This window comes from Lysinibacillus sp. 54212, assembly GCF_036662795.1.
Lineage (GTDB): Bacteria > Bacillota > Bacilli > Bacillales_A > Planococcaceae > Lysinibacillus_B.
On sequence record NZ_JBAFWZ010000013.1, the window covers coordinates 1 to 57,671 of the forward strand.

At 38.7% G+C, this 57,671-nt stretch carries 61 protein-coding genes and 1 riboswitch; of the genes, 6 read left to right on the forward strand and 55 right to left on the reverse strand.

The window, feature by feature from the left end; all coding sequences use genetic code 11:
• Positions 1-116: 116 nt before the first annotated feature.
• From V4T18_RS10695 to der, 20 genes are all read right to left on the reverse strand, one after another.
• Positions 117-1,214, reverse strand: coding sequence for a prephenate dehydrogenase (locus V4T18_RS10695; RefSeq protein ID WP_332649218.1), 1,098 nt, complete (start codon positions 1,212-1,214; stop codon positions 117-119).
• Positions 1,211-2,311 carry a histidinol-phosphate transaminase gene (gene hisC / locus V4T18_RS10700; protein WP_332649220.1) on the reverse strand — a complete coding sequence of 367 codons (1,101 nt, stop codon included), beginning with the start codon at positions 2,309-2,311 and terminating at the stop codon, positions 1,211-1,213. Before hisC ends, V4T18_RS10695 begins: the two co-directional genes overlap by 4 nt.
• Before the next feature lie 20 nt (positions 2,312-2,331).
• Positions 2,332-2,697: a chorismate mutase gene (gene aroH / locus V4T18_RS10705; protein WP_332649223.1), complete on the reverse strand. Its 366-nt coding sequence runs from the start codon at positions 2,695-2,697 to the stop codon at positions 2,332-2,334.
• Positions 2,694-3,782: a 3-dehydroquinate synthase gene (gene aroB / locus V4T18_RS10710; RefSeq protein WP_332649226.1), complete on the reverse strand. Its 1,089-nt coding sequence runs from the start codon at positions 3,780-3,782 to the stop codon at positions 2,694-2,696. Before aroB ends, aroH begins: the two co-directional genes overlap by 4 nt.
• Before the next feature lies 1 nt (position 3,783).
• Complete coding sequence (gene aroC / locus V4T18_RS10715) at positions 3,784-4,965, reverse strand: chorismate synthase (protein ID WP_332649228.1); 1,182 nt, start codon at positions 4,963-4,965, stop codon at positions 3,784-3,786.
• 339 nt (positions 4,966-5,304) lie between these two features.
• Positions 5,305-6,075 carry a CheR family methyltransferase gene (locus V4T18_RS10720; protein WP_332649230.1) on the reverse strand — a complete coding sequence of 257 codons (771 nt, stop codon included), beginning with the start codon at positions 6,073-6,075 and terminating at the stop codon, positions 5,305-5,307.
• A gap of 122 nt (positions 6,076-6,197) precedes the next feature.
• Entirely contained in the window at positions 6,198-6,464 is a 267-nt protein-coding gene (locus V4T18_RS10725; protein WP_332649231.1) for a hypothetical protein, read from the reverse strand.
• Positions 6,465-6,470: 6 nt separating this feature from the next.
• Positions 6,471-6,722 carry a hypothetical protein gene (locus V4T18_RS10730; protein WP_332649233.1) on the reverse strand — a complete coding sequence of 84 codons (252 nt, stop codon included), beginning with the start codon at positions 6,720-6,722 and terminating at the stop codon, positions 6,471-6,473.
• A 597-nt stretch (positions 6,723-7,319) separates the two neighbouring features.
• Positions 7,320-7,736 carry a nucleoside-diphosphate kinase gene (ndk, locus tag V4T18_RS10735; RefSeq protein ID WP_332649234.1) on the reverse strand — a complete coding sequence of 139 codons (417 nt, stop codon included), beginning with the start codon at positions 7,734-7,736 and terminating at the stop codon, positions 7,320-7,322.
• 88 nt (positions 7,737-7,824) lie between these two features.
• Positions 7,825-8,799: a heptaprenyl diphosphate synthase component II gene (gene hepT / locus V4T18_RS10740; protein WP_332649236.1), complete on the reverse strand. Its 975-nt coding sequence runs from the start codon at positions 8,797-8,799 to the stop codon at positions 7,825-7,827.
• Positions 8,800-8,818: 19 nt separating this feature from the next.
• Positions 8,819-9,523, reverse strand: coding sequence for a demethylmenaquinone methyltransferase (locus V4T18_RS10745; protein WP_332649237.1), 705 nt, complete (start codon positions 9,521-9,523; stop codon positions 8,819-8,821).
• A gap of 29 nt (positions 9,524-9,552) precedes the next feature.
• Positions 9,553-10,287, reverse strand: coding sequence for a heptaprenyl diphosphate synthase component 1 (locus V4T18_RS10750; RefSeq protein ID WP_332649239.1), 735 nt, complete (start codon positions 10,285-10,287; stop codon positions 9,553-9,555).
• A gap of 90 nt (positions 10,288-10,377) precedes the next feature.
• Positions 10,378-10,599, reverse strand: a complete 222-nt coding sequence (gene mtrB, locus V4T18_RS10755) for a trp RNA-binding attenuation protein MtrB (protein ID WP_332649241.1) — start codon at positions 10,597-10,599, stop codon at positions 10,378-10,380.
• A 58-nt stretch (positions 10,600-10,657) separates the two neighbouring features.
• Complete coding sequence (gene folE / locus V4T18_RS10760; RefSeq protein WP_332649242.1) at positions 10,658-11,227, reverse strand: GTP cyclohydrolase I FolE; 570 nt, start codon at positions 11,225-11,227, stop codon at positions 10,658-10,660.
• A 255-nt stretch (positions 11,228-11,482) separates the two neighbouring features.
• Positions 11,483-11,755 carry an HU family DNA-binding protein gene (locus tag V4T18_RS10765; protein ID WP_036154459.1) on the reverse strand — a complete coding sequence of 91 codons (273 nt, stop codon included), beginning with the start codon at positions 11,753-11,755 and terminating at the stop codon, positions 11,483-11,485.
• 200 nt (positions 11,756-11,955) lie between these two features.
• Positions 11,956-13,533, reverse strand: coding sequence for a stage IV sporulation protein A (gene spoIVA, locus V4T18_RS10770; RefSeq protein ID WP_332649247.1), 1,578 nt, complete (start codon positions 13,531-13,533; stop codon positions 11,956-11,958).
• 1 nt (position 13,534) lies between these two features.
• A complete protein-coding gene (locus tag V4T18_RS10775; protein ID WP_332649249.1) occupies positions 13,535-14,293 on the reverse strand; it encodes an LptM family lipoprotein in 759 nt (252 codons plus the stop codon).
• Positions 14,294-14,312: 19 nt separating this feature from the next.
• Positions 14,313-14,576, reverse strand: a complete 264-nt coding sequence (locus V4T18_RS10780) for a DUF2768 domain-containing protein (RefSeq protein WP_332649251.1) — start codon at positions 14,574-14,576, stop codon at positions 14,313-14,315.
• 135 nt (positions 14,577-14,711) lie between these two features.
• Positions 14,712-15,725: an NAD(P)H-dependent glycerol-3-phosphate dehydrogenase gene (locus V4T18_RS10785; RefSeq protein WP_332649252.1), complete on the reverse strand. Its 1,014-nt coding sequence runs from the start codon at positions 15,723-15,725 to the stop codon at positions 14,712-14,714.
• A 21-nt stretch (positions 15,726-15,746) separates the two neighbouring features.
• On the reverse strand, positions 15,747-17,057 hold the full coding sequence (gene der, locus V4T18_RS10790) for a ribosome biogenesis GTPase Der (RefSeq protein WP_332649253.1): 1,311 nt from the start codon (positions 17,055-17,057) through the stop codon (positions 15,747-15,749).
• Between the two features lie 529 nt (positions 17,058-17,586).
• On the opposite strand from der, the gene V4T18_RS10795 reads away from it, so the two are divergent.
• Positions 17,587-18,855: an MFS transporter gene (locus V4T18_RS10795; protein WP_332649255.1), complete on the forward strand. Its 1,269-nt coding sequence runs from the start codon at positions 17,587-17,589 to the stop codon at positions 18,853-18,855.
• 140 nt (positions 18,856-18,995) lie between these two features.
• Here the strand turns inward: V4T18_RS10795 and rpsA are convergent, their stop codons facing one another.
• The 6 genes from rpsA to prsW form a co-directional block, all read right to left on the reverse strand.
• Entirely contained in the window at positions 18,996-20,141 is a 1,146-nt protein-coding gene (gene rpsA, locus V4T18_RS10800; RefSeq protein WP_332649257.1) for a 30S ribosomal protein S1, read from the reverse strand.
• Between the two features lie 109 nt (positions 20,142-20,250).
• Positions 20,251-20,925 carry a (d)CMP kinase gene (gene cmk, locus V4T18_RS10805; RefSeq protein WP_332649259.1) on the reverse strand — a complete coding sequence of 225 codons (675 nt, stop codon included), beginning with the start codon at positions 20,923-20,925 and terminating at the stop codon, positions 20,251-20,253.
• 111 nt (positions 20,926-21,036) lie between these two features.
• On the reverse strand, positions 21,037-21,693 hold the full coding sequence (locus V4T18_RS10810) for a flagellar brake protein (protein ID WP_332649261.1): 657 nt from the start codon (positions 21,691-21,693) through the stop codon (positions 21,037-21,039).
• Positions 21,694-21,775: 82 nt separating this feature from the next.
• Positions 21,776-23,053 carry a PepSY1/2 domain-containing protein gene (locus V4T18_RS10815; RefSeq protein WP_332649263.1) on the reverse strand — a complete coding sequence of 426 codons (1,278 nt, stop codon included), beginning with the start codon at positions 23,051-23,053 and terminating at the stop codon, positions 21,776-21,778.
• Between the two features lie 12 nt (positions 23,054-23,065).
• Positions 23,066-23,836 (reverse strand): spore cortex-lytic enzyme, encoded by a 771-nt coding sequence (gene sleB, locus V4T18_RS10820; protein WP_332649265.1) that lies wholly within the window; start codon positions 23,834-23,836, stop codon positions 23,066-23,068.
• Between the two features lie 96 nt (positions 23,837-23,932).
• Positions 23,933-24,607, reverse strand: a complete 675-nt coding sequence (gene prsW / locus V4T18_RS10825) for a glutamic-type intramembrane protease PrsW (protein WP_332649267.1) — start codon at positions 24,605-24,607, stop codon at positions 23,933-23,935.
• 92 nt (positions 24,608-24,699) lie between these two features.
• Between prsW and V4T18_RS10830 the strand changes: the two genes are divergently transcribed.
• Positions 24,700-25,668, forward strand: coding sequence for an asparaginase (locus tag V4T18_RS10830; RefSeq protein ID WP_332649269.1), 969 nt, complete (start codon positions 24,700-24,702; stop codon positions 25,666-25,668).
• A gap of 801 nt (positions 25,669-26,469) precedes the next feature.
• On the opposite strand, the gene V4T18_RS10835 is transcribed toward V4T18_RS10830, so the two are convergent.
• The 6 genes from V4T18_RS10835 to V4T18_RS10860 form a co-directional block, all read right to left on the reverse strand.
• Positions 26,470-27,429 carry a YpdA family putative bacillithiol disulfide reductase gene (locus tag V4T18_RS10835; protein ID WP_332649270.1) on the reverse strand — a complete coding sequence of 320 codons (960 nt, stop codon included), beginning with the start codon at positions 27,427-27,429 and terminating at the stop codon, positions 26,470-26,472.
• A gap of 51 nt (positions 27,430-27,480) precedes the next feature.
• Positions 27,481-28,254 (reverse strand): metallophosphoesterase, encoded by a 774-nt coding sequence (locus V4T18_RS10840; RefSeq protein ID WP_332649272.1) that lies wholly within the window; start codon positions 28,252-28,254, stop codon positions 27,481-27,483.
• 113 nt (positions 28,255-28,367) lie between these two features.
• On the reverse strand, positions 28,368-28,988 hold the full coding sequence (locus tag V4T18_RS10845) for a LysM peptidoglycan-binding domain-containing protein (protein ID WP_332649274.1): 621 nt from the start codon (positions 28,986-28,988) through the stop codon (positions 28,368-28,370).
• A 78-nt stretch (positions 28,989-29,066) separates the two neighbouring features.
• On the reverse strand, positions 29,067-30,506 hold the full coding sequence (locus V4T18_RS10850; RefSeq protein ID WP_332649276.1) for a RecQ family ATP-dependent DNA helicase: 1,440 nt from the start codon (positions 30,504-30,506) through the stop codon (positions 29,067-29,069).
• Positions 30,507-31,541 carry a helix-turn-helix domain-containing protein gene (locus V4T18_RS10855; protein ID WP_332649278.1) on the reverse strand — a complete coding sequence of 345 codons (1,035 nt, stop codon included), beginning with the start codon at positions 31,539-31,541 and terminating at the stop codon, positions 30,507-30,509.
• A 132-nt stretch (positions 31,542-31,673) separates the two neighbouring features.
• Entirely contained in the window at positions 31,674-32,807 is a 1,134-nt protein-coding gene (locus V4T18_RS10860) for an NAD(P)-dependent alcohol dehydrogenase (RefSeq protein WP_332649280.1), read from the reverse strand.
• Between the two features lie 596 nt (positions 32,808-33,403).
• Between V4T18_RS10860 and V4T18_RS10865 the strand changes: the two genes are divergently transcribed.
• On the forward strand, positions 33,404-33,652 hold the full coding sequence (locus V4T18_RS10865) for a ferredoxin (RefSeq protein ID WP_099423028.1): 249 nt from the start codon (positions 33,404-33,406) through the stop codon (positions 33,650-33,652).
• A gap of 68 nt (positions 33,653-33,720) precedes the next feature.
• Here V4T18_RS10865 and V4T18_RS10870 read toward each other — a convergent pair whose 3' ends face one another.
• Complete coding sequence (locus V4T18_RS10870) at positions 33,721-34,386, reverse strand: DUF1129 family protein (protein ID WP_332649290.1); 666 nt, start codon at positions 34,384-34,386, stop codon at positions 33,721-33,723.
• A 3-nt stretch (positions 34,387-34,389) separates the two neighbouring features.
• Entirely contained in the window at positions 34,390-34,713 is a 324-nt protein-coding gene (locus V4T18_RS10875) for a PadR family transcriptional regulator (protein WP_332649292.1), read from the reverse strand.
• A 193-nt stretch (positions 34,714-34,906) separates the two neighbouring features.
• Here V4T18_RS10875 and V4T18_RS10880 point away from each other — a divergent pair, with 193 nt between their 5' ends.
• Positions 34,907-35,683, forward strand: a complete 777-nt coding sequence (locus tag V4T18_RS10880; protein WP_332649294.1) for an enoyl-ACP reductase FabI — start codon at positions 34,907-34,909, stop codon at positions 35,681-35,683.
• Between the two features lie 260 nt (positions 35,684-35,943).
• The gene (locus V4T18_RS10885; protein ID WP_332649296.1) at positions 35,944-36,786 is read left to right on the forward strand and encodes a methyl-accepting chemotaxis protein; all 843 of its coding nucleotides are present in this window, start codon (positions 35,944-35,946) and stop codon (positions 36,784-36,786) included.
• A gap of 40 nt (positions 36,787-36,826) precedes the next feature.
• Here the strand turns inward: V4T18_RS10885 and glnA are convergent, their stop codons facing one another.
• From glnA to V4T18_RS10960, 15 genes are all read right to left on the reverse strand, one after another.
• Positions 36,827-38,185, reverse strand: a complete 1,359-nt coding sequence (glnA, locus tag V4T18_RS10890; protein WP_332649298.1) for a type I glutamate--ammonia ligase — start codon at positions 38,183-38,185, stop codon at positions 36,827-36,829.
• A gap of 20 nt (positions 38,186-38,205) precedes the next feature.
• A complete protein-coding gene (locus V4T18_RS10895) occupies positions 38,206-38,601 on the reverse strand; it encodes a MerR family transcriptional regulator (protein ID WP_332649300.1) in 396 nt (131 codons plus the stop codon).
• A 292-nt stretch (positions 38,602-38,893) separates the two neighbouring features.
• Positions 38,894-39,511 (reverse strand): cyclase family protein, encoded by a 618-nt coding sequence (locus V4T18_RS10900; RefSeq protein WP_332649302.1) that lies wholly within the window; start codon positions 39,509-39,511, stop codon positions 38,894-38,896.
• A 52-nt stretch (positions 39,512-39,563) separates the two neighbouring features.
• Positions 39,564-40,142, reverse strand: coding sequence for an ECF transporter S component (locus V4T18_RS10905; protein WP_332649304.1), 579 nt, complete (start codon positions 40,140-40,142; stop codon positions 39,564-39,566).
• 212 nt (positions 40,143-40,354) lie between these two features.
• Positions 40,355-40,530, reverse strand: a riboswitch (FMN riboswitch).
• Between the two features lie 72 nt (positions 40,531-40,602).
• Positions 40,603-41,817, reverse strand: a complete 1,215-nt coding sequence (locus tag V4T18_RS10910; protein WP_332649306.1) for a hypothetical protein — start codon at positions 41,815-41,817, stop codon at positions 40,603-40,605.
• A complete protein-coding gene (locus V4T18_RS10915) occupies positions 41,814-42,374 on the reverse strand; it encodes a sigma-70 family RNA polymerase sigma factor (RefSeq protein ID WP_332649394.1) in 561 nt (186 codons plus the stop codon). Before V4T18_RS10915 ends, V4T18_RS10910 begins: the two co-directional genes overlap by 4 nt.
• A gap of 176 nt (positions 42,375-42,550) precedes the next feature.
• Complete coding sequence (locus tag V4T18_RS10920; protein ID WP_332649308.1) at positions 42,551-44,323, reverse strand: ATP-binding protein; 1,773 nt, start codon at positions 44,321-44,323, stop codon at positions 42,551-42,553.
• Positions 44,316-45,032 carry a response regulator transcription factor gene (locus tag V4T18_RS10925; RefSeq protein WP_332649309.1) on the reverse strand — a complete coding sequence of 239 codons (717 nt, stop codon included), beginning with the start codon at positions 45,030-45,032 and terminating at the stop codon, positions 44,316-44,318. The genes V4T18_RS10920 and V4T18_RS10925 overlap by 8 nt, the downstream gene beginning before the upstream one ends.
• Positions 45,033-45,164: 132 nt before the next feature.
• Entirely contained in the window at positions 45,165-46,403 is a 1,239-nt protein-coding gene (ccsB, locus tag V4T18_RS10930; protein WP_332649311.1) for a c-type cytochrome biogenesis protein CcsB, read from the reverse strand.
• The gene (resB, locus tag V4T18_RS10935; protein ID WP_332649313.1) at positions 46,400-48,052 is read right to left on the reverse strand and encodes a cytochrome c biogenesis protein ResB; all 1,653 of its coding nucleotides are present in this window, start codon (positions 48,050-48,052) and stop codon (positions 46,400-46,402) included. The genes ccsB and resB overlap by 4 nt, the downstream gene beginning before the upstream one ends.
• 12 nt (positions 48,053-48,064) lie before the next feature.
• Positions 48,065-48,598, reverse strand: coding sequence for a thiol-disulfide oxidoreductase ResA (gene resA, locus V4T18_RS10940; protein ID WP_332649315.1), 534 nt, complete (start codon positions 48,596-48,598; stop codon positions 48,065-48,067).
• Between the two features lie 119 nt (positions 48,599-48,717).
• Entirely contained in the window at positions 48,718-49,452 is a 735-nt protein-coding gene (locus V4T18_RS10945; protein WP_332649316.1) for a pseudouridine synthase, read from the reverse strand.
• 291 nt (positions 49,453-49,743) lie between these two features.
• Positions 49,744-50,709 carry a D-alanyl-D-alanine carboxypeptidase family protein gene (locus V4T18_RS10950; RefSeq protein WP_332649318.1) on the reverse strand — a complete coding sequence of 322 codons (966 nt, stop codon included), beginning with the start codon at positions 50,707-50,709 and terminating at the stop codon, positions 49,744-49,746.
• A 6-nt stretch (positions 50,710-50,715) separates the two neighbouring features.
• Complete coding sequence (gene scpB, locus V4T18_RS10955) at positions 50,716-51,303, reverse strand: SMC-Scp complex subunit ScpB (RefSeq protein WP_332649320.1); 588 nt, start codon at positions 51,301-51,303, stop codon at positions 50,716-50,718.
• Positions 51,278-52,054: a segregation/condensation protein A gene (locus tag V4T18_RS10960; RefSeq protein WP_332649321.1), complete on the reverse strand. Its 777-nt coding sequence runs from the start codon at positions 52,052-52,054 to the stop codon at positions 51,278-51,280. Before V4T18_RS10960 ends, scpB begins: the two co-directional genes overlap by 26 nt.
• Before the next feature lie 94 nt (positions 52,055-52,148).
• Between V4T18_RS10960 and V4T18_RS10965 the strand changes: the two genes are divergently transcribed.
• A complete protein-coding gene (locus V4T18_RS10965) occupies positions 52,149-52,667 on the forward strand; it encodes a DUF309 domain-containing protein (RefSeq protein ID WP_332649322.1) in 519 nt (172 codons plus the stop codon).
• Here the strand turns inward: V4T18_RS10965 and V4T18_RS10970 are convergent.
• The 6 genes from V4T18_RS10970 to V4T18_RS10995 form a co-directional block, all read right to left on the reverse strand.
• Positions 52,664-53,029 carry a GNAT family N-acetyltransferase gene (locus V4T18_RS10970; RefSeq protein WP_332649324.1) on the reverse strand — a complete coding sequence of 122 codons (366 nt, stop codon included), beginning with the start codon at positions 53,027-53,029 and terminating at the stop codon, positions 52,664-52,666. The genes V4T18_RS10965 and V4T18_RS10970 overlap by 4 nt on opposite strands.
• A 189-nt stretch (positions 53,030-53,218) precedes the next feature.
• Positions 53,219-54,535 carry a diaminopimelate decarboxylase gene (gene lysA, locus V4T18_RS10975; RefSeq protein ID WP_332649326.1) on the reverse strand — a complete coding sequence of 439 codons (1,317 nt, stop codon included), beginning with the start codon at positions 54,533-54,535 and terminating at the stop codon, positions 53,219-53,221.
• 111 nt (positions 54,536-54,646) lie between these two features.
• Entirely contained in the window at positions 54,647-56,089 is a 1,443-nt protein-coding gene (locus V4T18_RS10980) for a spore germination protein (protein WP_332649328.1), read from the reverse strand.
• Positions 56,086-56,865, reverse strand: a complete 780-nt coding sequence (locus V4T18_RS10985) for a SigF/SigG family RNA polymerase sporulation sigma factor (RefSeq protein WP_332649329.1) — start codon at positions 56,863-56,865, stop codon at positions 56,086-56,088. The genes V4T18_RS10980 and V4T18_RS10985 overlap by 4 nt, the downstream gene beginning before the upstream one ends.
• An 11-nt stretch (positions 56,866-56,876) precedes the next feature.
• Positions 56,877-57,317, reverse strand: a complete 441-nt coding sequence (spoIIAB, locus tag V4T18_RS10990; RefSeq protein WP_332649330.1) for an anti-sigma F factor — start codon at positions 57,315-57,317, stop codon at positions 56,877-56,879.
• Positions 57,310-57,663, reverse strand: a complete 354-nt coding sequence (locus V4T18_RS10995; RefSeq protein WP_332649332.1) for an STAS domain-containing protein — start codon at positions 57,661-57,663, stop codon at positions 57,310-57,312. Before V4T18_RS10995 ends, spoIIAB begins: the two co-directional genes overlap by 8 nt.
• Positions 57,664-57,671 lie beyond the last annotated feature (8 nt).

Consider the following 57,671-nt stretch of genomic DNA (forward strand, 5'->3'; position numbering starts at 1 on the left):
GGCGCTGGAACTAGACACTTACGAAAAGCGCAAGCGCCTCGTTTAGCCCTGACAACTGCTTACAGTAAACACTTAGCATGTTAGAAAAAGCAAAAAGCATATTTCGCCTTTTGCATTTAAGAAATGTATGTTTCAAAGTTTGCTCGCCTTGTTATGCATTTTGCTGCACGTTCACGATCATCTCCGCTTTGGAAACTAATGACTAAAATACCGAATACATCTTCTCGTGTTTCTACAATCCTGATATTTGTGATACTAATACGCTCATCCGCTAAATATCCGGTTACTTCAGAAATAACCCCTGGATAATCCGGTATATCAACGTATAAATCATACGGCATAAAGAATGCTCCAGATGCTGCAGGTAATTGATCTCGTACGTTTTTAGCAACGGCAAAATAATCCTCAATTAATGTATCCTGACCACCCTCGAGCAGCCCCTTTACACGCTGCATTTCCGTCAGCCATTTATCTAATTGCCCTATTAGTTCATGACGATTTTGCACAGTAATATCACGCCATAGAATTGGATTTGAGGAGGCAATTCGTGTTACATCACGGAATCCCCCTGCTGCTAGCATACTTGTCATTGGGAACATTTCATTTTCACCCTGCAGCTGATGAACGAGAGATGCGGCTACTATATGTGGAAAATGACTCACAACAGCTGTCATATGATCATGTTCCTTTGCATCTACTTTTACTATTTTTGCAATCGTGAATTTTAATAGATTTTCTAGTTTATCGATATTTTCAGTTTTTTCATCTTTATGGGGCGTTAGCATATAGTACGCATTTTCAAATAAATGAGGCTTTGCTGCTGTTACTCCACTTTTATGAGAGCCCGCCATTGGATGTCCACCAATAAATGTAATGCCAAGCTCTCGAAGCTCATTTGCTTTATCCATTATAATCGCTTTGGTGCTTCCAGTATCGGTTACAATGACAGATTCCTTTAAGCGCCATTTCTTTAGCTCTTCCATCCATTCGAGCGTAGCATTTACTGGCGTCCCAAAAATAATGATATCAGCTTTACTCGCAGCCTCGGCTGGATTTTCAACTACTTCATGCACAACATTTAATGTTTTGGCTAATGCACGTGTTTGCTCAAAAGCATCATAGCCCATTACTTTCGTTTGAGGAGCCTTTTGAAGAGCTAATGCAACTGAACCGCCGATTAGCCCAAGGCCGATGACTAGCACATTTCGTGTCATGCAAAAACACCTTGCTCGGTTAATACCTCTTGTAGTAATGTCAGGAACTTCTCATTTTGATCTTCTGTACCGATTGTTACACGAATATAGCCTGGTACGCCAAGCGCTGCTCCACTACGAATAATAAATCCACGCCTCATCATTTCTTCAAACACAACATCGCTATCAGCTTTCACTTCAAATAGAACAAAATTCGTTTGTGATGGGAAATAATGCAACCCATGCTTTTCACACCATGCCACGAATTGCCTCTTCCCTTTTTCATTTGCCTCACGACATTTTACTATATAATCTTGATCCTTAAGAGCTACAATGGCAGCTTTTTGGCTTAATATTATGTTGTTAAACGGTGCACGAACGGGATCAAGCTTTGCAATAACCCCCTCCTGTGCAATTCCGTACCCAACACGGAATGAAGCTAAGCCATACGCTTTCGAAAACGTACGTAATAGAATTACATTCTCATACTGACGGAAGTAATCTAATGTATTTTTGTAGCTCGGATCATTTACATATTCGATATAAGCCTCATCCAAAACAACGAGTACATCTGAAGGCACTTTCTCTAAGAAGGATTGAAGAGCTCCGGCTGGCACAAGTGTACCCGTAGGATTATTTGGACTGCACACCCAAACAACCGATGTATTTTCATCAATTGCTGCAAGCATGGCGTCTAAATCGTGATGACCATCTATACATGGAATTTTTCGCACTTCTGCTCCCTCAATTTCAGCATTGTGCCAATATTGAGAGAATGAAGGATCTGCCATTACTGTATTCACGCCTGGATACAACAATGCACGTGTAATAATCGCAATTAAATCGTCCGAACCATTGCCGAAAATTAATTCTGTTTCTTTTACACCTAGATGATTTGCTACGGCTGTACGTAAATTTTGCGCGTAGCCATCTGGATAAATTGCATGATTAGTCTCATCCTGCTGTAAAAACTCTTTTACTTTTGGCGAACTACCAAATGGATTTTCATTTGATGCTAGCTTCACTACTTCATTCAAGCCATACATTTCCTTTACTTCTTCCATTGGTTTACCTGGTTGGTATGCTTTCATCCCGTGAATTTGTTGTTTCCATTTCATAAATAACGTCTCCTCTTATACTATTTACGTACTAAATCTGGTCTTAATTGGACTGCATCATTTAAGTAAATATGTCGAATATCCAGCTGTGTTGTTGCTGTGTTTACATGAAGTAGTACACGAATGCACAATGGTAATGCTCCTGGCACATCCATTTCATGCATACACATAATCGGTACAAACTGCCAGCCCTCTAATAAACGTACAGCCTTTGCAGGAAATGCAGATTTAATATCCGTCGTTGTAGAAATTGTTACAGATGCAATATCTTCTGGTACAAAGCTATTTGCCTTTGCCATTTCTTGTACTAACTTAGCTGTCTCTTCCCAAACAAGCTCCGGCTTATCCGATTCAATCGTTGTTGCGCCTCGTATACCGCGAATCATATAAGCACCTCCGCTAATAATTTTCTAAATTCTATATCCGTTTCCTTGCATAGCGCAAGGTCTATTTTTTGCACAAAAGGTTTGCCAATCTGTTGGAGTAAAACGAATTGAAGCTCCCCATAATCAGCTTTTTTATCTTTTAGTAAATAGTCTTCTAATTCATCAAAAGAATAGTCCTTAACCGCTTCAAAAGGATAGCCGTTACTGTGAGCGAATTGTAAAAAACGCTTCGTAAACGGGCGATCAATTTGACCGAATTGCTCACTTAGTAATAAGCAATAGACTAGCCCGATCATCACTGCCTCGCCATGCGCTAAGCCTCCGTAGCCCGCAGCTGCCTCAATTGCATGGCCGTATGTATGACCTAGATTCAAGTACTTTCGAACAGATTGCTCCGTTTCATCCTGTTCTACAATGGACGCTTTGACTTTTACACCGTCAGCTAAATGACTGATAAGCTTTTCGTCCGTTATCTCTGTCATATTTTCTTGCATAAGCTCAACAAGCCAAAATGGATTTGAAATCATTGCATGCTTAATTACTTCGGCCATTCCTGAGCGTACTTCTCTTTTCGAAAGGCTCTCTAGTAATTTTGTATCGTACAATACAGCTTGAGGCTGATAAAAAGCACCAATCATATTTTTCCCTAGCTCATGATTAATTGCGGTTTTTCCACCAACAGCAGAATCATGTGCAAGAATCGTAGTGGGTACTTGGATAAATGGAATACCACGCATATACGTAGCTGCAACAAAGCCTGCCAAATCACCGACTGCACCTCCACCAAAGGCTAAAATGAGCGATTTCCGAGTACACTTTTGCTGTAGTAAAAACGTTTGTACTGCACTGTAGTTTTCAAAGCTTTTACAGCTTTCCCCAGCAGGCATCACAAATAATTCAAACGGATAAGGGCAGCTCAGCGTAAAATACTGTTGCTGCGCCTCCCATACATTCTCATCCGTTAACACAATGATTTTATCTGCCTGTTCAAAATGGTTTTTGTAGCCTATAAGTACGTCCTTTAATATGCCTTTTCCGATGACAACTTCATATTGATGTGAAGCAGCTTTTACTGGAATTTTCATATTAATACTCCTTTGAAAGCTTACGCATTTCTTCAATTTGAGCCTTTAATTGTGGTAGTTGGTCGCTATGGAATTGCTCCACGATAGCAGCAGCGATTTCCCATGCAATGACATGCTCTGCAACAATCGATGCTGCAGGAACCGCGCAGCTATCTGAACGTTCAACACTTGCCTTAAATGGTTCTTTTGTTTCAATATCAACACTTTGTAGAGGTTTATACAGCGTTGGAATTGGCTTCATGACACCACGAACGACAATTGGCATCCCCGTCGTCATACCACCCTCTAAGCCACCTAAACGATTAGTAGCACGTGTATAGCCATTTTCCTCGTCCCAAATGATTTCATCATGTACTTGCGAGCCTGGTAAACGAGCTGCTTCAAAGCCAATCCCAAATTCGACACCTTTAAATGCATTAATAGAAAGCATAGCAGCTGCAAGCTTCCCATCTAATTTACGGTCATAATGCACATACGAACCGATACCAGCTGGTAATCCTTCGATAATTACTTCAACAACCCCACCAATAGAATCGCCTGCTTGCTTTGCTTCATCAATCGCCTGCACCATTTTTGCAGAAGCTTCTGGGTCGACACAGTAGCAAGGGTCATTTTCAACAATTTCACGAATCTCATCTGCAGATTTACCCGCTACTTTTGATACATCTGCTTTTATTCCAATAATTTCTGTTACATGTGCGACAATCGAAATACCTAATTCATTTAACAATGCCTTCGCAACGGAGCCAACTGCTACTCGAACGGTTGTTTCACGTGCACTTGAGCGCTCTAGAACATTACGTAAATCACGATGACCATACTTAAAGCCTCCAACTAAATCGGCATGGCCTGGACGTGGACGTGAAATTTGACGTTTAATTTCACTAGGATCAATATCCTCCGGAAGCGGATCTGCACCCATAATTTTCGTCCAATGCTTCCAGTCATCATTCGTTACAACTAGTGCGACCGGCGACCCTAACGTTTGTCCGTGACGAACTCCTGCTACAATTTCTACAAGATCCTTTTCAATTTGCATACGTCTGCCACGGCCATGTCCACCTTGTCGACGCTTTAAATCATAATTAATCTTTTCTGAAGTTATTGGTAAAAGGGATGGTAGCCCCTCAATAATTGTTGTTAATTGTGGTCCGTGAGACTCACCTGCTGTTAAGTAACGCATAAAAAACACTTTCTCCCTTCAACTCGCTAAAGTATGTATTTTTCACTATAACATAAATCCACATAAAAAACAGTACGAATTCCGAACTAACGTTATTTATTAGGAATATTCTGAACGCTTTCTCTATAAATGAATGCATGTGTATAGACTTGATAGAAAAACGTATCTCGCCCCAAATGCGAGCGAGATGCTGTGTTTTCATATGCAGAACGTAAGATTGCAACTTTATCTGCTAAAATAACGCCTTTCGCAGAATGCACGAAAAGCGTTATTTCTTCACATGAATCAAAAAATCATCATTTGTGTCGTACACATACATTGTCATTTATTTTTGCGCTATTATTTTTTACGATAAAAAAACGTATCCTCGACTTCAAAGCCATATCTTGCAGGATTGAAAATTTGTTCAGTCGACCCTACAAATAATATACCACCAGGACGTAGTGATTTGCTAAAGTTAGCATAAATCTGATCTTTTGCCTCTTCAGTAAAGTAAATCATAACATTTCGACAAACTATTAGGTCAAAATTAGACTCATACGAATCCTTTAATAAGTTATGCTTTTTAAATGATACAGTTCGTTTTATTTCCTCACTTACTTTAAAAAATGCGCCTTCTTGTGTAAAATATTTGGCTTGTACATCTTTCGGTACTTCTGCCAATGATCGTTCTGGATAAAGCCCTAGTTTCGCCTTTTGTATGACATTCTCATCTAAATCTGTCGCCGATACACTGATCTGTGATAATGGAATATGATGCGACAATACCATCGCTAAGCTATAAGGCTCTTCTCCCGTTGAGCATGCAGCACTCCAAATTTTCAAACGTTTATTATGTTGTAGTAACTTAGGGAATATTTTATTCTGCAATACTTCCCATCGCTTTCCATTTCGATAAAATTCTGATACATTAATCGTCATACGATCTAAAAATTCATTCATTAAATCGCGGTCTTTCTCTAAAGCAGAAAAAAAGTCCACAAAGCTCCGATAGCCTTTTTTCTCATATAACGAAGTGAGACGTCTCTTCATTTGCGCTTCTTTGTATAGCGCTAAGTCGATACCTGTTTTACGTTTAATGCTCTCTATAAATTGTTCGTAATCTGACATTGTGGCACATCTTCCCCTCATAGTATCGTACCATCATTATAGCCGAATTTTCCAATTACTGAAATAATATTCTATACGAATTTGACTAGTAGCTTTTGAAAAGGGCCATTTTATAAAAAACACTAGTTATTATTATTTTCAGCCGATAATACTTGCTGCTGCGATTCAAGTAAAAGCTGTTTTGATTGCTCTAGTTCAATCTTCATTCGTTCAGTTTCATTGTCATACATCTCTAAACGCATTTTTTCCAACTCTACTTCCTTTTCAAGCATTTTGATTTGTAGCTTTGTGTGTGAGCGCTTGTGTGCTGTTACAATCGCCGTTAACGGGATGGAACAAACCGTAACCATAACACCTAGCACGATAATAATTTCTTCCAATTCATTCACCTCTAATTAGTTTTCTTTATTTAACGCTGTATATGGCAGTTGCTGTTTTGATTGGATTAAAGCGAGCTTCGATTGTTCAAGTTCTAGCTTCATTTTTTCTGTTTCTATTGTATACGTTTCTAATCGTAGCTTTTCTAATTCTATTTCATGCTGTAAAGCCTTCACCTTTAATTTTTCTTTTTTTGTTCGATTGTCAGATAGAATGCCTACAATTGAAATAAGAACAAAACCGATAACCCCTAACTCCAAAAAACCCATTCTCTCACACCTTTCTATTTCTATTCTATACGAAATAAAGGTATAATTGTTTCATTTTTCAAAATTCATTTATTATCTAAACACAGCTAGCCACAAATGTAGATCTCACTTCACAATAGGGAGAAATAAAAGGTCCTAAGTCAAATGTTGAGGTGTAGTAAATCATTTTACTACCCTCTTTCTTACGCAAGAGGTTGATTTCCGCTACAGGCAGCTCACTTTTCGCGGGCACGGCTCCAACTAATTTTTTCGGGATAAATGCCGAAAAAATGGGTTTTCCGCCCGTACTGTTCCCGCAGAAAGCTTTGCACCTGTCGGCTACACCTTTCGATGCAGAAATAATCGGTTCCTTTCACTGGGGAACAGATTATTTCCCTGGGGGATTAGCGTCTAGAGAGGAACGAAAGCTAAAACCGTCATATCCTGTGACACCGCCTTCGTGACCAACGTCGTGTAGCTGCCGCTTCGCTTTCGCTACACAAAACATCTGTTGTCCTCTGACGCAACGTAAATCAACCCCAAGTTATGGTGAAGAACCTCCAAAATTAACAATAAAAAACAACTACCACAGATTGTGATAGTTGTTTAAAGTTTAAATTAAACTAAGTCTTCGCCGAAGAATAAAGCGATTTCACGTTCAGCTGACGCTAAAGAGTCAGAACCGTGAATGATGTTGTGTGATACTGTTGTAGCGTAGTCACCACGGATTGTACCTGGGTTAGATTCAGATGGCTTTGTAGCCCCCATCATCATACGAGCTAATGAAATTACAGACTCGCCTTCCCATACCATTGCAAATACAGGACCAGAAGTAATGAAGTCTACTAATTCGCCAAAGAATGGACGCTCTGAATGCTCTGCATAATGTTTTTCTGCTAAATCACGAGAAATTACCATAAATTTAGCGCCGCGCATTACAAAACCGCGACGTTCAAAACGGTCTACGATATCACCGATTACTTGACGTTCTACGCCATCAGGTTTAACCATTAAAAAAGTTTTTTCGATTGCCATTGTTAGAACACTCCTTAATATTGGGTAAAGGCTTTTTTTCACCTACCGATAAATATTACCAAAATTACTGCGAATCTGCAACTATTGTCTAAAATTTGCGTTTCCCCATAAACAGCGCAATATCGCGTAATTTCTTCTTCATTGGATGGTCTGGTAATGCCTCTACTTCCTTTAATGCTTTTTGTAAATATTTGTTACTAATATTCATTGCATCTTTAATTGCCTTTGAACGTCGAACAAGCTTTAGCATGTCCATTCGTTGCTCTTCTGATAACTCACCAGCTACTACTTGATCAATATATGGACGAATTGTTGGATCATCCTTTAGCATCAATATCGGTAACGTAATATTTCCTTGTAGCAAGTCACTCCCTGCTGGCTTACCAAGCTCTTTGTCTGTTGCTGTAAAATCTAAAATATCGTCAACAATTTGAAAGCTCATACCGACGAAGTAGCCGTATCGCTTTAAATGCCGTCTATTTTTATCATTTACACCACCGACAACTGCTCCTAGCTCACAGCTGGATTCAATTAATAATGCCGTTTTCCGCTTTATACGTCGGAAATAATCTTTAAGATTTTGATCTAAACGAAACTTATCTTCAATTTGAATCACTTCACCGTTACAAATTTCAACCATTGTATGGGCTAAAATCTGATGGGCATATGAATTATCTATTGCAGTCACATACTGCAAGGCTCGTGCAAAAATAAAGTCACCTGTATACATCGCCACTCGATTATTCCATTGTGCCTTTACTGTATGTCTACCTCTTCTCATATCCGAATTATCGATTACATCATCATGTACAAGCGAAGCCATATGAATGAGCTCCAATGGTACGGCAATATTTTTAATCCTCTCGATATTATATTGCCCGAATTTCGCACAAAGTAATACAAAAACAGGACGAATTCGTTTACCTCCTGCTTGTAATAGATGAAGAGAAGCATCATTTAACAAGTGTGAAGACGAGTTCAACGCTTTTTCTAATTCTTTTTCGATGAGATCTATATCTGATTTCAAATCAGAATAGAGTAGTTTTAGCTTCATCTTTTCCACGTGAACAAACCTTCTCCCACTAAATTTCTTTTTTATAGCCCATGTGCATAGCTGCTGCGCCACCACTATATCCTTTGTATGTTACCCTCTCAAAGCCTGCTTCCTTAAACATCTCAGCTAGCTTTTTCATGCCAGGAAAATCATCTGCTGATTCCTGTAGCCAAGAATATTCTTTATAGCTTTTCGCGAATAATTTACCAAATACTGGCATTACATATTTAAAATAAAAACGGAAAGCTTGACGGTAGCCCGGAATTTCTGATTGAGATGTTTCTAAACAAACAGCCATTCCACCTGGCTTTAATACACGATTCATTTCGCGTAAAACTTGCATATAATCTGGCACGTTACGCAAACCAAAGCCGATTGTCACATAATCGAATGTATTGTCCTCAAAGGGTAGTTCCATTGCATTGCCGTGAATTAGCTCTACGAAATCATAAGGTAGAATTTTTTCCTTTCCTACACTTAACATATTTTCGCTAAAATCGAGTCCTTTTACCATGCCATCTCCACCTGTTGCATGTGCAAGGGCGATTGTCCAATCAGCTGTACCACAGCAAACATCTAAACAAGCTGAACCTTTCTTTACATTCATATGCTTCATAACATCATTACGCCATAATTTATGCATTTGAAAGCTAATCACAGAATTCATTTTGTCATAGCTACCAGAAATCTGCTCGAATACTTCGTGTACGTGCTCTTCTTTCGATTTTGCCATCTTCTCAAAACCTTTCTTCTCAATAAAACTTAAGACACTCGCTGTAAAATAGCCTGTTTCAGCGCTTCTTCCAATGAACTAGCCTCAACTAGCTCCTGTAGCTTGTCCGTACGCGACTTTATTTCATGCTGAATTGTGTCAGGGAAAGATGCAGATCCGATACTTTTTTGCATCATCAGACTAAATAGCGTTTGCTGTCCTGCCTCGGTAAGCGCAATTTCATGCTTAAGACGCTGAATTGTTAACGCTTCCTTCATAATCGGTATATACACATCATATTGATATACTTCGTAAAAACGTTGGATTAAAACCGTGTCGATTATCGCTAAACTGTTTATCCAATCTGAAAGTGATCGATTTTCATAGTGATATACGGTAATTTCTTGTTCACAGCGACTAACGATCCCCTCAGAAATTTTGTGAATTAGCGGGATATTATTGGCATGTGCCAATATTTCGTAATAACGACCACTATAGTAATCTCCAGATAATACGGTTAATTGCTGCGACTTTGACGTTGCATTTAGCGCTTTAATTTTATCGTGTTCTGCAAGAGATGCATGTACGATACCAACAGTAGTTGCTGCAATCGTCGTGTTATCATCCCATTGCTCACCATTTAATTTTGGAAGGAGCAAATAAAATAATTGATGGTCATTTAATGACGGCGTTTCTATATATTTCAGTAACGTCTTATGTCGAATGCTCTCTAAAATTGTCATTTTAAGACTTTCAGTTTCTTGCGGAATATATGTTGCATTCATAGATAGTACTCCATTTCACTAAAGTGACTATGCTTTATATTATAGCATAGCCATTTTCGGTGTTGTATCAATTTCGAGGTTGTGAACACATTACTTTTTCGAGCTCGTTTCAACGATTCCATGTGCTGAATGGATTTTCGCCTTGCCACGAATTTTCATGGCAGACGTATGCTCTGTAAATTGTGCAATCATTACTTCACCCGTATCGAGCTTTTCTGAATGATGGAATTTTGTATCTGTACCGCGCGTTAAACCGATCACGTGTACCCCATCTTCCTGTGCCTCAATGATTATATACTCAGGTTGTGTCATCCTTAATTCTCCTCATTACAACATTTTCTTCACTAATCATAACATAAATTAGAGCAAATTATGACATTTGAATAAATGAAATGACCTCGCGACGTTTCACTTCATCCTCTTCGTATAGTCCACGTGCGACAGCTGTTACAGTTTTTGAGCCTGGCTTTTTAAGCCCTCTCATTGTCATACACATATGCTCTGCTTCAACAACGACGTAAACACCCTTTGGCTCTAACATTTCCATAATAGTATCAGCTACAGTGGACGTAATACGCTCTTGCAATTGCGGGCGGCGAGCAACAGATTCAACACAGCGACCTAACTTACTTAACCCCGCTACTTTACCACCATTAGGTATGTATGCAACATGTGCTTTACCATAAAACGGTACTAGATGATGCTCACACATCGAGTAAAATGGAATATCTTTAACGAGCACAAGCTCCTCATGTTCTTCATGGAATACAGTGCTGAAATAGTCACGTGGATCTTCTTTTAAGCCACTAAACATTTCTGCATACATTTTAGAAACTCGCTTTGGTGTATCAAGCAAACCTTCACGTTCAACATCCTCACCTACAGCTTCTAAGATCATCTTTACTGCATCTTCTATTTTTTTAAAATCAACGTTCGACATTATTGTATTGCCCCCTAAAATCTATAGCAGTTCAACTTAACAAATGAATCGTAGCATATCCAAACCATAAGTTCAAAAATGCTTACTTTATTTGAGGAAAATATGTATTAACTTGCGGACATAGGATAAATCTTAAGAAATCAGTCAACAACATATAATAGAAATTATTTCCGTTTACTATACTTCCTTTTATGTACATAAAAAGAGCAACCTCCATGAAACATGAAGGCTGCTCTATGTAACTACCGATGTGTATTATTTTACAGCATCTTTAAGCGCTTTACCTGGTTTGAAAGCAGGCACCTTGCTTGCAGCGATTTCGATTTCGTCACCAGTTTGTGGGTTACGACCTTTACGAGCCGCACGTTCACGCACTTCGAAATTACCAAAACCGATTAATTGTACTTTGTCACCCTTTGCAAGAGCATCTTGAATTGTATCAAATACAGCTTCAACTGCTTTAGAAGCGTCTTTTTTAGAAAGACCTGCAGCTTCAGCAACAGAGTTTACTAATTCTGTTTTATTCACACCATTCACCTCCTCTCAAAGGGTCATGAACCTAAATCATGTAAAAAGAGTAACATATCAAAATCCGCTTAGCAACTGTAATTACCGATGTTTTTAAAGATACTTATCTTTTTTTACAAGAAAACGAAAATAACAGGACATTTATACTACAAAGGTAGCTGTCCTGTTCAAATTTTTGATCATATTTTATTGTCAAAATTTTAGATTACAAATGTTACAATACCTCTATCTCCCTCATTTACCATACGCTCTATCGTTAAACGCATTCTTTCTTTCCCACTTTTTGGAATTCCATTCATTTTATAACGAATGCTTTCTTTCAGCACTTCATGTAACGGTGTTCCAAATAATTGCGTTTCCCATAACGCTTCTCTGTCGAACTCAAAGGCATGCTGCAAATCCTTTAATAATTGCTGACTGTGGAACTCTGAGCCGATTAACGGTGAAAACTCGGATGTCATATCAATTCGAATAATATGGTAAGAAGCAGCTTTAGCCTTCATTCTGACCCCATAGAAATTATTTTGCTTAATCAATTCTGGCTCGCTAGGCGTAAATTCATCGATTTCTGGTAGCGTTACGCCATAACCCGTTTCGCGCGCCTGCTTAATTGCTTCTCTAAAGCGCCCCTGCTCCTGTTTAGCCTGTGCGGCCTCTTTAATAAAGACAAGCCAATCTTTTTTCGTATCAATCGGCTCCGTTAACCATTCATTACATACTTCCTTAAATGTATCTGAGCTAATAGAGATACGAACTGTCGCCACGCCAAGTCCTGCATCCACTTGTTGAATATCACACCCATCAACAAAGTCAATTTGCTTTAACACACTTGTAGCATGTTCAACATCTCTAATTTTGCCAATAGAAGCTTCCATATGCTGCACAGCTTCTGATAGCGTTACGTGAAGCGGATGAGACGCATCTAATACATCTAACCAATCCGGTTTTTCTACTTCAATTACCTCAACAGGGAATTCGTATAACGCCTCTTGTAAAATATGTGCAATATCCTGTTTTCCAAGCTGATCAATAGCTACTGAATGTACTGGAACATTATACCGCTCAATAAGTTCATTACGTAGGCGTATTGTGTCCTTATGCGCCGGTAATGAACTATTCAATACAATTACAAACGGCTTGCCAATTGCTTGTAATTGCTCAATAATTTGAATTTCAGCTACTTCAGCAGCTGATCGTTTGATACCATTAACTGTGCCGTCTGTTGTGACAACAATCCCGATATTTGCATGATCTCGAATTACTTTATCTGTACCTATTCTCGCAGCTTCTTGGAAAGGAATCGGCTCCTCATGCCACGGTGTATGAACAAGCTTCGGACCGCTTTCATCCTCATAACCGCGCACCCCATCAATCACATAGCCTACACAGTCGGCAAGTCGAATTCGGAAAGCTAGATCATGCGCGCCAATCGTTACTTGCGTGCTTTGTGCAGGTACAAATTTCGGTTCTGCTGTCATAATAACTGGTCCTGGGGAGCTTTGTGGTAGCTCGTCCAGTGCACGCTTACGGTCATCCTCGTTAACAATATTCGGAATGACAATGGCTTCCATTACTTTTTTGACAAAAGTTGATTTACCTACACGTACCGGGCCAACAACACCTATATACACATCGCCATTTGTTCGTTCTGCTAGTTGGTGAAAAATATGCTCACTAATTTGCGCTCCTCCTTTACGTATTGCATTGTATGAGTAGATGTATAAAAATATGAAAAACGCCCTGCAAATATTTTGCAGGACGTTAAAAATATTATTCATCTTATTTTTCGTCTTCCGTTGCCTCTTTCGCAGCTTTTGCATCCGCTACAGGATCATACATAAAAATCACTTCATTGTTTTCATCCACAGTGTATGGCAATGAGTATGCTGGCACGACTGGATAAGCTTCCCCTAGCAGCATACGAATATCCTCTCCAGGCGTAGGCTTTAAGTTGTTTTCGTTAATAAACAGCTGTAAATCTATTGAGTAATCAACATAAATATTCCCCTCAGAGGAGACAACCAATGGCAATTGGTTATTGGAATACGGACTTGCGACTGTTATTTCATTATCAAAGCCGATATTTTCGAAGTTGATCGTATAAATAAAAGGTGCAACTTCATCCTTAAATTGTGGATATTTTGTTGCCATAAATCGCATATTCACTTCTCTAATTCGCTCTGGTGTACGTAAATCAACGAGTTTCACAGTAGGGTTATTTTCAGGATCCCAAATGACATATTGAAAAATGCCACCTTGCTCATATGAATTCCCAGGAGATTGAGTAATAAATTTTGGTGCAAGCTTTGAAAAATCAATTAAATATTTTATAAAAATGTCAGTATCCAGCTCGCTATTTTTGATCGGTAAAACCCCTGTTTCTGCGTTGTACTCTTCAACTGCACGTTGCACAGAAGCCAGTTGGTCTTGATCAGGCACTTGTTTTATCTCTAGCTCTTCCTCAGGATATAAGCTTCCACAGCCTGATACTATCGTAGCAAAAAGAATTGTTAAAAGTATAATCACCCATTTTTTCATATCTATCACCTACCACTCATTATGCTGGCCATGTTGCAATTACGAGTACCATTAAAAATGATCCCAAAGCAAACATTGCGTAAGCCACAAATTTTAAAATTGCGGATAAAAACACATTTCCTACCCATTTACGAATCGCAGTTATTAAGAATAAGGATAACATCAATAAACCTATAGAATAAAACGAAACCCACATCACATCAAGTGCATGCATGCTAGAAAGTGGTCCACGCGAATTTAAAATGAATATTGATGATGTATCCGTGAATAGAAATGGATCCAATCGTATAACCGCCCTTCAAAAAACTATTTAAATAATTTCACACTGTTTGTAATTATACCTTTTTGTCTATAAAAATAATAGGAGGCACCATTCGATACCTCCATTAATTGTGACAATTTATGAAATTTTTTACGATTAACGTAATTCGTCAATTTCGCTTTTCTTCATCCGAATCATTAACTCATCAACAGCCGTTTTGGGCGCCTTCTCATTAAACAGAACATCGTAGAGCGCTGTTGTTATTGGCATTGGTACATCATATTTTTGAGCTAACTGGTATGCTGCCTTCGTCGTACGAACTCCCTCAACAACCATGCCCATTTGCTCTAATACCTCTTCTAGCTTCATGCCTTGACCGAGCATATTTCCCGCTCGCCAGTTACGAGAATGTACACTTGTACATGTAACGATTAAATCGCCCATTCCCGTTAGCCCTGCAAATGTAAAGGGATTTCCACCCATCTTGACCCCAAGACGTGTAATTTCGGCTAGTCCTCGCGTTATAAGAGCCGCTTTAGCGTTATCTCCATAGCTTAAACCATCCGTAATTCCCGCTGCCAGGGCAATTACATTTTTAAGCGCACCACCTATTTCAACACCAATGACATCATCATTCGTGTATACACGAAAATAGCCATTCATAAACAGATCTTGTACCTTTTCGGCAGAAGAGATTGTGTTACAGGCCGCCGTGACTGTAGTTGGATGCTTAAGTACTACCTCCTCAGCATGACTAGGACCCGAAAGCACGACAATATCCTCAATCCAATCGTGATCAACACTCTCTTCGATTAGCTCAGAAATACGTAGTAAAGAATCGGGTTCAATTCCTTTTGAAACATGAACAAGCAGCACTTTTTTAGCTAATAACGCGGATACGTTGGAGCAAACCTCTCGAATCGCTTTTGTCGGAACAGCTACAACGATTGTAGAAGCATGTGAAACAGCTTCTTCAAGAGAGGAGGTTGCTCGTAGCGTACTTGGTAATTCTGTTTGGGGTAAATATTTCTTATTTGTATGCTGATTGTTTATTTCTGTTGCCTGATCCTCTCGATGTGTCCACAGAAGCGTATTTTGTCCATTTTCTGCAAGCACCACAGCGAGCGCAGTCCCCCACGACCCGGCACCTAAAACCGTAACATTTTCCATGTATAAATCTCCTTTTATCAATTAATCACGCGCACGTGTAATTAAACGAATTGGAGTTCCTTCAAAATCAAATGTTTCTCGAATACGATTTTCTAAGAAACGCTCATAAGAGAAGTGCATCAGTTCAGGCTCATTTACGAACACAACAAATGTCGGCGGCTTGATGGCCACTTGCGTTGAATAGTAAAGACGTAAACGGCGCCCTTTATCAGCTGGAGCTGGATTACGTGCAACAGCATCCTCAATTACCTCATTTAAAATGGATGATTGAATACGCATTGCATGGTTTTCACTTACTCGTTTTACTACTGGTAGGATTTGATGAACTCGCTGTTTCGTTTTTGCTGATACAAAAACAATAGGTGCATAATCCAAAAATAAGAAATGCTCACGAATTTGCTGTGTATAGAAATTCATTGTTTTCTCGTCTTTTTCAATAGCATCCCATTTATTTACGACAATAATAATCGCTTTTCCTGCTTCATGTGCATAACCCGCGATTTTCTTATCTTGTTCTTGAATTCCTTCATCCGCATTTAGCACGACTAACACAACGTCGGAGCGTTCAATTGCTCTTAGGGCACGTAGCACCGAATACTTTTCTGTCGATTCGTATACTTTTCCCTTTTTACGCATACCTGCTGTGTCAATAATGACAAATTCTTGTTCATCATACGTATACGGTGTATCAATGGCATCTCGCGTCGTTCCAGCAATATTACTTACAATAACGCGATCTTGTCCTAGGAAGGCATTAACTAAAGACGATTTTCCAACATTAGGACGCCCGATTAAAGAAAATTTAATCACATCCTCATCATATTGCATCTCGTCCTCTTTCGGGAAATGCTTTGCACATTCATCTAGTAAATCCCCTAAACCTAAACCATGAGATCCTGAAATTGGCCACGGCTCGCCAAAACCTAATGCGTAAAAATCATATATCATATCGCGCATATCAGGGTTATCAATTTTATTTACAGCTAGTACTACAGGCTTCTTCGTTTTATATAAAATTTTCGCTACCTGCTCATCAGCCGCTGTTACACCTTCACGACCATTCGTCATAAAAATAATAACGTCGGCCTCTTCAATAGCGATTTCGGCTTGCTGGCGAATTTGCTCTAGGAACGGCTCGTCCCCAATTTCAATCCCGCCTGTATCAATAATATTAAATTCATGTGTTAACCAATCTGCCGAACTATAAATACGGTCACGCGTTACTCCTGGAATATCTTCCACGATTGATACACGTTCCCCAACAATACGATTGAAAATTGTCGATTTACCTACGTTCGGACGACCAACGATGGCGATTACTGGTTTTGTCATCCTTCTCATCCTTCCAACTTTAGACATAGCATTCACAAATAATGCTAGTGTCAATTCTTACTGTATTATACACCAATCCCTATACTATATCATTTTTTCACAACATTCAAAACGGAAAAGAAATTTTATCTATACATAGCTAATCAAAAATAAACCTCTAAAATAAACTGAAATAACAAAATATAAATATGTAGAATTTTCCGATTTTCTATATAATTCTTTCAATTTATGATACTTTTATTTACCAAAATTATTTTCGTTCATAATATTGACACATAATAAAAATAGGGTTATTTTTGTTACGCAAAGCAATCACTGAATTAAATATTCCCCATATTACAAAGATGTATTCTATTAAAAAGGAAAAGCAATATTATATTTGAGATAGTAAATATAGAGTAAGATATTCAAATTATTCATACGATATAACTACAGCATCTCATTGATCATCTTCCTTCATTATGAAATGTGATCTAGCCATTTCAGCAAGTACAAATAAGCAACAATAAAAAGAATAGAGGATAACAGCATGAGTCAGTCAAAGAAAAAAATTCACTATGCTTGGTGGGTACTATTAGGATTAGTTGTAATGGTCGGAGCAGCTAAAGGTGGCATTATGACGACAGGGGGATTATTTTTAACTCCTGTTACGGAAGATTTAGGCATTGGAATGGGAAGTTTAACATTGTACTTCAGTATATCATCCATTGTAACGATGATAACTTTACCTATTGCAGGGAAGATGGTAACAAAATATAACATTAGAGTACTTTTAGTAGTAGCAGTTATATTAGAGGCCGGGTCCTTCGCGATGTTCGGTTTCATGAATTCCGTATGGGGTTGGTATTTATTTGCGATCCCTATGGCAATGGGATCTGTATTAGTAACACAATTGGCAGGTCCTGTATTGATTAATAATTGGTTTAAAAAGCACAGAGGGTTGGCAATCGGAATTATGGTCGGAGCCGGTGGGTTAATCGGCGCTTTCCTTCAACCAGTAGCTGGTAATTTAATCGCTAGTGAAGGCTGGAGAAATACGTATATTATTTTAGGGGTCGGCGTAATGGCGGTCGTGATACCGGTTGTGCTCTTAACGATACGAATGGCTCCACAACAAAAAGGTTTACAGCCATATGGTATGGATGAAATGAAGCTAGACCAAAAGAATCCTGTCTCAACTACTACAAATAGCGGTGTGAATTTTACAATAGCCAAGAAATCGAGCGCTTTTTATTTTTTAGTAATTTTCTTCTTATTCGACACTTCAATCGGTGCATTTAATCAACATGTTGCACCGTTTGCAATGAGTTTAGGATACGATATTAAATTTGCAGGGAGTGCAATGGGTACATGGTCGGTCGGTGTTGTCATCGGTGCATTATTTTTCGGCTTCCTCAGTGATAAAATCGGCGTAAAAAATACAACGATTGCTGCAATGCTGATAGGGTTAATACCAGTAACAATTCTATTAATTACTCCTGAAAACCCATTAATGTTTACAGTAGCTACAGGCCTTTATGGATTTGTTGTTTCATCTCTCGGGACATTAGGACCTCTTTTAACTTCTGCACTATTTGGCAATAAAGAGTTTAGCCAAATTTATGGACTTGCGATAACAGGATTAGCAATAGCAGGTATTGTTGCATTACCGGGGTATGGCTTCATTTTTGAAATAACAGGTAGTTATACGTATGTGCTATACGGTATTTTTGTTATGTTTATATTAAATATTTTTGCTATTGTCTTTGCATTTAAAGGAAAAAGAAAATTAGAAAATGCTGGGTTATGGATAAAATAACACATTGAGAAGTTCCAAAGCAACATTAAATACTTTCTTATAAATTACAAAAACTGTAGATAAACTCAAGTTCCTTTGAGTTTGTCTACAGTTTAAATTTTCAGTAGAAAAACGTAAATTTTTCTTCAAATTACGATCTATTATTTTTCAGTAAAACGCTTTAACTGATCACCAATTACATCACTAAATGAGAAGCCCGTGTTTTCTTCTGGCAATTCATAATCAAACACTTCTTCTTTATCAGGATTTTCAAGCAAATCTTTTATGTTTAAAGATAAGCGTTTATCAGGCTCACTTACTTCAAGTACTTTCACTTGAACTTCTTGACCCTCTTTTAACACTTCATGTGGCGTATTAATATGCTTATGAGAAATTTGAGAAATGTGTACTAGGCCTTCTACACCTGGGAAAACTTCAACAAACGCTCCAAATGATACGAGACGCTTTACCTTCCCTGTTAAAATAGCCCCCTTAGATGCCTTCTCAGCAACACCTGACCATGGACCAGGTAGAGTATCTTTAATCGATAGCGCAATACGCTCGTTCGCGTGATCAACTGAAAGCACCTTTACTGTTACTTGCTGACCTTCTGTAAGCACTTTAGATACATCGTCAATATGCTCATGTGCAACTTGTGAAATATGCACTAAACCATCGATACCACCTAAGTCAACAAAAGCCCCGAAGCTTGCTAAACGCTGAACTTTGCCTTCTAGCACATCGCCTTCGTGAATGTTTTCAATAGCTTTCTTTTTCTTAGACGTTTTTTCTAATTCAACGACTGCTCGATGTGATAGAATTAAGCGTCCTTTTTCTTTATCTAGCTCAGTAATTTTGAAGCTCATCTTTTTGCCTTTATAATCTTCAAAATCCTCTACAAAATAATCTTCTACAAGGGATGCAGGAACAAAGCCACGGACACCTAAATCAACGACTAATCCGCCTTTCACCACATCTTTTACTTCTGCTTCAAATACTTCGCCGGATTCGAACTTACCGATAAGAGTATCCCACGCTTTGAGGGCATCTACCTTACGCTTTGAAAGCACGAAGTTTTCCTCCTCAACCTTTGTAATCATCAGCTCAAGTGTATCTCCAACGGATACAACATCAGAAGCCTTTTCAATGTGTAAGCTTGAAAGTTCGCTAATCGGTATAATTCCATCAAAAGGAGCACCTTCAATCGAAACGGTTACTGATTTCTCATCTACTTGCTCAGCAATCCCTTTTACAATATCTCCTTCTTGAAATCCTTCGTTAACACTTAAGTTCATTTCCTCAGACATATGTAACCCTCCTTCGCATCTTCCACTCTTATTTTATTCGAAAACAGGAATAAAAACAAAAATTATCCCTTTATTTTCAAAAATTCCATGTTATTAAACACTTTTTTCGTTAGATCATCTTCTCTTTTGCTAATTTTAAAATAGTATCTGCTGCTTCATTTATCGATAACTCGGTTGTATCTAAATAAATTGCATCCTCTGCCTGAATTAGTGGTGAAGCTTCTCGCTCACTATCTAACTTATCTCGTAACGCAATTTCTTGTTGTAATGTTTCAATCGTTGAAGGAATTCCTCGTTTTTCATTATCAATAAAACGACGACGAGCACGTTCCTCTACCGAAGCAGACATAAATATTTTTAATTCCGCATCCTTTAATACATGTGTGCCGATATCTCGTCCATCCATTACAACACCACCATTTGCCGCTAACGCCTTTTGCATTGCTACTAATATTTCACGGATGTTCGCATGTGCAGCTACTTGAGAAACATTAGCAGTAACCTCGTTAGAGCGAATTTGAGATGACACATTCTCGCCATCTAAGAATACAAGTTGTCCATCTTTTGATGGTTGTAATACGATATCTGTTGAGCGAAGCATTTTCTCCAACGACTCAGTATCATTTAATCTTATGTTTTGTTTCATCGCTTTATACGTTACTGCACGGTACATTGCCCCCGTATCAATATACGTAAACGATAAAGCCTCGGCTACAATTTTCGCAATCGTACTCTTTCCTGCACCTGCAGGACCATCAATTGCAATTTGAATTAGTTTCGACATAATAATCCCTACTTTCCTTACACAATTGTACCACAATTTATGTAAAGTTCCTTCATAAACACATCTGTTGTTCGTACATCTTTGAATAAAAAAAGCCACCGTAACAGGTGACTATAAAACCTCATTCATTTCTTTTTTTCGAATTTGTAATTGGCGTTCAAAGCAAAAACGAACGATATATTGTTTATCGATATCATCTGTATCAGTAAATTGAACGGAAGCCAGCGTTCTGCCATCTCGTTCAAAAATACGAACGACATAAGCATCGGTTTGGACATAATGGATATCTCCATTTATGAATGGCAACACAATTGTTAATTTTACCGTATCTCCATCCGCAAAAGGAACCTTTGAACGTAAATTTAACAGGACACCACCTGCACTAATATCGTCGGCGATAAATTGATGGTATTGATTATTCGATTCCACCGCAATATCAACTGGCGTTTCCACGCGCACATATTCACGCCGTTGAATTTTAATAAGTTCTTCCTCCGAAGGCCATGCAAGCATAATCATTGGGATATTCCCAGATTTTCGACCTAGCACCTCCGTATTAAAGGCGTAGCTATCCTTCGATTCTGTATTAAATGTTACTCGGAATTGTGCACCATCCATTAAAAAAGCTGTTTTTTTTGTTGCAATATTTATAGGATAATCAATATAAATTACACCATCATGCCCCTCAACAACTTTACAGCGAAATCTTTCAACTCGATCTGTATATGTTGGTTCTAGTAAAAGTATTGTCCCAATCTTAAGTTCCATGCCGTATCCCCTTAAAGTTAGAAATAATACTTTTATTATCGCATGGGTTTCTAAATTTTTCTATAAATTATCCTAATATTTATTAAGATAAAGCCTCAACTTGTAGTACATCATGATTTTCTGTATCAATCACTACTCGGAATGTATCGTGATTGTCATTTTTTAGTCGAACAATTACTTCATAGCAAAGACGAAGGTCATATGCTTTATTTTCTGTATATATTAAGCGTTCTTCTTCTACAACCGCATTCGGATGGAAAAATTCATCCCATTTAATCGGATTCTTTGCCTGCTGCTTTATTTGTTCTTTCTGCACATATTCCATTGCATTAATTCCAAGTACTTCACCATTATCCTTTGCTAGCTTAAGTTGGATACTGTCTGGATAAACTAATGCATCATTATACAGCCTTGTAAAGACAAAATGCCATGCCTCATGGTTTTCTCTCGCTTCTTTGTAGGTTACATCCTTAAAACCAGCATCCTTCATAAATTGCTCTGCTCGTTGTTTCGCCTCTTGCTGTGATATATTTGCTTCCTTTACGGGGCGTTCTAGTAAAAAGGAAAGTATATGACCACCCTTTTTCGTAATATCCGCATAGCCTAAGCGGGAGCCGCGCGCAAATTGAATATGATAAAACGGATACGGAGCATCATCCTCACTAGTCGTAACGGTTATCGTTGCATTCCCTATTTTAGGAAATACTCCTTCGAATTTTCCAAGTGCTTCATCTTTCGTCACTTCTCGATCAACTATATGCTGTAAATCCTTCTTTTTTTGGTAATCAGATTCACTAGCAGTTAATGGAAAATCAGTTTCGTTATAGCTTTTCAAATTGCCAGAAACCGCCGAGAATGGAGACTCTTCAGTTTCAAGAGCCAAATTGTCAGCCCATTTCGAATAATTCCCATCTTGCTCAAAAAAATTGGAAGTTGCTACATTCCAGTCCTCTGAAAGTGCATCCAAATTAGATGAAATGGTTGTCATTTTATTTTGCCATTCAGAAAAATCCTTTGATACGGATGCCCGTTTAGCCTCCTCACCAATTTTACCTAGGTATCGCATCCAATCATTCGCTACGTTTTGCTGTACTGGAAGACGGCCGATCGAATTTCGCATTTCATTACTAATACGCCAAATAGAATCTAATTCATTTGTGAGCGCTCGTTCGTCCTGGAAAATGAGCGCCTGCGAAAGAGACCTTTGCAGCGCTGTTAATTTTTCTGACGCATTAGCAAGTTCATTTGTGTATTGCGCATGAACAGTCCGCTCAAGCTGATTGTTTTCTTTTGTTACATAAATAGAATAAAGCCCTAGCGCCAAAATGATTATACCGAGTAAATAAAAACTATTTCTCATTTTTTGTCACCTCTAGTAGCAGAAAATATGCTCCCCTATTTGTTTAATTTGTGGTCTCGTCCAAATCCATTTACTAGTTGCTGTTTTAGGATTGAAATAATATAGTGCGTTTTCTGACGGATCCCATCCATTAATGGCATCTAGCACTGCTTGTTTCGCTCGATCATTCGGCGTTAACCAAATTTGTCCATCAGCTACCGCTGTGAATGCTAACGGTTGGAAAATAATATCAGAAATTGTATTCGGAAATTCCGATGACTCTAAGCGGTTTAAAATAACAGCCGCAACGGCAACCTGCCCCTCATAAGGCTCTCCACGCGCTTCACCATAAACAGCATTAGCCATTATTTGCAAATCCTTTTCTGTATATTTTGGGGGTAGCTGTGTTGTTTCGTTTTTTGTGCCCTCTTTCACTTGCTGTTCTAACGGAATACCGCCATATGTTGTAAAGCGATTCCCTTTTTTTATTTGATCCATAACAAATTGCTTGTTGTAACCCGAATTATCGGACAGTTTTTTCTTAGTCGTTGAACCAGCAATTCCATCTACTTTTAATCCATACTGCTCTTGAAAGGTACGCAACGACCAATAAGTTGCATAACCAAAAATACCGTCAATATTCCCATTATAGAACCCTAAATATTGTAATCTTGATTGCAGTTCAATAACATCATCACCAAATGCACCTCGTTGTACCTCCTGTGAACTAAATGCAGCGCTATTACTTACAGGTAATACGGTAGCAATGAGCAATAATAAGATGATAATTTGTTTTCGCAACATAAATATCCACTCCTTTTTCATAGCATGCAAAAAAGAGTTTGTTTTATACATAAAAAAATAGCCTTTCATTTACACGAAACTGTAAATAAAAAGCTACTATAATTTGTTGTTTTCAAATAAATGCTGAACTAAATGTTGATGAGCTTGCTTGACTTTTTTTAAGCCAAACCACCAAAGGAAAAGCATAAACGGGACCATTAACAAAGCGAAGTTACCCTTTAACGTTAAAATTGTGTTATAACTAAAATGCAAGAAAACGGGTGCAACTAATGCTAGCAACAAGCACTCTTTACTTTTATCATCATGAGAGAATTTACATTTTCCAAAATAATAGCCCATCACTACACCAAACAAGGCATGACTAGATACAGGTAATATAGCGCGAGCAAACGCCGTATCTAATCCAAAGGACAATAAATATAGCACATTTTCAACAGTTGCAAAGCCTAACGACACAGCGACTCCATATAGGATTCCGTCATATGGGTCATCAAACTCAATATGTCGTAAAATAGCGACGAAAATGACAAGCCACTTAAAAAATTCTTCTATCGTACTTGTAAACAAAACATTTGAGACAAATGGGCTTGAAAACACTTGCTCCTCTTCCAAAACAAATTGAATAAATAAAATGGGGAAAGTGATTAGACAGCCATAAATAAAGGAATGTATAAGCGTTCTTCTTGGCTCTGTTGCCATTTGATTTCGTAAATAAAAATAACTAAGAAGCGCTAGTCCAGGGGCAATCGCAGCTGATAAAAGTATTAACATAGTATTGCTCCCTCCAAATCCGTACATTCAATCGTGTTATTTTATTATAACACTAATCAACCGACATAGAGTTATATAGGGAGGATTTTCTTATGAAAAAAAATATTTTACTTATTCATACTGGTGGTACAATTTCAATGAAAATAAATGCAGAAGGTGCTGTGCTACCGAATGAGCATAATCCCATTATGGATGAGCATGATACATTAAAAAAATACGCAAATATTATAGAAATCGAGGCGTTCAATTTGCCTTCACCACACATTACACCAACGGAGATGCTGAAACTTCGTAATTTAATTAGGGAACAAGCTAATATGGCAGCTTTAGATGGTGTCGTTATTACACACGGTACGGATACATTAGAGGAGACTGCCTACTTTTTAGATTTAACGTTAAAGGTGAATTTCCCTATCGTATTAACAGGCGCCATGCGTTCTTCCAATGAGCTCGGAGCAGATGGTGTTTATAATTTAGTGGAGGCAGTGAGAGTTGCCTGTGACGATCAGGCACGAGAAAAAGGTGTCCTTGTCGTAATGAACGATGAGATTCATCAAGCATTTAATATTACGAAAACTTCGACTTCTAGTGTAAACACGTTTCAGAGTCCGCAATATGGACCGATTGGTTTAATCACGAAAAAAACGGTCGTGTTTCAACAACAGCCCATTAGAAGACAATTTGTTGCCGTCGAGAGAATTGAAAAAAGAGTCGCACTGCTAAAAGCATATGCAGGAATGGAAGCCGATTTGCTCGATTCACTTATTTCTTTAGGCTATGACGGCGTTGTATTAGAGGGACTAGGGCAAGGAAACGTTCCTCCCGCTGTCTCTAAAAGTATTGGCCGCTTACTCGATCAAAAGATTCCTGTCGTCCTAGTTTCTCGCTGCTTTAATGGTATTGCAGAAGGTGTCTACGGCTATGAAGGCGGTGGCAAGAGCCTCGAGGAAGCTGGAGTTATTTTTGCAACAGGCATTAATGGTCAAAAAGCGAGATTAAAGCTACTCATCGGTCTAAACCAAGTTCAATCACCAGTTGAATTAAAAACGTACTTTTCCTAATTGCTAGACAGGATTAGGACATAAATAGTCTAAGGCTACGTTCACTATTAAAGTGGATTATCACAGCCTCTTCTAAGATTTTACTCCAGTGATTGAAGGATAAAAGCCACTCATTTCCTTTGAAAAATGAGCGTTTTCATATAAAAAATAACGGTTAGACCTTTTAAACAAATGGATAAATTCAGAGATAATTAATATTATTACTACCACTTCGGAGTACAGTTTTTCATGCAAACAGGTGAATATCGAGAAAAAAAGTTAAAAAAAAGAGCTCTTTTTTAGAAGATTCCTGCCACAACCTCAGCGATCGTACCACGCCTTTTTTTCTTTATTAGTTTAGAGATACAGAAGCGCCCGTTTAGCCTGACAGCTGCTGGCAGCCCCGTATAGAAAGAAGCCTTTCCTCTTTCAACCGAGGGATGAAGAGACCTCGAGGGGCTAGACAATGCTAAAACTCGAAAAATTTTTACCTTCTAAACTTTATAAAAAAGCACGTGTACTGATTTTATTTTTACTAAAAAAATATAACGACCTCATTTTTAAATCGCCAAAACGCTATTTGACGATTTTGATATACGACTTAAATATAAATATGTGCCAAATTAGGTAAAAAGATCTACCGTGACACTTATTTTAAAATAAGTTGTATATCGATTTCGCCAAATGAGCAAAATCGTGATTTGGAAATTATGCTACGAAAAATAATTACACATTTAAAGCCTCGAAAATTTTACTGAACGTAATTTTTCGAGGCTTTTCATTTTTTGAGGAGACTCTTATGTCACCCTCTTCTTTTCATTATTACTGACCTTTTATCCTTTGTGCGATCATTCCACCATGGAAGCGACCATTTTCAATGAAGATTTCGTTCGCATTATTTCCTGCTGCCAGTACACCAGCAATAAATAAATTTTCAACATTCGTTTCCATTGTTTCAGGATCGAATTGTGGTCGACCTGATGAATCATCGATACGTACACCCATCCCACGAATAAACTGATGATCGGGGTGGTAGCCTGTCATCGCAAACACAAAATCATTTTTTATGTTTTGTTCTTTGCCTTGAACATTAATAGTAACTTCCGTCTCCCGAATCTCTTGTACATGACTTTCAAAATGCATCGTAATTTCGCCTTCACGAATACAAGCATCAAACTCCGGCAAAATCCACGGCTTAACACTTGGCGAATAGACTGACCCTCTGTACACAACCGTAACACGAGCCCCTGCTTTATTTAATTCAAGCGCCGCATCAACAGCTGAGTTCTTGCCGCCGATTACAACGACATCCGTATCGAAATATTCATGCGCCTCTTTAAAATAGTGATGCACTTTTGGTAAACCCTCACCAGGAATCCCAAGAAGGTTCGGATGATCATAATAGCCTGTGGCGATAATAACATAGGGTGTTTCGTACATATCTTTATCGGAAGTGACAACAAATTGCTCTCCAATTTTTTCTACGTTTTTAACCATTTCAAAACGGTTTATTTGTAGGTTCTTTGCTTTTACAACTTCACGATAATAAACAAGAGCCTGATTTCGGCGAGGTTTACGTTCTTCAATAATAAACGGTACATTACCGATCGCTAATTTTTCACTTGTACTAAAAAATGTTTGGTGTGTTGGATAATTGTATAGGGCATTTACAACATTCCCTTTTTCAATAACAATTGGCTTTAGTCCAATGTTTTGTAGCTCTATGGCAGCAGATAATCCACATGGCCCTCCACCAACAATTACTGCATCTACCTTTTGCATCGTAACATCTCCTCTAATTGCTATGACCTCTATATAGTATAGCGCTAAAATTTATTGCACTGTACTTTCATTTCCCGAAATAATTATGTCAATAATGTGACACTCCGGCTTAGCACCTAATCGAAATGGCACAAGTGTAGTACCGTAACCATTACTAATCAATGTAGGCACACCTTGCCGTACAGTAAAGGATCCATGTGGATGAATACCAAATTTTCCAAATCGAATTTGACCTCCATGTAGATGGCCTCCTAACATTAGTATTGGTTTTTTTATTGTTGGCACCTTCTGTAACACTTGTGGATTATGAGAAATGAAGATAATCAAATCGTCCCCCTCACATTTTGCTAGCGCTCTTTCAAAGGAATAATTCTGAACCGAAGTATCATCTATAGCACTGATCCAAATCGGATTTTTTCGTTGCTGTAGTTGGAACGCATCATTTTCTACTATCTTTACACCCATTTCCTCAAAGAGCTGCCGAAGCTGTTTTTCGCCAACTTCTCGATCATTATTTCCCCAAACAAAATAAACTGGCGCAAGCGACTGTAATAGCTCAATATTATTTTTTATTCGTTCGAGTGATGTACGACTATCTGCGAAATCTCCACCAATAATGACTGCATGAATCTGTTTATCAATTGATTGGACCATTTTTCGATTAATTTTCCGTAAATGAACATCGGAAATAAAAAATATCGATAGTTGTTCGTTATTCCCCTTGGCATGTATCGTATGAAGCTTTACATTATTTTCATTCGCTTCCTTATACATATAGAACATGAGTAGAAGCAAGCTTGCCGCGATGATTATCAAAAAAATCATGTCCTATCCCTCCATTTCAACAGAAAAAGACGTCACCATTAACGGGCCCGTCTTTTTCGCATCGCTTTTTCAGCACTTTATAAACATCATTATTTTAACATCCTATGGTAACATTATGGAATGATTAAAGATTGACCAACGTAAATTTGCTCTGAACCTAAATTATTTGCCTTTTTAATCTTTTCTACTCCGTTCGGATCTTTATAATATTGCATCGCAATTCGGTACAGTGTTTCATTACTTTTAACAACATGTGTTTTTTGTGATGCAGCTTGCTCGGCCTCAGCTTTTCGCTTCGCCTCTTCTTCTTTTGCCTTTTGCTCAGCGGCTGCCTTTTGAGCTGCCTCCTGCTGCGCCTTCTTCTCTGCTTCTTTTGCCGCTTGGGCTGCTGCTTCTGCCTGTTCCTTTGCTAATTCCTCTTGGTCGTTAGAAACATCTGTTACACCACCTGTATTTTCATCATCTTTCTTAGCAGAATGGATTGGCTCATTTTTTTCTACTACAATACTTTCTTCTGGCTCCGCTACTTCCTTTGGCGCTGGTTCATAAAAGAATTGAACATAAACTAATATCGTCAATGGAATAAAAATAAAAACAACAAGTAATATCTTCATAAGCGGATTTTTACGTTTTTTTTGCTTTATTTGTGAGCGCGAAAGTCTTGCTTGTTCACCTTCAAATTCCACTTCCTGGCGATGCTCTTCTATTTTTTCGCGATAATCTTCCTTCGTCATACTTACACCCTCCAACTTACACTCTCTATGTTCATATTATGACGAAAATAGATTCAAAAGTAAACGGTACATTGCTAGTTAAACGTCAGTAAACAACAATTTTCGCAATCTATTATTCCATGCTAGCATGTGTTCGACCTTTTCTTCACTTCGGGGAGCTAGTAGCTGCTGGAGTTCGATGCCACAGTTTTGACAACAGTTCGGAGGTCTATACGCTAGTTTTTGTCCAAAATAGGATACTATTTTTTCCCTCATACAGCCTGCTCCTACAACAATATTCATCATTTCACGGACAGCTTCATATTTGTGAATCTCCATATTTAGTAGTCTTTGCTTTACCGCTTCAACATTTTCTTGCTTCATCCAATAATCTAGCACTCGGAAGGCAGTTTCTGATATTTCGCCCGCTTGTAGCATCGACATCGGATTTTGCATCCCCTGCTGATATCGCAAGTAACTGTCAACATGTACTGACTTTGGCAAGTCTTCTGTGGCAATATATTTTGCAAAGTGCTCGTCCCCCTCCACATACAATAAAATTGCGACAGCATCCTGGCCATCACGACCCGCTCGTCCAATTTCCTGCATATAATTTGATATATTAGCAGGCATCGATTCATGGATCACTTGGCGAATGTTGTTTTTATGCACACCCATACCAAATGCATTTGTTGCTACGATCCATTGTAAATCACCTGCAATAAACTGCTGCTGAATAAATTGCCGATCCTCAGCTTCCTTGCCGGCATGATAAGATGCAGCTAAAATCCCATGTTCTAAAAGCTGACGGCTAAAATTTTCTGCCTTTTTTCTCGATTGTGTATAAATTATCCCTGGACCCGCGCTATTTTTTACATGCTGTAGGATCCATTCAAACTTTTCTTCCTTTGCCATAAACGATTTTTGTGCAATACCAATATTCGGGCGATCCACATTACCGATAAAAGTATACGGCTCCTGCATATGTAGGTAAACTTTAATATCCTCTAGAACCGTTTGAGTGGCAGTAGCAGACAAAGCAAGTATCGGTGGACGGTTTGCCTTTAGCACTTCACCAATCCGTAAATAGTCTGGTCTAAAATCAAAGCCCCATTGAGAAATACAATGCGCCTCGTCAGCTACAATTAATGAAAATTCAATTTGTGCAAGACGCTCTCTCACCTGTGGCTGTGTTAGCATCTCAGGGGATGTAAATATAAAACGATACTCTTGTAAATAATGAAGAGCATACTTTTTTTGCTGAGGTGATAAAAATGAATTGAGCGCAACTACTCTCTTTTCTCCAAGCTGTTTTAGTTGATCGACCTGATCCTGCATTAGGGATAGAAGTGGTGAGACGATCAACACAGGCTTCTCGAATAGATACCCCGGAAGCTGATAGCATAGGGATTTACCCATCCCCGTAGGCAGCAATGCAATTACATCCTTACCGTCGAGCAATCGTTCGATGACTTCCCTTTGCCCCGTTCGAAAAGAAGGATAACCAAAATACTCATATAGTTTTTGTTCGAGTTCCATTTAACTATCCCCCTTTGCCAAGGCTAATCGAATTTGAAAATAGGATAAATTCGGCAGCACTTCACGTAATACCTTTAGTTTTCGAGTTGCATACGCTTCTACAGCCTGATGTACATGCAGACAATCGGGCTGTGAAATAAACGGTGATATATCAAAGTCTGGCTCATTCATTGCTATTTCAACTAGATGATCTTCTATCGTACTTAACTTTAAACGGCGCATGGAGCCTATTTGCTCAGGACTATAGCCTTGACGGTACAGTAGGGCTGTCTGATTGGCAGAGTCTGTTAGGGGTGCATCGATTCGTACCCCCTCCATCATTTGAAATAAAAGAGGAAACGCTGCCTTCTTTTTATAAATAGCCTGTAACCATTGATGAAGCGCTGCGATGTAAAGAAACTGGCAATCTAGCTCCGTTTGCCCAGTTTCATAAGCTAATTGCTGCCACGTAACACCGGGCATGTTTGCACCAACTAAACGGCTCACGATAAATTGCTTTTGCTGCTCAGTAGTGTCCGATTCTATCAAACTTTGCTCCATTTCATCATGTAAAAGTTTTTGAATCGAATTGGATTGATATTCATTCGTAAGTAAAAACCCTCTACACCATTGCTGTATTTTGTCATTTCGTTGAATAGGAATAAACGAACGAATCGAAGCCTTTTGATACGATAAGCTTTGCACAATGAGCGATAGCCGTGCGAAAAATACATGCTCGTTTCCTTGATAATGCCAGCCATCAAACGTAATCGACATAGGGGTATTTGCCTTTTTTAGCCCTGTAGCCTTCATCTCATAGTAGCCATTTTCAGTTACCTTTAAATAATTATATTGAACTAATAGGGCAACCTCTTCATCAAATCGCTTTCGGTCTAGCTTTCTTAATAAACCGAAATACGGATGCAGCTTAAAAATGCCGACATCCTGAATTGTTTGCCCCGACCGCTTCCCTTTTATAAGATGATAGGCAGCCGAAACGGTTCTTTCATTATTCAGTTTGAGAAATATGTGTAAAAGAATTTGTTGAAATAGCAAATCAAATCCCTCATTTACTAGTGTTATGCTTAAAAGTATAACCTAATCCTAAAAAAAAGCCTATAATATCAATGATATCAAGGCTTTTTAACCGTATAAAATATTGTAGACTAACCGTGCTTAGTAGACGAATTATACTGGTAGCGGCTCATCCGCGCGATACGTTTCGTCGATGATTAAAATTGGTTTAATCGTTTTCCCACTATTTGAATCGGCACTCGCCTCATTAATTTGGTCAAAAGAATAAAACTGCACAAGTCGATCAAAGGAGAATTGACCAGCCTTATAGAATCCAATTAGCTTCGGAATTTCTAGCTGTGGAACTGAGTCGCCCATCAAAATACCCTTAATCGAGCGATTAGCAAAAACTAAATCTAAAACAGTATGAATCTCAATACTATTTGGTGTTACTGCAACTGGTGCCGTAATACCACCAACAGCAAGCACATCGATAGCAGCCTTCATCACTGCCGCAACTCCAGTCGTATCGATTGAGAAGTTTACTCCCAGTCCCCCTGTAATTTCTCCGACACGGGCTGCTAAGTCTTCTGTTCTACTATTAATCGTATGTGTAGCCCCCAGCTCCTTCGCAATTTCGAGGCGCGAGTCATGGATGTCTACCGCAATAATCGTCGAACAACCTTCAATTTTAGCTGTCATCAATGCACCAAGCCCTACAGCACCTGTACCGAAAACAATCATGGAATCACCAATTTCCGGCTTTAAACCGTTCACAACTGTACCTGCCCCTGTTAAAAAACCACAGCCTAGCGGACCAATTAAGCGTAAATCTGCATCGGGGTCTACCTTCACTAGATTATTTTGATGAACAATTGTATGTGTAGCAAAAGAGCTCTGCGTAAAGAAATTGGATACTGGTGTTCCATCTTCTTTTGTAAAAACAGAACTACCATCCGGACGCATACCGCTCATGTTTAGCATTGGCCAGTCCTTACATGAGGAAGGATGACCTGTCCGACAGCTTGGACATGTACCACAGTAATTGTAGGAAAGTACAACCTGATCCCCTACTGCAAAGTTTTTTACGTTACTACCGACCTTTTCAATAATCCCAGCACCTTCATGGCCAAGTACAGCCGGTAAAGGAAATTCAGCGTCTCCAACACGCAACGCTTCATCAGAGTGGCAAATACCTGATGCAACGATTTTTACTAGCACCTCATCCTGTTGCACTTCACTTAATTGCAATGCTTCCATTTCGTATGGACCATTAACCTTATTAACAACTGCAGCTATTACCTTCATAGCAATCCCCTTTGTCAAATGAATTAGCCATATATAAAGGAATTAACCTCTAATTTTGCTGGCTTTATACAACAATATGTTCGAACTCTAATTTTATTCTCTACTAAATCAACGTCATAATTCATAAAACAGTTAATATATACGAACATTCAATGTACAATAACAATAATCGTTCGATTTAATCTACAGACGGACGTCTTCCGCGGGCGAAGCGCTGAGCCTCCTCGTCGCTTTGTTCCTGCGGGGTCTCATCACTTCACTTTCCCGCAGGAGTCGCCGTCTTCCGCTTCAATCTAAAATAATGTTCGCCTTTTTATGCAAAAAACTATTTATGAAATTGACCAACTAAATAATCATCCTTATATTTTTTGAGTCTTGACGTAATACGTCGTATGTTCTATTATCTTTTCAACAAAGAGTAAGTAGGTTATGATGTATTTCACCAACATGCCGGAAAAGAAAAATCTTAATCTTTCAGGAGCTCAATATCTCGTACATTTGTATGAATTTAAAACATTGAAGGTTGAAAAGAATAGTAAACCGATTTAGAATAAGGAAGTATCGAATGGAAGAGAGACCATAAAGGAGAGAAAAGAATGCCAAAATATACAATCGTAGATAAAGATACTTGTATCGCGTGTGGCGCATGTGGCGCAGCTGCACCTGATATTTATGATTATGATGATGAAGGTATTGCCTTTGTTATTTTAGATGATAATATGGGGACGACAGAAGTACCCGAGGATTTACTAGAGGATATGCAGGACGCTTTCGAGGGCTGCCCTACTGATTCCATTAAAGTAGCAGACGAAACATTTGATGGTGATTCATTAAAATTTGAATAATACTGTACTGTAATTTTGAACTGCACCCCAATTATTAATGAACATTTAATAATTGGAGTTGCAGTTTTTTATTTCGCTTCTCTCCATTTCTTTAATACATAACTAAGAATGAGTAATACAGCGCCTACAATCACCTGAGTATACTTACTAATTGTCACTGCAGTACCAAATGGTTCAATCCAAATACTTAATAGCATGACAATAAATATAAATATTCCACTTGCTGTTCCCCAAAACCATAAAATCTTCTTATTAATTGATTTTCCATTGAAAGCTTGAGATTTTAATAGCTTCATTAATAGTACAATTATTATTAAAAACCCTATAATAAGCCACCCTACCAATAAACTAATTGAACCAATATAAATTGTATTCGGTTTATTACTAAACATTAAAGGTATCCCGGTAATTACCGTATAAATACCTAAAAACTGTAGAATAGTTTCTAATACAAAAATAATTATTTTAGATGGTCTTTCATTCGGTAATGTTGCGATAATATCATCAGCAAGCTCCTTTGGCTTCTTTCCAAAAACCTCTTCTGCTCTCTTTCCATCTTGTTGTGCTGCTATTAAATGCTCTAATAGCTCCAACAACAATTCCTCCGTCGCTCTGTCATCCTTCATGAAGGAACTACGTATATAGACTAATAAATTTTCATAATAGATAAAATTTTCGTCATTTAATAATTTCCTACGTTCATTATTTTCCTGTAAAAGCGTCTTTATTTTCACTATTCAATCACCTCTTAATAATGTTGTAATCGGTTTTGCAATAGTTTCCCATTCAAGCCTAATTTCATTTAACATTTCTTTGCCCTGTGATGTTAATGAATAATATTTCCGATTAGGTCCTGATTCAGATGGGCGCATTTCCCCTTCAATATATTGATTTTTTTGTAATCGTAGAAGAACAGGGTAAATAGTTCCCTCACTAACATCTTTTAGACCTGCCTTTTGTAATTTTTCAGACAATTCATAGCCATAAACCGTCTCGTTCTCAATAACGGCTAGCACACAACCATCCAATATCCCCTTTAGCAACTGACTTCGAATTGACATCCCTTCACTCCCTTGCATAACAAGATAGTTAGCAAAAATCTACTACCTTGCAAAACAAAGTAGCTAGGTTCAGTATATTGCATAACAAAATAGCTGTCAACTTTTTATTGCGTGCTGATAACAGAAGTGTTATAGTTAATTTTAGTAGTTGGTACTAATAACAGATAACATTTCAGTAAAGAGGTGTCTAATAATGGATATTTTAGGGTTAAAAGATAAGAATATTGTTGTGATGGGGGTTGCGAACGAACGAAGCATCGCCTGGGGGATTGCAAAAAGATTAATGGAAGTTGGCGCAAATGTTATTTTCACGTATCGTAAAGAGCGCTCAAAAGGAAAAATCGAAAAAGTATTAGCAGACTATAGTGAGTATAAAACAGCTGTCGTAGAATGTGATGTAAATAGTGATGATTCGATTGCAAAAGCATTCGAGGAAATCGGTTCTTCTTTCGGTACAATCGACGGGATCGTCCATTCTGTTGCCTTTGCAAATGGGGACGACTTAAAAAACCGCTTTGTCGAAACTTCACGTGATGGCTATGCATTTGCACAGGATACAAGTGCATACTCTCTAATTGCCGTTGCAAACGCTGCAAAGCCTTATTTAACAGAAGGTGCTTCGATTGTAACGATGAGTTATTTAGGTGCTGAGCGAGTACTAGATGGCTATAATGTGATGGGCGTTGCTAAAGCAGCATTAGAGGCTTCGATGCGATATTTAGCTGCTGACTTAGGTAAAGAAGGCATTCGTGTCAATGCGATTTCTGCTGGTGCCATTCGTACATTAGCAGCAAAAGGCGTACCAAGCTTTAACCAAATCCTACACAAAATCGAAGAAACGTCACCGTTAAAACGTAATACAAATCAAGAGGAAGTAGCTGATATGACGATCGTTATGCTAAGCGCCCTTTCTCGCGGTGTAACGGGTGAAACGATTTACGTAGATTCAGGCTACAATATTATGGGTTAATAAAAGCTATCATTTTATCTATAGCAGAATCACAAAATTGTGATTCTGTTTTCTTATGTATTGCATGAAAATTCACGATCAAAAAAAGTGTATAGTTATAATGAAACTCCTAAATATAAATGTTATGGATAGATTTCAGGTCAATAACACCTATTACCTAAGAAAATTGTAATTTTATTCATATTTTTCGATTTATTCGACCCGCTCTATTGTTTTTAATTGTATAATAAATGTAATACATAACGGAGGGGATTTTAACTATGACAACGATGGATCATACAGCAGTTGATGAGACTCTACAGTTTATAATTGATTTTGCTCCAACCTTAAAAAAACTATTTGCAGCGGATGTTTCAGTTTCAATATCCGATTTGGAAAAAGTGATCATTGTTATCGGATCTAAAGAGCTTGGCATAGAGGATATGGCCGATTTTCCGCTTAATCCTAACGATCCAATGGCACAGGCTATTAAATACAATAGAATACAAGTGACAGATATCCCTAAAGAAGCATATGGGATGGCATTAAAAATTGTCATGGTACCAATTACAAACCGTAGCGGAAAGTTAGTTGGTTGTATTGGTATAAGCACTAGCGTCAATAATCGTGCAAATCTTATTGAAATCGCTGAAAAATTTGCGGCTTCATCTGAGGAAATTGGGGCAGCTTCCGAACAATTAGCTTCCTCAGCGACAATACTATCCGATACGATGAACGAGGTTGCCGTTGCACAAGATAATTTATCCAGCCAAGTAGAAAATACGACAAAAATTTTAGACATGATTAATAATGTGGCCAAAAACACACGTATTTTAGGATTTAATGCAGGTATTGAAGCTGCTCGTTCTGGAGAACACGGACGAGGGTTTAGTGTCGTTGCAAAGGAAATTACGAAGCTTGCAGATCAAAGCGCCGAATCAGTAAACGAAATTCGACAACTACTTCAATCAATGAAGGAAAAAGTGGCACTTGTATCAAAAAACGTGAACGAAACGATCAGCCTTTCAGAAAATCAAACAACCGCTATTATTGATATTTCAACCTCAATCGGGCAGTTAACAGAAGTTGCCGAAAAAATCGATGAGCTCGCACAAAATTTATAAAGGAATAGCACCGATATCACTTCGGTGCCATTCCTTTTAATTAATACATTTTCATATACTGCTCACGTTCCCAAGGATGAACCGTCGTCCGGAACATATCAAACTCCAATTCTTTCGCCTCTTTGAAATTTTCATAAATATGTTCACCTAATGCAGCTTGGATCACTTCATCCTTTGCTAAAGCCGCGAGCGCCGCATCAAGTGAAGCTGGTAGATTGTCAATACCATGCTTAGCACGTTCCTCAGCATTCATACGGTAAATATTACGATCCACTTGCGCCGGTGGAGTTAAATTATTTTTTACACCATCAAGACCCGCTGCTAAAATAACCGCCATCGCTAAATAAGGATTCGCTGATGGATCGACCGAACGTAATTCAATACGCGTTGATAAACCACGAGACTCCGGAATACGCACTAGCGGAGAACGGTTTTTCGGTGACCACGCTACGTAACAAGGGGCCTCATAGCCTGGTACTAAACGTTTGTATGAGTTCACTGTTGGATTTGTGATCGCTGTAAACCCTTGAACGTGCTTTAGTACCCCAGCTAAGAATGAACGAGCTGTAGCTGATAATTGTAAATCAGCCCCTTCATCCCAGAAGGAATTTTTACCTTCTTGGAATAAGGATAGGTTAAAATGCATACCAGAACCATTAACTCCAAATAACGGCTTTGGCATAAATGTCGCATGTAAACCGTGCTTACGAGCGATCGTTTTTACGACAAGTTTAAACGTTTGAATGTTATCACATGCTTCTACTGCATTTGCATATTTAAAATCAATTTCATGCTGACCTGGTGCAACCTCGTGGTGAGAAGCCTCAACTTCAAAGCCCATCTCCTCTAATTCGAGTACTATATCGCGACGACAGTTTTCTCCAAGATCCGTTGGTGCTAAATCAAAATAGCCACCATCATCATTCAATTCTAATGTAGGCTGACCCTTTTCATCTAATTTAAATAGGAAAAATTCCGGCTCTGGTCCTAAGTTGAAATCTGTAAACCCTAACTCCTCCATTGTTTTTAACATTCGCTTTAAATTCGAGCGAGGATCTCCTTCAAACGGTGAGCCATCAGGTCTAGCTATATCACAAATTAATCGAGCTACCTTCCCCTTTTCCGCAGTCCACGGGAAAATCATAAATGTATCAAGATCTGGACGTAGGTACATATCAGATTCTTCAATACGAACAAACCCTTCAATAGATGAGCCATCGAACATCATTTTATTATCTAACGCTTTATCAAGTTGACTTACCGGTATTTCTACGTTTTTTATCGTACCTAAAATATCCGTAAACTGTAAGCGAATAAACTTTACATTTTTATCCTTTACAATGGCTTTAATATCCTCTTTCTTGTATTTGCTTGTTGAACCAACAACTGAATTTACCATACCTATTCACTCTCCTATTTTTATTCACTTTTAACTTGGAAGAAACGCGATAAATCACCTTGACGTAGCGAAGTTTTTTGCATGCTTTGAGCTTGCTGCATTTCCTCTCTCAAAATGGCGCGAAGTTCAGCGTCTGAAATAGCAATTGCGTCATAACTTCTAACATCATTTCTCTTCCGCATATCAAACACTTTTTTTATACCTGCCATATTAATCCCTTGGTCAAGGAGCTCTCGAATTTCTAATAAGGCATCCACATCATCTAGTGAAAACATTCTTCGGTTGCCCTCTGACCTAGCAGGCTCGATTAATTCATGCTCTTCATAATACCTAATTTGTCTTGCAGTTAGCTCGGTTAGTCCCATCACCATACTAATAGGGAGTAACGGCATCGCTCTTCGAAACTCTCGACTCATTGGCATCTCCTCCTTTCCCTACAACCACTTTACAATATGTTATGTTTATTATCAATATTATGTAAGGAATTATAACATATCCTTTTTGGATGATTTTTATCGAAAAAAAAGATAGGACAAGCGAAAGCACGTCGGAATACCCGAAGCGAAAGCAGCTTTTTCGCTTTCGACCGAGGGGATGAAGTGGCCTCGAGGGGCTGGGCGTCCGAGCTAAACACTGCTCAAGCCCCAAAATTTACAATTATATTTAAAAAAGGACCTAAGCTAGTAACTTAGGCCCTTGAATCTATTACTATTTCCTTTTAAGTACCGCTCGAATAGGCGACCCATCCCCACCTTCCACCCGCAATGGAAGTCCGATGAAATCATACAAACCGGACGATACATCCTGTAACAATAAATTTTCAATAATAATTAAATTATACTTTGCACAGGCGTTATGCATTGTGAGTGATACATTTTCTACTGCATCAACCGAGGGTGTATCTACGCCGATCAACTTTACACCTTTATCACACAAAAACTCAGCAACACTCTCATCAAAAATCGGATAGCTCACCGGAAACTTATCAACCTCTACCTCATCCCTCAACTTAACTAGCACACGACTGACCCCCGTCAAATCTACATCAGCAAAATGAGATGCATAGATTACTTCATGACCACGTAAATCAACAACAAGCGCCTCCCCAATAAATAACTCGGGCGACAACCGATCAATCGTTACGCCATCCTCCTTATAGTGAAACGGTGCATCAACATGCGTTCCAATATGCATGCTTGCAGTCATTTCACCGACATTGGCACCATCCGCCTCTAAAGTCGCAACTAATCGATAAGAAAATGGAGCATCTCCTGGCCAAACAGCTGTTGTACTTCGAAGCGGTTGTGATATATCAATCCAAGTCATTTTGTTTCCCCCTAAATAAAAAGCGTAGCCACCGAGGTGACCACGCGTATTTTCATGATAAAAATTGTAAACGTTGATTATGAATCCATTTACTCATCGTGCGGAATAATACGGTAACGATGACAATTAACATAACACCTTTTATTAGGTTAAATGGTAAAATCGCCATTACAGCCGTTCCAAGCATATCTTCTACATAAAAGTTCATGAAATAACCGTACATCGGTAAGAATGCCACGAAATTTAAAAACGCCATCCCTACTGACATCACAACTGTCGCAGCAACTAATCCAACTATTAATCCTGTAATAGATGTGAACTTTTTATAAATAAAGTATACAGGGAAAATGAATAAAATACCTGTTGCAAAGTTGGCGATATGACCTACTGGCATACCTGTTGGTGAACCAGAAAAAACCCAGTCTAAAATGTTTTTAATTAGTTCGACCGTAATCCCTGCTAATGGTCCCATTGTTAATGTTGCAATTAAAGCCGGCACATCACTAAAGTCAATTTGTAAAAAACTAGGGAACCCTGGTAGCGGGAAATTAAATAGCATTAATACGAAAGAAATACTACTTAACATCGCAATTGTTACAAAAGCTCGTAACCTTTTGTTTTGCTTTGACATAAAACATCTCTCCTCATTGCTGATCTCATCTCGCAAGAAGAAAGGACAAATCAATCACCATTCACGAAAAAACCCTTATGCAGAAAATAGCATAAGGGAGAAATAGGCACACTTAAATAAGGGTCTATTCGTAATTCTGTACAATATTGCATATGAAAGCAACAAAATGTACAGCAAACTACGACATTTTCGTAAAAAAATGACGACCGTACCTTCACCTTCTCCCATCCAGACTATACTGTCGGCTTTGGAATCTCACCAAATCCTGCACGCGCAATGCGGCTCGCGGGCTGAAGAAGAGCTGCTGCAATGTCCTCCAAGCTAATGGTCGGAGATTGCGTCTTCTATTACCGCCGGTCGGGAATTACACCCTGCCCCGAAGATGAATCAAACTATTAAATTAGCTTACAAGTACTATTATAGGATAAATATCTGAAATGTAAACCATTTTGTTTAACACCTAGTAGCTTTCTAGCTGTTCTAAAGAAATTGTATTTGCTCCAACTGGGATCGGCAACGGAGAGCTGAAATTAAATCCTTCCCATTGTTGCTGCACAATGTTTGAAAATTGCACCTGCTTATTAAAGCCCCCCGCCGTTAAAAGCATTCCCTCAAGCATTCTCATAGCTTGTTGAGGATCGAAATCATTTAAATCAAGCGGCGTAGAAAAGGTAACTACAGCCTTATCCCCTTCTTCTACTACTGAATAGTCAACACCTTGTAGGATGGCCGTTTGATATTGGTCGTTTTCAACAATCTTCATATACTCTAGTGCCTCTTTCGCCGAGTTAAAAGAATGGTTAGAATGTGGCGCTAAATAAATCCTATCGTTCCCCTGCCCGTATAAGAAATAACTCCCCCGCTTACTTAAACTCATTGTTGTATTCGCTTGTTCTTCTTTACCAGCGCTAGGTTCGTTATGCAATACTACTCGCTCGTAACTGTTACCAAATGTGTCTAATAAGACATCCCAATCGCTGGAAACCTTATCATTATACTGGTGATCTTCTGGTAATGTATAAATTAGTGTTGACCCTTGTTCCTCAATCTTACCTTGCAACGGATGCAATTCTGTAAATCCTAAAGCTTGTTCATTTAGTGAAGCTGCATATTTACTATACAAATCGACAGCTGACGGTGATTCATGCCCAAACTCCTCAATAATCTGCTCGTTCGGAATCACAACGGTAACTGGTACACTTTCCCCATTCTTCCCTACTAGCCCTAGGTGAATTGCAGTATAAACTGAAAGCTGTTCCTGATACACGGAAGTTCGTAAATCCATATTATTTAAAGCTCTTATGCCCCGTGATTCATCCTGTTCTAATGCTACCCCACTACTTGCCCCATCATCTTCCGCTACCTCTACCTTCCTTTCAGCTGATGAATCTGATAAGGTATTTTCCGATTGGCCAGCCATTTTATCATTTGAAGTTTGAGGTGATAAAAAGTAAGCACCGCTAAACAATACGACAAATAAAGCTGCTGAAATTCCCAGTATAATTAAAGCATGATTTTTCCGTTTAACAACACTTACCGGTGGATGTTCCTCTTCAAAAGCACCCGCCTGCTGCAACTTTGCGAAGACGTCTTCCTTTGAACGATTATCCTGAATTTTTGGAGCTTGCTCTAGTAGCTTTTCAATATCTAGTTCATCCCATTTTTCATCATTCATAGCGAATTCGCCTCCTTCTGTTCCTTATTTAACCTTGCTCGCAAAGCATGAATAGCGCGGTGCTGTGTTGTTTTTACTTTCCCCTCAGTCCAACCTAAAACCTGTGCGGTCTCCTGTACCGATAGCTCTTGAAAAAAACGCATGACAATGACCATTTTTTGATCACCTGTACATAGTTCTAAAGCATGCAGAAGCCCTCTTAAATCTTCACTAAGCTCCAAAAATTGCTCTGGGGATTTTTCGGATGAAATAAGCTGCTCATTTTCCCATTCAAAAGCATTAAAATGATGTCGATCACGAACAGCCATCTTTCGAAAATGATCGATTGCTACGTTTTTAGCGATAGAAAATAGCCATGTTTTTTCAGAGCTATTTCCCCGAAAACGATCGTATGATTTCAGCACACGTACGTATACTTCGTGCGATAAATCCTCTGCAACGCTTCTATTTTTCACTAAATAAATTAAAAACTGAAAAACATCCTGATGGTATTCGTCATACAATCGATGGAAAATGGATTCTTTAGAATTCATCCATCCCACCTCCGTTCTAAATATTAGTCGTATAATACGCTAAATCGTTTCAATTCTAACTCGATCTTTAACATCATAACATAAAAAAATCCGCTTCCTTCCAATGGGCAAGGATGAAGCTTACAAAGTGCTATGCAGCACTTACTTTGCTCGATCACTCACTTACCCACAGAAGTATTGCGGATTATTTTTCCTAAGAGTTATAGCGGTAAATAGAAAGTAAAGATCGTACCTTCTTTTTCCACACTTTCAACTTTTATATTTCCCTCATGCGCTTCTACAATATTTCTTGCAATAGCTAGCCCGAGACCCGTGCCCCCCTTTGAACGTGTACGTGCTTTATCCGCCTTATAAAAACGTTCAAAAACATAAGGTAGGTCGTCTTGAGGTATACCAAATCCAGTATCCTCAACTGCTATTTTTGCATAGGAAAGCTCAGTTGTTAGTGTGACTTTTACAGTCCCATCCTCTGGCGTATGACGAATGGCATTATCGATTAAATTCGTTAATACTTGCTCGATGCGGTCCTCGTCCATTGATATCGTTATATCTTCTCGTAAGTCCGTTTGGAACAGCAGGTGCACATGCTTTTCTTTTGCAACTTGCGCAAATTTTTGCGTCATTCGCTCTAACACATGGGCAACAGGCACAATATCCTTATAAAGCCGAATATGCCCTGATTCCATTCGCGCTAAATCAAGTAAGTCTGTTACGAGACGTCCCATTCGCTGCGATTCATCATAAATAATACGTATCATTTCATTACGTTCTTCCTCGGATGAGACGACATCATCTAAAATCGCCTCCGAATAACCTTGTAGCATCGCAATCGGTGTACGAAGCTCGTGTGAAACGTTGGCAATAAAATCCGAGCGTAGCTTTTCTAAACGATTTTGCTCTGTTTTATCTCGAATGACCGCAACAGCCCCTCGAATGAGCTCCCCGCTATATAACGGACTTATCGTTAAGCTATAATAAGAGCCGTCTATCGCTAATTCCTCTTCTATTTTATCCTCAAAATCTAACACATGATCTAGCATATGGTAAATTTCTGGAGGAATCGGCTTTGCACTTTGCGAGCCTTTGCTAATAAACCATTTTTGTAGTAATTTTTCAGCCGGAGGGTTACTTACTAAAATTGTACGATCTCGATTAAACGTAATCACGGCATCCGTCATCGAGGTTAGAATGCTTGAAAGCTGCTCTTTTTCCTGATTTATTACTTCTAAATGATGTTTCAGCTGTCTAGCCATTTGGTTAAAGGCTACTGCAAGCTGACCAATTTCATCATTTTGCGTTGTCGGTACTTGTGAATCAAAGCGCCCCTTCGATAACTCAAACGCATGCTCTCGCATTTTACGTAACGGATACGTAATACGGCTCGACAGGAAGAAAGCAAAAATCGTCGTTAGGATAAACGCAATGAACGCAGAAAGGAATACAATTTTCGTCGTTTCCTTGCTCGTTTCGTGCATGGCAGCTGGACTTTGATAGATAAAAACTGCCCCATGTAGCTTTTCTTCACTTTTTAATGGAAAGCCAAGCACAACATACGATTCCTTTTTATCCTTCCCTGTTTGCGAAGGTAGGATCATCTCTTTTAATATCGGTTCATTTGATTCATAGATAGTTTCAAAGGCTTTATTAGAGAGGATGCTATCTTGGATTTCCTGTTGATTAATCCCTTCTTGAATTGCATAGACAACCTCATTGGGATTTTCTGCAATAAGGGCATTTGTATGTTCATCTAGTATGTCTTGAATGATCTTTACTTGCACGTTTCCTTCCGCTCGTTCATCAACAATACTTGCAATGGTGGACGCTGTTTGACGAAGTGAGGATTCCGCCTGCTGATTGTGATAATTTTCTAGAAACTCTAGCATAAAAACCGTGAAAATAAAAAGTACAAATGAAACGAGAAGCAATATGGTTACCCATAGCTTCCCGACAATACTATTCCATATTCTATTCATTAACGACCTCAAATTTGTAACCAACGCCCCATACCGTTACAATCATTTTTGCCGCATTTTCAGACACACGATTTAGCTTTTCGCGTAATCGTTTTACATGCGTGTCCACTGTACGTAAGTCGCCGAAAAAGTCATAATGCCAAACCTCCTTTAGTAATTGTTCACGGTCAAATACTTTATCAGGTGATTTTGCTAGGAAGTACAATAACTCATACTCTTTCGGTGTTAAGTTAACTTCTGTTCCATCTGCTGTAACACGGTGCGCGTCATGATCAATTGTTAAATGTGGAAACACCACTAAATCCTTTGAAGCAGAAGAACTTGAAACAGGTGAAAACGCTGCTGAACGGCGTAGGATTGCTTTTAGTCGAAGCACAACCTCACGTGGACTGAACGGTTTGACAATATAATCATCCGCCCCCAGCTCAAAGCCTTGTACACGATTTGCTTCTTCACCTTTTGCCGTTAGTAAAATAATCGGCGTAGTTTTCTTTTCACGAATTTCCTCACATACTTGTAAACCATCTTTTTCAGGCATCATAATATCTAAAAGAATACAATGATAGTCATTTTCAAACGCTTTTTCAATCGCTTCATTGCCATTTTCGGCTTCATCTACTATATATCCTTCACGCTCTAAATACATTTTTAACAGACGGCGAATGCGATCTTCATCGTCCACTATTAAAACAGAAATATTTTCAGACACTTGTTGTAACCCCTTTCTCGCTATCTACAATTCCTATTGTACAATTTCATTCATGAAATGAAAAGGAAAGGAGTTATCTGAAAACCCTTTTTCAGACAACTCCTCTAAACATTCTACATTTTTCTTGTTGCCTTATGAAGCAGCGTAAGAGTGTAATCCGGCAATAATTAAGTTAACAAACACTAAGTTAAACATAATAATAGTAAAGCCGATTACAGCAAGCCATGCTGATTTTTTTCCTTCCCAGCCTTTTGAAAGACGAAGATGAAGGAATGCTGCATAGAATAGCCATGTAATAAGCGCCCAAACCTCTTTCGGATCCCAGCCCCAGAAGCGACTCCATGCAATTTGTGCCCAAATCATCGCGAAAATAAGAGCACCTAACGTAAATACTGGGAAACCAATTAATACAGAACGGTAACCAATCTCATCCATAAGCTGTGAATTTACTCTTTTCACTAGAGGTTGAAGCATCGCTGAAATAGAACGACGACCTATTAAACGAATGAGTAAATAAATAACTGTACCAAATATAATTGACCACGTCAGCGTCGATAGCTTTTTCGCATTAATGAGCGCTGGCGTTTCTACTAAAGGCTCGAATGATTTATCTTCTTCTAAAACGGGCTCGTATAATTTCTTTTCTTTATCCACGAACGTTATTTCTTCATATTCATTCATACCAAATAAGGCTGGCGTATTATAGACGATTGTTTGCGGATTATCTTCCTTGTCTACATATTTATACGTCGACTCGTAGCCCATTGTCCCAAACGTAATAGACGATGCTACAAAGCCAATAACAAGTACACATGAATACATAACCGCTTCTAACCAGAAGCGCTCTTGTGATCTCTTAGTTAAATCAACATTCTTCAATAAATAAATCAAACCTGCTACGGCACTAATAGCTAGAATAGATTCACCAATTGCTGCACAAATTACGTGAATCGTTAACCAATGACTTTGCAGAGATGGTACGAGTGGTGTTACCTCTTTAGGGAACATCGCAGCATAACCGATAATTAAAACCGCAATCGGTAACGCCACCATGCCAAGTGCTGCAACACGGTACATAAAGTAAATGACGATAAATGATGCCACGATGAACATACCGAACGCTGTTGTAAATTCAAACATATTACTTACAGGTGCATGTCCAGTGTATATCCAGCGTGTAATAAAGTACGCTACGTTTGCTATAAAACCAATTATCGTTACAGTAATCGCCAGTTTTCCCCATTTTTCTGCACGAGCTGGGGCATACTCTAATTTTGAAGGTTTAATTGCACCACCAAATAAAATAGTTGCAATCAAATACGCAATAAACGCCGTAAACAATAAATATCCACTTACATCAATCAAACTCATAAGGTGTTGTCACCTTCCTTTTCTTGTTGTTCCTTTTCGGATTCTACTTGATCTACGTATTTTGGTAAATGTGCAAATTGGGTTACAGCATCTATTTCTTTTTTCATGCTGAACCAGTTTTTATTCGTATGGGCAGCCAGACGAATTGTTCCATCTTCTAGCCTTTCCACCCATAATCGACGATGGCTCCAATACGAACCAATCACTACACCAATCATAAAGATTAATCCACCTAAAAATAACAGCGGAATCGTTTTATCTTTACGAATTGTTAAACCTGTAGAATTCCTTGTTTCTACACCTTGGAATGCCATTTTATACGTATTTTCACCAAGTGGCTCTAGTGTTTGCTGGATGCCGACAAAGCTCGTTTCACCATCTGGCTTTTCAGGTGTGGTCATACGGAAAATAAATGCTGGGTTATTTGGAGAAGGTGTTTTTGTTTGTGGTACACCATCCTTAAATCCAGAGAAATCAGGTAAATACGTAATAATTTCTACTTTTGTTTTGTCATTTATAATGTATTCTCCCTGAGGATCTGTTAAATCAATGGTAATCTCACCGAGCGATTCTCCAGTTGCTTTATTTGTCAGTGCAAACCTCATCGCCTTTAGCTCATTTAAGCCGTAGTCCATTTGATAGATTGCATATCCATCATACTTAAGCGGCTCATTTACTCGGATTTCAAACGTATCTACCACTTCTAAATTATCTGTTTGCCCAGGAAGGTCACCTTCTTGTTGTTTATACAGTGTCACATTTGTTTGGAAGTTTTTCGCTAATACGTTAACACCTTGCTTCAGCTGTTCACCTTGGGCTTCATTATCATATACTTCTAAAATAAATTTATTATTTTCTATGAAATAACCGTCCATGCCATCAACTGCACGAAGTTCTCCTTCACGTAACCAAATCGACTCGTCCACATAGAAGCCTGGGAAAAGTCTCATCATCACTGCACCTAAAAAGATGATTAAACCTACGTGGTTTATGTATGGACCGTAACGTGCAAAGCGCCCTTTTTCAGCAAGTAACGCATTGTCCTCACGACGAACCTTATAGCGTAGCGCTTTCATTTTTTCTTCAATTAACTCAAGCGTCTTACCTTCCTCGGCAGCTGGCTTCCCTTCAGCAATAATACGCTGACGCTTCATAAAGCTTTGATGGCGCTTTACTCGCTGATTTTTTAGGGATTTATGTAACGGCAAGCCACGATCAATACTAGCAACAATAATCGAAATCGCAAGCATTCCTACTAAAATTTGGAACCACCAAGAGGAGTATAAATCGGCTAAACCTAATTTATAGTAGAGCTCACCGATTAAACCGTACACATCCTCGTAATAAGCAGCTTTTTCAGCTTCTGTTTGTACCTTTAACGCAAATTCTTGCGGAAAAATCGTACCGATAGAAGCAGCAATTAAATTTAAAATGATCAGGGTAATTCCAATTTTAACACTTGAAAAGAAGTTCCAAACTTTATCAACAAGTGATTTGTTGTATGTTTTTGACCGGATTGCAATACCATCATATCGCATATCGGCGATCTTTTTGTCCTTCTCCTCGACTGTAAGTGCCCGTCCACATTTTTCACATAGCTTTGTACCGACAGGATTTTCATGACTACATTCACAAATAATTTTTTCCATATTGTAAAACTCCTATCTCGGCATGATAGCCTCCATATAGGCTGCAATGCTTGCCTCGCTCATTTCACCGGTAATAATTTTTTCTACTTTTCCTTCTGGATTAATTAAAATTGTTGCTGGCAAATTCGTCACATTATAAGCTTCCATTACACTTTTCGTCTTATCAATTGCTACTGGGAAAGTTAGCCCCATAGTTTTAACATAACTTTTTACTTCAAAATCTGATTGCGCAATATTAATGGCTAGCGTTTGAACACCTTGCGACTTGTAGGCAGTATATTGACGATTCATTGCTGGCATTTCACGTTCACAAGGCTCACACCATGTACCCCAGAAATTTAAAAATACGCCTTGTCCTTTATAATCAGACAGTCGATGTGTATTACCGTTTAAATCAACAAGCTCAAAATCTGGTGCTTGAGAGCCAACCTTTAAGATTTCTACTTTATCCTTCGTAAGTGTTGAAAAAACGGTATATCCAATGGCAATGGCAAGAAGTGCTAAAATAATTCCGCGAATTACCGAACGTCGTTGTTTTTTTTCCATATTTCGCAATTCCCCCCTGTAAAAGCTCCACAATCCATTTTTTATTATATCAAAAAATTGGTTTACAACTTTTATCTATTTTGAAGTATTTATGAACGTTTACACTAAAGGGCTAGTGTTTAATCTAATTTACCTGTTTCAGCTAATACACGAAGAAGCTTTACTTCATGCTTTGTTAGCTCGCGGTATTCTCCAGGATTTAAACCAGTTAAATCTAAAAAGGCAAATCGTTCACGCTTTAATTTCACAACTGGTGTACCAATTGCTTCGAACATACGGCGCACTTGTCTGTTGCGGCCTTCATGAATGGTAATTTCACAAATTGCCTTACCAGCCTGTTCGTCAAATGATGTCATACTTACTTTTGCAGGAGCTGTTTTTCCATCCTCTAGCTTAATACCGCGCTGCAATTTTTTCAGACCCTCAATTGTTGGCACACCTTTAACACGAGCTACATATGTTTTATCGATTTTAAATTTCGGATGTGTTAGCTGATAAGAGAACTCACCATCATTTGTTAATAATAAAAGACCAGTCGTATCATAATCTAATCGTCCTACCGGGAAAATACGTTGATGTACGCGCTTTTTAAAAATATCCGTAACCGTTTTTCTACCTTTATCATCTGTGACAGCAGAAATATATCCACGTGGCTTATACAATAAAAAGTAGACTTTATCTTCCTTCTCCAATTTTACGCCCTCTACTTCAATTGTGTCTGAATTCGACACTTTTGTACCAAGCTCACGGACTACCTTTCCGTTCACCTTTACTTTTCCTTCTTGAATTAATTGCTCTGCCTTACGACGCGATGCTACACCAGCATAAGCAATTACTTTTTGTAATCTTTCCATAAGTTCACCTCATTGATTGATATGCTTCACTGTAGATGTGAAGCTAAACATCATTTTCCCGTAATCTGTTGAAAATTATGTCACACTTTAGCGGATTATTCTAGGGAAATTACTTATTTCCGTTGATATGTCATGTGTTGAAAATAAAAATACCACGTGACAGCGTGTCAGCGTGGCAATAATTGATTAATCTTGTACAAATATAAGGAGGCCTGACACTCGCCAACGAACAGCAGAGTGACGGGCCATACCAGTTTGCATACAGTCTAAGTCCGCTATACGTAACCTCTTTTATTGAACATCTACCGGAGTAGAGTATATAACTCGATTATCAAGCATTATATGCCAAACAGCTTGCCTCTTTGATCTCGTCAGCTGTAGGACATGTTGAAGCTCTTCCTCTTCCTTTTCCGATAGCAAAATACGAATTGGTTGAGCTAATTTTAGCTTTGCATGAGGCACTTCATAGGATCCTTTTTTTGCAATTTCTTCCACTTTATAATTATCATCAATCGTATCAGCAATAGATTTATGCAATTGCCAGTCATTAGATGCATTTATCGTCACAACAACAAATTTTTTCTCATCTCGCTCAAAGTAAGTAGCAAGTGTCCGGCCTGCCACTTTCGTATAGCCTGTTTTCCCAGCTAGAGCACCGACTTTTTGTGATAGAAGTTTATGTTTATTTTGCCAAGTAGTTGTTTTCCCTTTATAAATAATTGTCGAAGCGATTTTTCGGAATGTCGGATTTTTCATAGCTATTTGCAGCATTCTGGCCGTATCATAGGCACTAGATAAATGGTTTTCATTGTGCAGGCCTGATGGATTCGTAAAGCTTGTATTGATTAGCCCGTAAATTCTTGCCTTATCATTCATAAGCTTTACAAACCCTTCCTCAGAGCCGCCTACATGCTCAGCTAAAGCAAAGGCAGCATCATTTCCTGAACGAAGAAGCAATCCATATAACAAAGTCTCAACCGTCACACTCTCCCCTTCTTCTAAATAAATAGAAGAGCCTTCACTTAACGTTGCTCGCTTAGAAATAGTTACAACATCATCCAAATCACTTTCCTCAATCGCAATAAGCGCTGTCCACATCTTTGTTAAGCTGGCAATGGGTAATCTCATATGTATTTCCTCACCCATTAATACACGCCCCGTCGTTGCATCAATCGCAACATATGAGCTATTTGCACTTGCTGAAACAGGCAATATGAACACCATCAAAAGAATCAACAAAATTCTTGTCAAACTCACACTCCTTTATTCGTTAAATGCTTCCTGGAACTTCGTCAAAAATAAATCTGTTGCCTGGTCATCGTCCCCAGCCTCACTCATCTCTGGTAGCGGTGGCAGCTCTTTAATATCCTTTAAGCCGAAATAATTTAAAAATTCCTTTGTCGTCCCGTAAAGAATTGCACGACCTGTCCCCTCTGCTCGGCCAACCTCTTGAACTAAAGCACGAGATACGAGTGTTTGAATCGGGCGCTCACTCTTTACACCGCGTAAATCCTCCACCTCTGCACGCGTTATCGGTTGCTTATATGCAATGATCGCTAGTACTTCAAGAGAAGCAGAAGTTAACACTTGACTCGAAGGATTTTCAACTAGCTTTTTTATCGTATCTGCCACAGCCTGCTTTGTCGTTAGCTGATACGTACCTGCTAGCATTTTTAACGTAATGCCACGCTCCTCTGATTCATTATATTGTGTAGCTAGCTCACTTAGTCCTGCTTCTATATCAATTAGTTCTACCTCTAAATATTGTGCAAGCTGACGGGAGGATAATCCATCATCACCAGCAACAAAAAGTAGTGCTTCGATTTTACTGATCAAATTCTTCGAGTTCATCGCCAATTTCCTCCTTTTGTAGTAATACTGTTAGTTCTTCGAAGTTATTTTGCTGCTCTACAAAAACAACTTGGCGTTTCATCAATTCTAATAGGGATAAGAATGTCACAATGAGCGACTGCTTATCTTCATATGGAAAAAGCTCTGAGAAAGTCATTCTTCCCCCACTTCTTTTTAAACTATCAACTACAGAATACATTCTATCCTTTATTGAAATTTCTTGTCTCGTTACACGAGTTTGTAGCGGTTTTTTTAATTGCTTTCTGCGAAGTAGCTTCTGAAATGCACTTAGCATATCGTATACATTTACATTCGGATCAAACAATGCAAGCTGTTCATCTGGCATTAAATCGGATAAATCTGCAGGTGGTCTTGTATACACCTGAGAACGCTCAGCCTCTAATGTTTGCAAATTTGTTGCTGCTTCTTTATATTTTTTATATTCAATTAAGCGCGTAACCAGTTCATCACGTGGGTCAGGACTATCTAGATCAAACTCTGTTTCCTCTAACTCACCCTCATGAATTGGCAGAAGCATACGACTTTTAATCGCTAGTAATGTTGCCGCCATTACTAAATATTCGCTCGCTTCATTTAGCTCAAGTACTTGCATAGCATGGATATGGTCAATATATTGGCCTGTTAACTCTGCCATCGGAATATCATATATATCAATTTCCAATCGATGTATTAAATGCAATAATAAATCGAGAGGACCAGAAAAGGCTTCTAGCTTTACTTCGTAACTCATGTGTACCCACCTGTCGTTTAATGTCGGGAATATGTATACTAGATTATTGTTCTAGCATAATTATTATCATTAGTATAGAGGAAAGGTGATTGTTTTGCATCATTCGTTTCACCCACTGTATGTCGATTTTTGTACATATTTTAATGGCAATCAAGACTATTTTGAATGTCATGAGAGATTAGAGGAATACTGGAAAGAAGTAGCACCTGGCGAAAAGCTCCATCCACTCGTAGGGCTCATACAGCTAGCTACAGGGCTTTACCATTGGCGCCGTGAAAATTTTACTGGCGCAGCACGAAGTCTCGAGAAGAGTCTACGAAACTTCCATTCCAATGCCGAGTCGTCATTTTTAGCGCCATTTAGAATTGAAAACCTTATCCATCATATCGAGGATGCTTTAATAAACATAAAAAACGAAAGAGCCTTCCAATCTTTTGATCTACCTATTGAACATAAAGAACTGCAACAACTCGTCCAACATCAAATTGCTGAGCTGCCACATGAAAGCCCTCAATTCTTGTTGCACAAGCATAAGCTACGTGACCGCTCTGATGTTTTAGAGGCTAGAGCTAAAAAATTGGAGGAAAAGAGTAAAGGAAGCCGACCATCTTAAGCGTCAGCTTCCTTTAGTACGGGCATATATTTTTGTAGGAATGGCTCTGTTTCATCGTTCGGTTGAACTGTCGTAAATTGACCAATTTCACATAGCTCCTGTAGCATTTCAAAGGCTACTCCCTCTCCTCGATAGGATGGAACTACGGTAATATGTTGAATCGTTGCAACCGCATCTTGGACATAAACGCCAATAATACCAACATACTCTTCGCCCTTTTTCCATAGGTACAAAACCCAATCATCCTGTTGCTCATACTGCTGTATTGTTTCCATTAAACGCTTAATATCTTTTTCTTGTGGCATATACGAAATTAAGCCCATTGCGATCTTTTCAAGCGTCTTTTTATATCGTACTAACATCGTTACATTCCCTCAATTCTATCATTGCACATCCTATCATAACTAGAAACCGAAATGCAATAACACAATTTGCCAGCAATCAATCCCTACCAATCATCGGACTAATTACATAAATGAATAGCAATGCATAAATGATACAAAATGAGACTAGACCAGCGAACAACTTCCATTTTTTCATGTTTTGCAAGATTACTCACCCTTTTTTAATGTTAACGGGAGATCATTTACAACGATATCATCATAGCTTTCACGTTTAATCGCTAATTGATGTTCGCCAGCTTCAACAAACACAACGGCTGGACGTGGAACGCGATTATAGTTTGAGGCCATTGAATATCCGTATGCTCCTGTACAGAACATTGCTAAAATATCGCCAGCTTCCGCCTTCTGCAGCGCGGCATCCACCATTAATTTATCACCAGATTCACACAGCTTCCCTGCTACAGTATATGTACTGTCTTTCTTTTGGTCTGCTTTATTTGCAAGTACCGCCTCATATTTTGCATCATATAGGGCTGGACGAATATTATCACTCATCCCACCATCTATGGCAATATATTCTCGTACACCTGGAACTGTTTTTTGTGATCCTACTGTGTAAAGTGATGTTCCTGCATCACCAACAAGTGAACGACCTGGCTCAATCCAAATCTCCGGCATTGATAATTTTAGCTTATCACTTTCCGCTTGTACAGATTTAATCATCTCTTCAACATATACATGTGGTTGGAGTGGCGCATCCTCCTCCGTATATCGGATACCAAAACCACCACCAAGGTTAAGTACTGTACACTCGAAGCCGTGCTCTTCTTTCCATGTACCCATTTTTTGCATTACTTTTCCTGCTGCTAAACTAAAGCCATCTGTTTCAAAAATTTGCGACCCAATATGACAATGTAATCCAAGTAAATTTAAATACGTGTGTCCGTTTGTTCTTTTGAATGCTTCATCCGCCTGACCATTATTTAAATCAAAGCCAAATTTAGAATCCGCTTGACCTGTTGTAATGAAATCATGCGTATGTGCTTCAACACCAGGCGTTACACGAAGTAAAATATTCATTTTTTGTTGTTTCTTTTCCGAAATCTCTTTTAATAAGTTGATTTCATAAAAATTATCCACAACGATACAACCAATTCCAGTATCAAAAGCCATTTCAAGCTCTGGCACTGATTTATTGTTTCCATGGAAATGAATGCGCTCTGCTGGGAAGCCTGCTTTAATCGCTGTATAGAGCTCACCACCAGAAACGACATCCAACGATAAATTTTCTTGTGCTGCTAATTGATAGGCTGCGATACATGCAAACGCTTTTGATGCATAGGCAACCTGTGCTGTTACCCCTAATTTTTCGAATGTATCCTTAAAGCCACGAGCACGATCTCTAATTAAAGCTGTGTCATATACGAAAAGGGGTGTTCCGTAGATTTTTGCTAATTCTACCGAATCTACTCCACCAATTGTTAAATGCCCTTTTTTCACTTGTTGCGTACCATATAAATGCATTCTTTTCTCTCCTTCGTTTGAAAAACTAGCCTTGTGTACTAATTTTCATAAAAATCACAAAATATTATATGTGAACTTTAACATAGGAAAGTGATGTACGCAACGGGGCAATCATGTCCGTTTTCGCTGTTTTGCTCCGACAATATACGGCCTTAATGCATCGTCTGACATCGGGAAACGGATAAATACACGTAGCAAGGCTTTCGGAAAAAATGGCACTAATGGCCACAAGTATGGTACATTCATCGGCCTTAGCATACATACATAAGAAAAAATTAAGAATAACGTAATAAAAAATCCATTTTCCGCAAAAATAGCAGTTGCAGCTAATAAAATATGTCGAAACACCTTTACAGATATACTTAGCTCATAATTTGGTATAGCAAATGTAAATAAGGCGGCAATCGCTGTATATAAGATAACTTCACTTGAAAATAAACCAACATCGATGGCGATCTGCCCAATCATGATCCCTGCAATTAACCCCATGGCTGTTGATAAAGGGGTTGGCGTATGGATGGCGGCGATTCGTAAAAATTCAATTCCAACATCCGCTAATACTAACTGCAAATAAAGTGGAATCTCGGATTTTTCCGACACCCCGAGAAAGGAAAGCATGCTTGGCAAATCGCCCTTATTGGTCGCAAATAAATACCATAGGGGCATGATAATTAAGCTTGATATAACTGCAATATAGCGAAGCGCCCGCATAATGGTACCGATGAGTGGTGCTTGTCGATATTCCTCTGCATGCTGCAATAAGTGAAACATCGTTACTGGAATGAGCATAACAGATGGCGATGTATCAACAATGATGGCAATGTGCCCTTCAAGTAGATGGGCAGCAACAATGTCCGGGCGCTCTGAATATCGAACAAACGGTAAAGGATGAAACTTTTGTTTAAATAGCCATTCCTCTAACGATTTATCTGCCATCGTTAAACCATCATGGTCAATTTTCTCAAAACGTTTCATAAGCCACTCTAAGTGCTCTTCATTTACCAAATTATTCATATACGATATCGAGACATCTGTTTTACCGAGCGTTGAAACTTGCAGCATTTTAAAGCGCAGCTCTGGACTTCGTATACGTCGACGAATAAGTCCAGCATTAATAATGATATTTTCCGCAAAACCATCCCTTGCGCCGCGAATAACCTTTTCATTATCTGGCTCCTCGGGATTTCGACCAGGATAGGAGCGGAACTCTGTTAGGAATGTAAAGCCGCTTTCCGTAATAAAACCAACGCGGCCACTTAACACGCCTGTAATAAAGGCGTCACGCGTCTCGACATCTTCAATTCCTTGAAAATTAAAATGGGCATGAAAATATTCATTTTCATCCTCGATTTCCTTATCAATATAATGCTGTAGGTTAGCTAGCAATACCGTCACACTATCATTATTAACAAGTCCGCTAACATACACAGCGAGAACGGTTAAATCTTTCACATATACTGGTTGAATGACTATGTCGAAGGAATCACCCTTGCCAAAAATATCTTCGCAATACTGCTTCCCTGCTTCTAAAGATGTAAACAATTGATTTGTCATTTATTCACCGTCTTTTTCTGAGTTGTTGCTTCCATCCATATTTTTAATTGAGATAGGATCTTTTTTTCTAGCCTCGACACTTGCACCTGTGAAATGCCGAGCCGCTCAGCTATTTCCGTTTGTGTTAAATCGGCAAAATAACGTAAATAGATGATCGATTGCTCTCGTTTCCCGAGTCTTTTTAACACCTCCTTTAAAGGGATATAATCAAATGGTAGCTGCGACTTTTCATCCTTCATTTGATCCATTAATGTAATAGAATCCCCATCATTTTCATAAAGTTGCTCGTGCAGTGAGGCTGGATCACGCATAGCATCGTTCGCCATAATAATTTCATCTACTGTTACGTTTAACATTTCTGCAAGCTCTGATACGGAAGGCGGCTTTTCATTTGTCTTTAAGTAGGTTTCAGTGGCATGACGTATTTTAAAATTTAGTTCTCGAATAGAACGGCTCACCTTTACCATTCCATCATCTCGAAGGAAACGCTGTATTTCTCCGATAATCATAGGTACAGCATATGTCGAGAATTTCACTTCATAATTTAAATCAAATTTATCCACTGATTTCATAAGACCGATGCAACCGATTTGAAATAAATCGTCTAGCTCCACACCGCGAGAAGAGAAGCGCTGTACAATGGACCATACTAGACGCGTATTGCCTTCAATCATTCTTTTTCTCGCGTTAGAATCACCATCCTGTGCACGTGCAATCAAAATCCGCATTTCTTCCTGAGTTAATAACGTTTCTGACGGCTGTTCGATTGTACTCATCCCCCTATCAATTACATAACTACCGCTCGCACTGGTGAAATTCTTTTCGAAAAAGTAATGACGGTCCCTTTACCTAATGCCGACTCTACTTGTAAATCATCAGAAAAACTTTCCATAATCGTAAAGCCCATCCCAGAGCGTTCCATTTCACCCTTCGTTGTAAATAACGGCTCCATCGCCTGCTCTACATTTTCAATGCCGCGCCCTTCATCCTTAATCGCAACACTAATATTGTCGCCATTTCGAACAGCATGAACAGTAATGACACCGAACTCATTGCCCTCATAGCCATGAATAATAGCGTTCGACACAGCCTCCGAAACAATTGTCTTACATTCTGCAAGCTCATCAATCGTCGGATCAAGTTGTGCAATGAAGCTCGTTACAGCAACCCTTGCTAGCGCCTCATTTTCACTTCTTGCTAAAAATGATAAAGTCATCTCGTTATCCATTCACAATCCCCCTAACTTGCATGATGGCTGTCTCTTCTGAATCATGTACAATATATGATGCTAGTCCAGAAAACCGGAAAATTTTCTCCATCGTACGTGACGGATTTAATATAATTGTTTGACCATCCACTGTATGAAGTTCTCTCATCCTGCCTAAAATTAATCCAACACCTGCACTATCCATAAACTGCAAATACTGTAAATTCCAAATAAGCGTTTTTAAATTTCCTTGTAAAATCGTAGATGAAATATGTGAGCGAATCTTTTCTACCTCATGATGATCTAGTTCACCGTATAATTGAATGACGGCTACTTGATTCTCATACATCGTCATTTTAAAATTCATGCTTTCTC

Bases quoted from the DNA above. Each gene is read 5' to 3' on its own strand.
- V4T18_RS10695 (WP_332649218.1), bottom strand. From the start codon at position 1,214: ATGACACGAAATGTGCTAGTCATCGGCCTTGGGCTAATCGGCGGTTCA.
- hisC (WP_332649220.1), bottom strand. From the start codon at position 2,311: ATGAAATGGAAACAACAAATTCACGGGATGAAAGCATACCAACCAGGT.
- aroH (WP_332649223.1), bottom strand. From the start codon at position 2,697: ATGATTCGCGGTATACGAGGCGCAACAACGATTGAATCGGATAAGCCG.
- aroB (WP_332649226.1), bottom strand. From the start codon at position 3,782: ATGAAAATTCCAGTAAAAGCTGCTTCACATCAATATGAAGTTGTCATC.
- aroC (WP_332649228.1), bottom strand. From the start codon at position 4,965: ATGCGTTACTTAACAGCAGGTGAGTCTCACGGACCACAATTAACAACA.
- V4T18_RS10720 (WP_332649230.1), bottom strand. From the start codon at position 6,075: ATGTCAGATTACGAACAATTTATAGAGAGCATTAAACGTAAAACAGGT.
- V4T18_RS10730 (WP_332649233.1), bottom strand. From the start codon at position 6,722: ATGGGTTTTTTGGAGTTAGGGGTTATCGGTTTTGTTCTTATTTCAATT.
- ndk (WP_332649234.1), bottom strand. From the start codon at position 7,736: ATGGCAATCGAAAAAACTTTTTTAATGGTTAAACCTGATGGCGTAGAA.
- V4T18_RS10745 (WP_332649237.1), bottom strand. From the start codon at position 9,523: ATGGCAAAATCGAAAGAAGAGCACGTACACGAAGTATTCGAGCAGATT.
- V4T18_RS10750 (WP_332649239.1), bottom strand. From the start codon at position 10,287: ATGAATGCAACATATATTCCGCAAGAAACTGAAAGTCTTAAAATGACA.
- mtrB (WP_332649241.1), bottom strand. From the start codon at position 10,599: ATGACACAACCTGAGTATATAATCATTGAGGCACAGGAAGATGGGGTA.
- folE (WP_332649242.1), bottom strand. From the start codon at position 11,227: ATGTCGAACGTTGATTTTAAAAAAATAGAAGATGCAGTAAAGATGATC.
- spoIVA (WP_332649247.1), bottom strand. From the start codon at position 13,533: ATGAATAATATTTTTAACGTCCTGCAAAATATTTGCAGGGCGTTTTTC.
- V4T18_RS10775 (WP_332649249.1), bottom strand. From the start codon at position 14,293: ATGAAAAAATGGGTGATTATACTTTTAACAATTCTTTTTGCTACGATA.
- V4T18_RS10785 (WP_332649252.1), bottom strand. From the start codon at position 15,725: ATGGAAAATGTTACGGTTTTAGGTGCCGGGTCGTGGGGGACTGCGCTC.
- der (WP_332649253.1), bottom strand. From the start codon at position 17,057: ATGACAAAACCAGTAATCGCCATCGTTGGTCGTCCGAACGTAGGTAAA.
- V4T18_RS10795 (WP_332649255.1), top strand. From the start codon at position 17,587: ATGAGTCAGTCAAAGAAAAAAATTCACTATGCTTGGTGGGTACTATTA.
- rpsA (WP_332649257.1), bottom strand. From the start codon at position 20,141: ATGTCTGAGGAAATGAACTTAAGTGTTAACGAAGGATTTCAAGAAGGA.
- cmk (WP_332649259.1), bottom strand. From the start codon at position 20,925: ATGTCGAAACTAATTCAAATTGCAATTGATGGTCCTGCAGGTGCAGGA.
- V4T18_RS10810 (WP_332649261.1), bottom strand. From the start codon at position 21,693: ATGGAACTTAAGATTGGGACAATACTTTTACTAGAACCAACATATACA.
- V4T18_RS10815 (WP_332649263.1), bottom strand. From the start codon at position 23,053: ATGAGAAATAGTTTTTATTTACTCGGTATAATCATTTTGGCGCTAGGG.
- sleB (WP_332649265.1), bottom strand. From the start codon at position 23,836: ATGTTGCGAAAACAAATTATCATCTTATTATTGCTCATTGCTACCGTA.
- prsW (WP_332649267.1), bottom strand. From the start codon at position 24,607: ATGTTAATACTTTTATCAGCTGCGATTGCCCCTGGACTAGCGCTTCTT.
- V4T18_RS10830 (WP_332649269.1), top strand. From the start codon at position 24,700: ATGAAAAAAAATATTTTACTTATTCATACTGGTGGTACAATTTCAATG.
- V4T18_RS10835 (WP_332649270.1), bottom strand. From the start codon at position 27,429: ATGCAAAAGGTAGATGCAGTAATTGTTGGTGGAGGGCCATGTGGATTA.
- V4T18_RS10840 (WP_332649272.1), bottom strand. From the start codon at position 28,254: ATGATTTTTTTGATAATCATCGCGGCAAGCTTGCTTCTACTCATGTTC.
- V4T18_RS10845 (WP_332649274.1), bottom strand. From the start codon at position 28,988: ATGACGAAGGAAGATTATCGCGAAAAAATAGAAGAGCATCGCCAGGAA.
- V4T18_RS10850 (WP_332649276.1), bottom strand. From the start codon at position 30,506: ATGGAACTCGAACAAAAACTATATGAGTATTTTGGTTATCCTTCTTTT.
- V4T18_RS10860 (WP_332649280.1), bottom strand. From the start codon at position 32,807: ATGAAGGTAATAGCTGCAGTTGTTAATAAGGTTAATGGTCCATACGAA.
- V4T18_RS10865 (WP_099423028.1), top strand. From the start codon at position 33,404: ATGCCAAAATATACAATCGTAGATAAAGATACTTGTATCGCGTGTGGC.
- V4T18_RS10875 (WP_332649292.1), bottom strand. From the start codon at position 34,713: ATGTCAATTCGAAGTCAGTTGCTAAAGGGGATATTGGATGGTTGTGTG.
- V4T18_RS10880 (WP_332649294.1), top strand. From the start codon at position 34,907: ATGGATATTTTAGGGTTAAAAGATAAGAATATTGTTGTGATGGGGGTT.
- V4T18_RS10885 (WP_332649296.1), top strand. From the start codon at position 35,944: ATGACAACGATGGATCATACAGCAGTTGATGAGACTCTACAGTTTATA.
- glnA (WP_332649298.1), bottom strand. From the start codon at position 38,185: ATGGTAAATTCAGTTGTTGGTTCAACAAGCAAATACAAGAAAGAGGAT.
- V4T18_RS10895 (WP_332649300.1), bottom strand. From the start codon at position 38,601: ATGAGTCGAGAGTTTCGAAGAGCGATGCCGTTACTCCCTATTAGTATG.
- V4T18_RS10900 (WP_332649302.1), bottom strand. From the start codon at position 39,511: ATGACTTGGATTGATATATCACAACCGCTTCGAAGTACAACAGCTGTT.
- V4T18_RS10905 (WP_332649304.1), bottom strand. From the start codon at position 40,142: ATGTCAAAGCAAAACAAAAGGTTACGAGCTTTTGTAACAATTGCGATG.
- V4T18_RS10910 (WP_332649306.1), bottom strand. From the start codon at position 41,817: ATGAATGATGAAAAATGGGATGAACTAGATATTGAAAAGCTACTAGAG.
- V4T18_RS10920 (WP_332649308.1), bottom strand. From the start codon at position 44,323: ATGAATAGAATATGGAATAGTATTGTCGGGAAGCTATGGGTAACCATA.
- ccsB (WP_332649311.1), bottom strand. From the start codon at position 46,403: ATGAGTTTGATTGATGTAAGTGGATATTTATTGTTTACGGCGTTTATT.
- resB (WP_332649313.1), bottom strand. From the start codon at position 48,052: ATGGAAAAAATTATTTGTGAATGTAGTCATGAAAATCCTGTCGGTACA.
- resA (WP_332649315.1), bottom strand. From the start codon at position 48,598: ATGGAAAAAAAACAACGACGTTCGGTAATTCGCGGAATTATTTTAGCA.
- V4T18_RS10945 (WP_332649316.1), bottom strand. From the start codon at position 49,452: ATGGAAAGATTACAAAAAGTAATTGCTTATGCTGGTGTAGCATCGCGT.
- scpB (WP_332649320.1), bottom strand. From the start codon at position 51,303: ATGAACTCGAAGAATTTGATCAGTAAAATCGAAGCACTACTTTTTGTT.
- V4T18_RS10960 (WP_332649321.1), bottom strand. From the start codon at position 52,054: ATGAGTTACGAAGTAAAGCTAGAAGCCTTTTCTGGTCCTCTCGATTTA.
- V4T18_RS10970 (WP_332649324.1), bottom strand. From the start codon at position 53,029: ATGTTAGTACGATATAAAAAGACGCTTGAAAAGATCGCAATGGGCTTA.
- lysA (WP_332649326.1), bottom strand. From the start codon at position 54,535: ATGCATTTATATGGTACGCAACAAGTGAAAAAAGGGCATTTAACAATT.
- V4T18_RS10980 (WP_332649328.1), bottom strand. From the start codon at position 56,089: ATGACAAATCAATTGTTTACATCTTTAGAAGCAGGGAAGCAGTATTGC.
- V4T18_RS10985 (WP_332649329.1), bottom strand. From the start codon at position 56,865: ATGAGTACAATCGAACAGCCGTCAGAAACGTTATTAACTCAGGAAGAA.
- spoIIAB (WP_332649330.1), bottom strand. From the start codon at position 57,317: ATGGATAACGAGATGACTTTATCATTTTTAGCAAGAAGTGAAAATGAG.
- V4T18_RS10995 (WP_332649332.1), bottom strand. From the start codon at position 57,663: ATGAATTTTAAAATGACGATGTATGAGAATCAAGTAGCCGTCATTCAA.